General features: G+C 44.6%; 51 protein-coding genes (1 of these 51 running past the window's edge). 22 read left to right on the top strand and 29 right to left on the bottom strand.

All coding sequences use genetic code 11. The annotated features are described in order from the left end of the window. The 12 genes from ACGTNI_RS10425 to pxpB all read right to left on the bottom strand — a co-directional run. A protein-coding gene (locus ACGTNI_RS10425) for an aconitate hydratase (protein ID WP_394462166.1) crosses the window boundary here: on the bottom strand, nt 1–1,181 show its 5' portion. 769 nt of this gene lie to the left of the window's left edge; the window shows 1,181 of its 1,950 coding nt (coding positions 1–1,181); it begins with the start codon at nt 1,179–1,181; the stop codon falls past the left edge of the window. A gap of 221 nt (nt 1,182–1,402) precedes the next feature. Continuing rightward, a complete protein-coding gene (locus ACGTNI_RS10420) occupies nt 1,403–2,815 on the bottom strand; it encodes an MBL fold metallo-hydrolase (RefSeq protein ID WP_394462164.1) in 1,413 nt (470 codons plus the stop codon). A gap of 392 nt (nt 2,816–3,207) precedes the next feature. Beyond that, nucleotides 3,208–3,711, bottom strand: a complete 504-nt coding sequence (locus tag ACGTNI_RS10415; protein WP_394462162.1) for a DUF6933 domain-containing protein — start codon at nt 3,709–3,711, stop codon at nt 3,208–3,210. Nucleotides 3,712–3,861: 150 nt separating this feature from the next. After that, entirely contained in the window at nt 3,862–4,575 is a 714-nt protein-coding gene (gene treR / locus ACGTNI_RS10410) for a trehalose operon repressor (protein WP_394462160.1), read from the bottom strand. A gap of 24 nt (nt 4,576–4,599) precedes the next feature. After that, nucleotides 4,600–6,282: an alpha,alpha-phosphotrehalase gene (gene treC / locus ACGTNI_RS10405; protein WP_394462158.1), complete on the bottom strand. Its 1,683-nt coding sequence runs from the start codon at nt 6,280–6,282 to the stop codon at nt 4,600–4,602. A gap of 72 nt (nt 6,283–6,354) precedes the next feature. Then, nucleotides 6,355–7,764, bottom strand: a complete 1,410-nt coding sequence (treP, locus tag ACGTNI_RS10400; protein ID WP_394462156.1) for a PTS system trehalose-specific EIIBC component — start codon at nt 7,762–7,764, stop codon at nt 6,355–6,357. A 21-nt stretch (nt 7,765–7,785) separates the two neighbouring features. After that, nucleotides 7,786–8,280 carry a PTS sugar transporter subunit IIA gene (locus ACGTNI_RS10395; protein WP_394462154.1) on the bottom strand — a complete coding sequence of 165 codons (495 nt, stop codon included), beginning with the start codon at nt 8,278–8,280 and terminating at the stop codon, nt 7,786–7,788. Between the two features lie 184 nt (nt 8,281–8,464). Beyond that, nucleotides 8,465–9,253 (bottom strand): putative hydro-lyase, encoded by a 789-nt coding sequence (locus ACGTNI_RS10390; RefSeq protein WP_394462152.1) that lies wholly within the window; start codon nt 9,251–9,253, stop codon nt 8,465–8,467. 19 nt (nt 9,254–9,272) lie between these two features. Beyond that, entirely contained in the window at nt 9,273–10,463 is a 1,191-nt protein-coding gene (locus ACGTNI_RS10385) for an NRAMP family divalent metal transporter (RefSeq protein ID WP_394462150.1), read from the bottom strand. An 18-nt stretch (nt 10,464–10,481) separates the two neighbouring features. Further along, nucleotides 10,482–11,252 (bottom strand): LamB/YcsF family protein, encoded by a 771-nt coding sequence (locus ACGTNI_RS10380; RefSeq protein ID WP_394462148.1) that lies wholly within the window; start codon nt 11,250–11,252, stop codon nt 10,482–10,484. After that, nucleotides 11,252–12,265: a 5-oxoprolinase subunit C family protein gene (locus ACGTNI_RS10375; RefSeq protein WP_394462147.1), complete on the bottom strand. Its 1,014-nt coding sequence runs from the start codon at nt 12,263–12,265 to the stop codon at nt 11,252–11,254. Before ACGTNI_RS10375 ends, ACGTNI_RS10380 begins: the two co-directional genes overlap by 1 nt. Then, nucleotides 12,262–12,978, bottom strand: coding sequence for a 5-oxoprolinase subunit PxpB (gene pxpB, locus ACGTNI_RS10370; protein WP_394462145.1), 717 nt, complete (start codon nt 12,976–12,978; stop codon nt 12,262–12,264). The genes ACGTNI_RS10375 and pxpB overlap by 4 nt, the downstream gene beginning before the upstream one ends. Nucleotides 12,979–13,732: 754 nt before the next feature. Between pxpB and ACGTNI_RS10365 the strand changes: the two genes are divergently transcribed. The 7 genes from ACGTNI_RS10365 (at nt 13,733) to ACGTNI_RS10335 (ending at nt 23,309) form a co-directional block, all read left to right on the top strand. Continuing rightward, nucleotides 13,733–14,947: an MFS transporter gene (locus ACGTNI_RS10365; RefSeq protein ID WP_394462143.1), complete on the top strand. Its 1,215-nt coding sequence runs from the start codon at nt 13,733–13,735 to the stop codon at nt 14,945–14,947. Nucleotides 14,948–15,072: 125 nt separating this feature from the next. Continuing rightward, the gene (locus tag ACGTNI_RS10360) at nt 15,073–16,224 is read left to right on the top strand and encodes a CapA family protein (RefSeq protein ID WP_394462141.1); all 1,152 of its coding nucleotides are present in this window, start codon (nt 15,073–15,075) and stop codon (nt 16,222–16,224) included. 187 nt (nt 16,225–16,411) lie between these two features. After that, complete coding sequence (locus ACGTNI_RS10355; RefSeq protein WP_394462139.1) at nt 16,412–20,092, top strand: nitrate reductase subunit alpha; 3,681 nt, start codon at nt 16,412–16,414, stop codon at nt 20,090–20,092. Next, nucleotides 20,082–21,629 carry a nitrate reductase subunit beta gene (narH, locus tag ACGTNI_RS10350; RefSeq protein WP_394462138.1) on the top strand — a complete coding sequence of 516 codons (1,548 nt, stop codon included), beginning with the start codon at nt 20,082–20,084 and terminating at the stop codon, nt 21,627–21,629. Before ACGTNI_RS10355 ends, narH begins: the two co-directional genes overlap by 11 nt. After that, on the top strand, nt 21,616–22,152 hold the full coding sequence (gene narJ / locus ACGTNI_RS10345; RefSeq protein ID WP_394462136.1) for a nitrate reductase molybdenum cofactor assembly chaperone: 537 nt from the start codon (nt 21,616–21,618) through the stop codon (nt 22,150–22,152). Before narH ends, narJ begins: the two co-directional genes overlap by 14 nt. A 15-nt stretch (nt 22,153–22,167) precedes the next feature. Then, entirely contained in the window at nt 22,168–22,878 is a 711-nt protein-coding gene (gene narI / locus ACGTNI_RS10340) for a respiratory nitrate reductase subunit gamma (RefSeq protein WP_394462134.1), read from the top strand. 14 nt (nt 22,879–22,892) lie between these two features. Continuing rightward, nucleotides 22,893–23,309 carry a hemerythrin domain-containing protein gene (locus ACGTNI_RS10335; RefSeq protein WP_394462132.1) on the top strand — a complete coding sequence of 139 codons (417 nt, stop codon included), beginning with the start codon at nt 22,893–22,895 and terminating at the stop codon, nt 23,307–23,309. A 45-nt stretch (nt 23,310–23,354) separates the two neighbouring features. Here the strand turns inward: ACGTNI_RS10335 and ACGTNI_RS10330 are convergent, their stop codons facing one another. Next, a complete protein-coding gene (locus ACGTNI_RS10330; RefSeq protein WP_394462130.1) occupies nt 23,355–24,851 on the bottom strand; it encodes a nitrate/nitrite transporter in 1,497 nt (498 codons plus the stop codon). A 231-nt stretch (nt 24,852–25,082) separates the two neighbouring features. Between ACGTNI_RS10330 and trhO the strand changes: the two genes are divergently transcribed. The 3 genes from trhO (at nt 25,083) to ACGTNI_RS10315 (ending at nt 28,457) form a co-directional block, all read left to right on the top strand. After that, nucleotides 25,083–26,033: an oxygen-dependent tRNA uridine(34) hydroxylase TrhO gene (trhO, locus tag ACGTNI_RS10325; RefSeq protein ID WP_085506420.1), complete on the top strand. Its 951-nt coding sequence runs from the start codon at nt 25,083–25,085 to the stop codon at nt 26,031–26,033. A 62-nt stretch (nt 26,034–26,095) separates the two neighbouring features. Further along, nucleotides 26,096–27,511: an amidase gene (locus tag ACGTNI_RS10320; RefSeq protein WP_085506421.1), complete on the top strand. Its 1,416-nt coding sequence runs from the start codon at nt 26,096–26,098 to the stop codon at nt 27,509–27,511. A 76-nt stretch (nt 27,512–27,587) separates the two neighbouring features. Further along, complete coding sequence (locus ACGTNI_RS10315) at nt 27,588–28,457, top strand: SDR family oxidoreductase (RefSeq protein ID WP_085506422.1); 870 nt, start codon at nt 27,588–27,590, stop codon at nt 28,455–28,457. Nucleotides 28,458–28,508: 51 nt separating this feature from the next. Here ACGTNI_RS10315 and ACGTNI_RS10310 read toward each other — a convergent pair whose 3' ends face one another. The 3 genes from ACGTNI_RS10310 to ACGTNI_RS10300 are packed head-to-tail and all read right to left on the bottom strand — an operon-like array spanning nt 28,509 to nt 31,410. After that, nucleotides 28,509–29,339 (bottom strand): ABC transporter ATP-binding protein, encoded by an 831-nt coding sequence (locus ACGTNI_RS10310; RefSeq protein ID WP_085506423.1) that lies wholly within the window; start codon nt 29,337–29,339, stop codon nt 28,509–28,511. Nucleotides 29,340–29,353: 14 nt separating this feature from the next. Next, nucleotides 29,354–30,409, bottom strand: a complete 1,056-nt coding sequence (locus ACGTNI_RS10305) for a FecCD family ABC transporter permease (protein WP_394462127.1) — start codon at nt 30,407–30,409, stop codon at nt 29,354–29,356. Continuing rightward, the gene (locus ACGTNI_RS10300) at nt 30,406–31,410 is read right to left on the bottom strand and encodes a FecCD family ABC transporter permease (RefSeq protein WP_394462125.1); all 1,005 of its coding nucleotides are present in this window, start codon (nt 31,408–31,410) and stop codon (nt 30,406–30,408) included. Before ACGTNI_RS10300 ends, ACGTNI_RS10305 begins: the two co-directional genes overlap by 4 nt. Before the next feature lie 202 nt (nt 31,411–31,612). On the opposite strand from ACGTNI_RS10300, the gene ACGTNI_RS10295 reads away from it, so the two are divergent. Further along, on the top strand, nt 31,613–32,599 hold the full coding sequence (locus tag ACGTNI_RS10295) for an ABC transporter substrate-binding protein (protein ID WP_394462123.1): 987 nt from the start codon (nt 31,613–31,615) through the stop codon (nt 32,597–32,599). A gap of 301 nt (nt 32,600–32,900) precedes the next feature. Here ACGTNI_RS10295 and argH read toward each other — a convergent pair whose 3' ends face one another. From argH to thiD, 3 genes are all read right to left on the bottom strand, one after another. Beyond that, nucleotides 32,901–34,325, bottom strand: a complete 1,425-nt coding sequence (gene argH / locus ACGTNI_RS10290; RefSeq protein WP_394462121.1) for an argininosuccinate lyase — start codon at nt 34,323–34,325, stop codon at nt 32,901–32,903. Continuing rightward, nucleotides 34,322–35,581, bottom strand: a complete 1,260-nt coding sequence (locus ACGTNI_RS10285) for an argininosuccinate synthase (RefSeq protein ID WP_394462119.1) — start codon at nt 35,579–35,581, stop codon at nt 34,322–34,324. The genes argH and ACGTNI_RS10285 overlap by 4 nt, the downstream gene beginning before the upstream one ends. Before the next feature lie 164 nt (nt 35,582–35,745). Further along, on the bottom strand, nt 35,746–36,549 hold the full coding sequence (gene thiD / locus ACGTNI_RS10280) for a bifunctional hydroxymethylpyrimidine kinase/phosphomethylpyrimidine kinase (RefSeq protein ID WP_394462117.1): 804 nt from the start codon (nt 36,547–36,549) through the stop codon (nt 35,746–35,748). Between the two features lie 150 nt (nt 36,550–36,699). Here thiD and ACGTNI_RS10275 point away from each other — a divergent pair, with 150 nt between their 5' ends. The 6 genes from ACGTNI_RS10275 to ACGTNI_RS10250 all read left to right on the top strand — a co-directional run bounded on the left by ACGTNI_RS10275 (nt 36,700) and on the right by ACGTNI_RS10250 (nt 43,472). After that, complete coding sequence (locus ACGTNI_RS10275; RefSeq protein WP_085506430.1) at nt 36,700–37,848, top strand: conserved virulence factor C family protein; 1,149 nt, start codon at nt 36,700–36,702, stop codon at nt 37,846–37,848. A 62-nt stretch (nt 37,849–37,910) separates the two neighbouring features. Continuing rightward, nucleotides 37,911–38,339: a BrxA/BrxB family bacilliredoxin gene (locus ACGTNI_RS10270; protein ID WP_394462114.1), complete on the top strand. Its 429-nt coding sequence runs from the start codon at nt 37,911–37,913 to the stop codon at nt 38,337–38,339. 300 nt (nt 38,340–38,639) lie between these two features. Further along, nucleotides 38,640–39,575, top strand: a complete 936-nt coding sequence (locus tag ACGTNI_RS10265) for a PD-(D/E)XK nuclease family protein (RefSeq protein WP_394462112.1) — start codon at nt 38,640–38,642, stop codon at nt 39,573–39,575. A 110-nt stretch (nt 39,576–39,685) separates the two neighbouring features. Continuing rightward, entirely contained in the window at nt 39,686–41,359 is a 1,674-nt protein-coding gene (locus ACGTNI_RS10260) for a M4 family metallopeptidase (protein WP_394462110.1), read from the top strand. Nucleotides 41,360–41,549: 190 nt separating this feature from the next. Continuing rightward, nucleotides 41,550–43,070: an acetaldehyde dehydrogenase ExaC gene (gene exaC, locus ACGTNI_RS10255; protein ID WP_394462108.1), complete on the top strand. Its 1,521-nt coding sequence runs from the start codon at nt 41,550–41,552 to the stop codon at nt 43,068–43,070. Nucleotides 43,071–43,103: 33 nt separating this feature from the next. Beyond that, the gene (locus tag ACGTNI_RS10250; RefSeq protein ID WP_394462106.1) at nt 43,104–43,472 is read left to right on the top strand and encodes a DUF779 domain-containing protein; all 369 of its coding nucleotides are present in this window, start codon (nt 43,104–43,106) and stop codon (nt 43,470–43,472) included. Between the two features lie 35 nt (nt 43,473–43,507). Here ACGTNI_RS10250 and hutH read toward each other — a convergent pair whose 3' ends face one another. Continuing rightward, on the bottom strand, nt 43,508–45,025 hold the full coding sequence (hutH, locus tag ACGTNI_RS10245) for a histidine ammonia-lyase (RefSeq protein ID WP_394462260.1): 1,518 nt from the start codon (nt 45,023–45,025) through the stop codon (nt 43,508–43,510). Between the two features lie 98 nt (nt 45,026–45,123). After that, entirely contained in the window at nt 45,124–45,561 is a 438-nt protein-coding gene (gene hutP, locus ACGTNI_RS10240; RefSeq protein WP_394462104.1) for a histidine utilization transcription antiterminator HutP, read from the bottom strand. A 429-nt stretch (nt 45,562–45,990) separates the two neighbouring features. Between hutP and ACGTNI_RS10235 the strand changes: the two genes are divergently transcribed. Next, nucleotides 45,991–46,170 (top strand): small acid-soluble spore protein H, encoded by a 180-nt coding sequence (locus ACGTNI_RS10235; protein WP_394462102.1) that lies wholly within the window; start codon nt 45,991–45,993, stop codon nt 46,168–46,170. 26 nt (nt 46,171–46,196) lie between these two features. Here ACGTNI_RS10235 and ACGTNI_RS10230 read toward each other — a convergent pair whose 3' ends face one another. Continuing rightward, nucleotides 46,197–47,636, bottom strand: coding sequence for a PAS domain S-box protein (locus tag ACGTNI_RS10230; protein ID WP_394462100.1), 1,440 nt, complete (start codon nt 47,634–47,636; stop codon nt 46,197–46,199). Between the two features lie 230 nt (nt 47,637–47,866). Here ACGTNI_RS10230 and ACGTNI_RS10225 point away from each other — a divergent pair, with 230 nt between their 5' ends. Further along, nucleotides 47,867–49,039, top strand: coding sequence for a pyridoxal phosphate-dependent aminotransferase (locus tag ACGTNI_RS10225; protein WP_394462098.1), 1,173 nt, complete (start codon nt 47,867–47,869; stop codon nt 49,037–49,039). Nucleotides 49,040–49,113: 74 nt separating this feature from the next. Here ACGTNI_RS10225 and ACGTNI_RS10220 read toward each other — a convergent pair whose 3' ends face one another. Further along, nucleotides 49,114–49,275 (bottom strand): hypothetical protein, encoded by a 162-nt coding sequence (locus tag ACGTNI_RS10220; protein ID WP_394462096.1) that lies wholly within the window; start codon nt 49,273–49,275, stop codon nt 49,114–49,116. Nucleotides 49,276–49,289: 14 nt separating this feature from the next. Next, nucleotides 49,290–50,309, bottom strand: a complete 1,020-nt coding sequence (locus ACGTNI_RS10215; RefSeq protein ID WP_394462094.1) for an AimR family lysis-lysogeny pheromone receptor — start codon at nt 50,307–50,309, stop codon at nt 49,290–49,292. Between the two features lie 254 nt (nt 50,310–50,563). Between ACGTNI_RS10215 and ACGTNI_RS10210 the strand changes: the two genes are divergently transcribed. Further along, entirely contained in the window at nt 50,564–51,274 is a 711-nt protein-coding gene (locus tag ACGTNI_RS10210) for a nucleotidyltransferase domain-containing protein (protein ID WP_394462092.1), read from the top strand. A 527-nt stretch (nt 51,275–51,801) separates the two neighbouring features. Here ACGTNI_RS10210 and ACGTNI_RS10205 read toward each other — a convergent pair. Continuing rightward, nucleotides 51,802–52,635, bottom strand: coding sequence for an STAS domain-containing protein (locus tag ACGTNI_RS10205; RefSeq protein WP_394462090.1), 834 nt, complete (start codon nt 52,633–52,635; stop codon nt 51,802–51,804). Between the two features lie 148 nt (nt 52,636–52,783). On the opposite strand from ACGTNI_RS10205, the gene ACGTNI_RS10200 reads away from it, so the two are divergent. Next, nucleotides 52,784–53,233 carry a hypothetical protein gene (locus ACGTNI_RS10200; RefSeq protein ID WP_394462088.1) on the top strand — a complete coding sequence of 150 codons (450 nt, stop codon included), beginning with the start codon at nt 52,784–52,786 and terminating at the stop codon, nt 53,231–53,233. A gap of 11 nt (nt 53,234–53,244) precedes the next feature. On the opposite strand, the gene ACGTNI_RS10195 is transcribed toward ACGTNI_RS10200, so the two are convergent. Both ACGTNI_RS10195 and ACGTNI_RS10190 read right to left on the bottom strand, forming a co-directional pair. Beyond that, nucleotides 53,245–53,637: an HIT family protein gene (locus ACGTNI_RS10195; protein WP_394462086.1), complete on the bottom strand. Its 393-nt coding sequence runs from the start codon at nt 53,635–53,637 to the stop codon at nt 53,245–53,247. Nucleotides 53,638–53,876: 239 nt separating this feature from the next. Then, nucleotides 53,877–54,635: a TrmB family transcriptional regulator gene (locus ACGTNI_RS10190; RefSeq protein ID WP_394462084.1), complete on the bottom strand. Its 759-nt coding sequence runs from the start codon at nt 54,633–54,635 to the stop codon at nt 53,877–53,879. Nucleotides 54,636–55,016: 381 nt separating this feature from the next. Here ACGTNI_RS10190 and ACGTNI_RS10185 point away from each other — a divergent pair, with 381 nt between their 5' ends. Then, nucleotides 55,017–56,174: an MFS transporter gene (locus ACGTNI_RS10185; RefSeq protein ID WP_394462082.1), complete on the top strand. Its 1,158-nt coding sequence runs from the start codon at nt 55,017–55,019 to the stop codon at nt 56,172–56,174. Nucleotides 56,175–56,190: 16 nt separating this feature from the next. Here ACGTNI_RS10185 and ACGTNI_RS10180 read toward each other — a convergent pair whose 3' ends face one another. After that, the gene (locus tag ACGTNI_RS10180; RefSeq protein WP_394462080.1) at nt 56,191–56,664 is read right to left on the bottom strand and encodes a DinB family protein; all 474 of its coding nucleotides are present in this window, start codon (nt 56,662–56,664) and stop codon (nt 56,191–56,193) included. A 270-nt stretch (nt 56,665–56,934) separates the two neighbouring features. After that, a partial coding sequence (locus ACGTNI_RS10175; RefSeq protein WP_394462078.1) for an IS3 family transposase occupies nt 56,935–57,671 on the bottom strand: 737 nt, incomplete at its 5' end.

The raw sequence follows: 57,671 nt of genomic DNA, 5'->3' as shown, positions 1-57,671 counted from the left end.
AGAAATACGCGGTCTTCTTTTGTACCTGACCTTCCCGGGAAGTTACGCGGGGTCGTCCGCAAACTATTCCTGCCTGTAGCCGGTGCCTGCCCCATTCCAATACAACCGTTACAGCCAGCCTGGTGCAATCGTCCGCCTGCCTGGATAAAGTTCGCAATGTGCCCCTCCTTCGAAAGGTCAAGCAACATTTGGCGGGATGTAGGGTTTAAATCAAACGAAACATTTTCAGCAACTTTGCGACCTTCCACTATTTTTGAAGCGATAGCAAAATCGCGATAACCAGGATTTGCTGAAGACCCGATATAGGACTGATAAATTGGTTCGCCCGCTACTTCACGGACAGGCACTACATTTCCTGGACTTGTGGGCTTGGCAATCATCGGCTCCAACTCGGACAGGTTGATTTCTTCTTCTAAATCATAAGTAGCACCTTCATCTGCAACAAGTTCGATCCACTCATCTTCCCTTTGCTCCTGCTTCATGAATCTTCTTGTTTCTTCATCAGATGGAAAAACTGTGCCGGTAGCTCCAAGTTCTGCTCCCATGTTGGCGATAACATGGCGATCCATAGCAGAAAGGTTCTTAACTCCAGGACCATAATATTCAAATACATGGTTAGCTGCTGCTTTGACTCCATGCCTTCGGAGCATTTCCAAAATGACGTCTTTAGCACTTACCCACTCAGGCAGCTCCCCCGTCACTTTTACGCCCCATACTTTCGGCATTTTAACATAAAATGGCTCTCCAGCTATTGCCATGGCCACATCGATACCTCCAGCTCCGATTGCCAGCATTCCCATACAACCATTCGCGCATGTATGACTGTCTGAACCCAATAAAGTTTTTCCGGGTCTTGCTAAGCGCTGCATATGAACAGGGTGGCTGACTCCGTTCCCGGGTTTGCTATAATAAAGGCCGAATCGTTTTGCAGCACTTTGCAGAAACAAATGGTCATCCGGGTTTTTACTATCCTCTTGAATCAAATTGTGGTCGACATACTGGGCAGATGCTTCCGTTTTCGCCCGATCGACCCCCATCGCTTCTAACTCTAACATGACCATTGTCCCTGTAGCATCCTGGGTCAATGTCTGGTCAATTTTCAAACCAATTTCTGCGCCCGGGGTCATTTCACCCGAGACCAGATGGTCCTTAATCAATTTTTGCGCTACATTCAACCCCATCTTATTCCTCCTTTTCATGAATAACTAGTAAGTATTTACATTTGACACAGTATTATCCTGTATATGTCTTTACCCGTGCCCGACTAATAGTATTCGCTATATTTTATTAGAAATACTTTTCACTCCATTAAGTTCCGGTTGAGGAATATACAAACTGACGACTAAACATCATTAATCATAAAAAAATGCACCCGCATTAGCTGCGAGTGCATATCATATCATTATTTTTCTTCTACTACTGGCATATCTTCTTTTACCCAGGCGTCAAAGCCGCCTTCAAGGTTTTTGACATCTTTATAGCCGTTTTTCTGCAAGACACTTGTCGCAATAGCAGAGCGTGCACCAGATAAGCAATGAACAATTGGTGTTTTTCCTTCAGGGATTTCATCCAATCGATCTGGAAGTGTACCGATAAAGATGTGCTTGGCATCTTCCAGGTGTCCATCATTCCACTCAGACTCTTCACGGACGTCAATGGTAACATAGTCATCATCATTACTATATTGTTCATGCAGTTCTTTTGGTGAAATGTTTTCATACGTTTCCAGGTTGGACTGTTTGGATACCTCTTCTGCTTTTACATAAGCGACAGCTCGATCGAGGCCGATGGATTGCAAAATGAGGTTGATATCATACGTGTCTTCCTCGTTAGCAATCAATATAATATCTTTATCATAATCCATCATCCAGCCTGCCCAGTTGGCAAAAGATTTATTGAATGGAATATTGATTGTTTCTTCCAAGTGACCCTTGGCAAATTCCTGCTTTGGACGCGTATCCAGAATGATAGCATCCTCTTTCTTATAGTCTTCTAATTTATCAATAGAAATTTGCTCTAAATCTTTGTCCTCCAGGAAGTCTGGTCCCTCTTTGTTGATTTTCTTCATCATTGCAAAGTATTTTGGCGGTTCAGGCTGACCATCAAGAAGGTTTTTCACAAAATCATCTTTATTTTCCTCTTTGACCGCCCAGTTATTGATTTTTTCATAACCTACGGTTGAAGTTGGCACAGCACCAAGAGACTTACCACAGGCACTGCCGGCACCATGTCCTGGCCATAGCTGTACATAGTCAGGAAGCTCTTTGAACTTTTTCAAGGATTCGAACATTTGGTGAGCACCTTTTTCAGAGGTACCTTCTTCTCCGGCCGCTTTTTCAAGCAAGTCAGGACGTCCTACATCACCGACAAATACGAAGTCACCGGTAAAGATACCCATTGGCACTTCGGAACCACCGCCTTCATCTGTTAACAAGAAGGATATACTTTCTGGTGTATGACCCGGTGTATGCATGACATCCAAGCGTACTTTACCGATATAAAACTTATCGCCATCGTTTAGCAGCTCATGATCGACATCATTCAGATACTGATACTTCCAGTCTCCTCCGCCTTCATTGGATAGATAAAGTTTAGCGTTGGTACGTTTGGATAATTCACGGGCTCCCGAGACGAAGTCAGCGTGAATATGCGTTTCTGTTGTAGCTGTGATGTTAAATCCTTCTGCTTCTGCTGTTTCCAGATAAGGCGTAATATCGCGGGCAGGATCGACAACCAGTGCTTCTCCAGTTGCCTGGCAACCTACCATATAGGACATTTGTGCAAGATTTTCATCGAAAAAATATTTGAAATACATGAAATACCTCCGTTTCTTGTGTTTTCATTTTACATTCATTATATACCCTTACAGGTATATAGTAAACACATATGCTTATCAATAATTTTGGTTATATTATACCCATAGCCGTTTGTGAAATATTTAAACCCAACGATTTTTTTCGTTAGGCTCTGTTAAACGCAAGGAGGTCCGGGAAATTGCGAGACTCCTCAAAAATGATACGCATTTCCTTCGTACGGTGTCTATTCAAGAAGCTTATTAAAGTCCAGTGGGATGAACACTGAGTCTTCAAGTAAAGGGAGCTTTACTGTAATATCAACAACGAATTTTAACAGAAAAAAACCACCATATGAACTTCACCAGATTGTCTATGATATAAGACAAAGGTGTATGTTCATTGGTGGCATTCATTATTTTTCATGAAAGTAGTCATTTAGCGTATCCAGCGGGACCATTTTTTTCAATGGGGATAAAATGATCTGATTATTCTCTTCATTAACCTTTATTGCATCAATTTCATCATACGATTGATCTCTTATCCCATGCTCCATATAAGACTTCACTTCATTCATCATACCAAGCACTCGGCGGTCATGTGTCTTTGTATAAACAATTTCCTGGCCAGCTTCCAGAAAATCATCAATAATCGTCTGGTCGACCTTTAACAGCCTCAATAGTTCTCTTAACGAGCCCATCAGAACCTGGTCGATATTTTTGAATTGTTCCTGTTTCAATCCGAATAACGTAAGGTTCAATCCTGTCTGGTCATTCATCAAAAGTACACATTTTCTTCTCTGGATGGTAAAAAAATTCATGTGCCATTGATAGATTTTTGGTACCTCCACGGAGTCAGCCGACTGGATCTCCCGCTTCAATTCTTTAGCCATTTTAGCTGTAGCTCCTATTTGCATCATTGCTGCTCACCCATTTCTAAAGGTCATTCATAGTCTATCCTTCATCATAAAGGAAAATGTATGTTTATCCAAGCGTAATAATTCCCATGAATAAAAATACCTCCAGCAAGAAATTGCACGAAGCAGTTACTCACTAGAGGCTTATTATAATTATTTACTACGACGGGCGAAGTCTACGAACCTGAACTTATCCGGTCGATGCCTGGATTCTGTGAATTGAAATAACGTGGTATCTTCAAGGAATACAAAGCTCCGGATAACGACCATCTGATCATGCTCCTCGACGTCAAGCAATTCACGATCTTCTTGTGTGACAGTTTCTACCACTATTTCTTTTTTAGCATAGCCGATGACAAGTTCTAATTTATTTTCGATATATTCGTATAACGAATTTTCACAAACTTCCTTTGTCAGCCCAGGCACAATATCTTCCCGGATATAGTCTTTATCCAAGATAACTTTTTCACCGTCTATTTCTCTGGAACGAACGAGGCGCCAGATCGGTGCATTGTTCGTATTATCTAACAGTTCTGCAATCTTCCCGTCAGATTCCAATTGGTATAACTCATGTACCTTTGTTCGGATCGTCTGGCCGGAGTGATGGGTCAATTCTTTAAAACTGGTCAAACCGGAGACAGGGAATTCATATTTGCCTAAATCCAGAACAATGGATCCCTTTCCCCTCACTTTTTGTATATAACCATTTTGCGCCAATAAATGAAGGGCTTTCCGGATGGTTTCGCGGGAGGTGTCATAACGGCTGCCAAGTTCGTGTTCCGAGGGCAGCCTTTCTCCCGCTTTAAAATTCCCTTCCCTTATTTCCATCACAAGCTCATGATAGATATCTAAATATTTCTTTTTCATAGTATCACCGCTATCATTCTAACATCAGTGGATGTGATAGACGACAGACTCATACGGCCTCAACCCTATTCCATCAAAGATCCTCTTGCTTGTATCTTCATAATTGCTGATCAGAATATCCACTTGTTTCCCATGGGCATTAAACTTCTCAGGCAATTGGAATCGGGTGGCCAGTCCATAGAAATTGTTGACGACAAGCAGAGTTTCGTCCTTCCACTTACGTACATAAGCGAAGATCTGTTCGTCATCCTGAAGAATCCATTCGTAATCCCCGTAAGTGATAATGTCATATTCTTTTCGCAGTTGAATCAACTGTTGGTAATGATAGAATATAGAATCTTTCTGTTCCATCGCCTTTTCAGCATTGACCTTCTCATAGTTGTCAGCTACTTCGATCCAAGGTTCAGCTTCAGAAAAACCGGCATTTTTGCTGTCATCCCATTGGACTGGGGTCCGGGAGTTATCCCGGGATTTCTGTTTCAAAATCTCAATGATTTCCTCTTCCGTAACCCCTTCTTCTTTCAAAATTTGATACATATTCAATGATTCTACATCCCGGTAATGGTCAATGGTATCAAAGTAAGGGTTGGTCATACCGAATTCTTCCCCCTGGTAGACATAAGGGGTTCCCTGCATCATGTGAATGGTTGTCGCCAGCATTTTTCCTGACTCTACTGGGTAATTGATGTCATCACCAAATCGGGACAGTACGCGAGGCTGGTCATGGTTGCACCAGAATAAAGCGTTCCAGCCTTTTCCGACATTCATTTCTTTCTGCCATGTAGACAGGATTTTCTTTAGCTCATAAAAATCAAAATCAGCTACGGTCCATTTTTCACCGTTCGGGTAATCGACCTTCAAATGGTGGAAATTGAAGGTCATGCTCAGTTCTTTACGTTCCGGACGTGTATAAAGAATACAATGATCAATGGTTGTTGAAGACATTTCTCCTACGGTGAGCAGGTCGTATTTTGCGAATACCTCGCGGTTCATCTCCTGCATGTATTCGTGGACACGGGGGCCATCTGTATAATACTTACGCCCGTCTCCAGGTGCAACACTGCCATCATCATCCGGAAATGCCTGATTTTTGGAGATCAAGTTGATCACATCCAAACGGAAGCCATCCACGCCTTTTTCCGCCCAAAAGCTCATCATTTCGTAAATGCTTTTTCTGACCTGTTCGTTTTCCCAATTCAAATCAGCCTGGGTGACATCAAACAGGTGCAAGTAATACTGGTCTGTCTGTTCATCATATTGCCAGGCGGAACCGCCGAATTTTGATTTCCAGTTGTTCGGGGGACCGCCATCTTTGCCATCTCTCCAAATATAGTAATCACGATACGGATTGTCCTTCGATTGCTTCGACTGTTGGAACCAGTCGTGGTCAGTTGATGTATGGTTGACGACGATATCCATAATCAGCTTCATACCCCGCTCGTGTACACCGGCAATCAATTCATCAAAGTCTTTCATCGTTCCGTATTCCGGATGGATATCATAATAATCACTGATATCATATCCGTTATCCCGCTGCGGAGATTTATAAGGAGGGGTCAGCCAAAGGACGTCGACCCCTAATTCGTTCAAATAATCCAGTTTTTCCACGATGCCTTGCAGATCACCGACACCATTCCCTGTCGTATCGTTAAAGCTTTTCGGGTAAATCTGATAGACTACTGCTTTCTTCCACCATGCTTGATTCATAAAAACACCACCAACATATAGTAATACTTAGCTAATCATATAAAAATCAGTCGTTTGTTACATAGGTAACAATCAGCAATCGCCTCTACGCTTCGCCCACAGATAAGTGATTACCATTGGCAGGATGATGACGATCGCCATTCCTACGAAGAAAGGTCCCCATTTTCCGGCGCTGATCGACAAGAAACCAGGGATGCCGCCGACGCCAATAGAAGTAGCAGTTACCCGAGCAACTGTAATATACATACCTGCAATACCAGAAGATATCAGCGCTATTACAAATGGATATTTAAAACGCAGGTTGACACCGAATAAAGCCGGTTCCGTGATACCAAGGTACGCTGAAATCCCTGAAGTAGAAGCCAGACCTTTCAACTTTTCATCCTTGGTTGCAAGAAACATAGCAAATGCTGCAGAACCTTGCGCGATATTGGACAATGCAAGCATCGGCCATAGGAAAGTTGTACCTGTACTGCCCACCAGCTGTATATCAACAGCAAGGAACGTATGATGCATACCAGTGACAACTAACAGTCCGTATAAACCACCATAGATCAAACCACCTAATGCAGCAAATTGGTCAAAAATTGATACCAATCCATCGGTCAGCAAGTTTCCGACAAAGAACATCGCTGGTCCGATGAATAAGAAAGTCAAGAACCCTGTCACTAATAAGGTTGTCGGAGCAACAATCAGTAATTGTAAGGAATCCGGTATACGTTTACGCAGCCAAACTTCAGATTTAGCCAACACCCAGGAAGCTAACAAGACTGGCAGCACCTGCCCCTGGTAACCTATTTTTTCAATTTCCATTCCGAACAAGTTCCAGGTCGGGATATTGCCTTCTTTTAAAGCATTACCATAATCCCAGGCATTCATCAGGTCGGGATGAACTAAAATAAGACCAAGAACAATACCGAACAATGGACTGCCGCCGAACTTTTTCACGGCCGACCAGCCAATCAGACCTGGCAGGAATACGAAAGCCGTATTCGCAATCAGATTGATCATTTCTGCAATACCGGACCATTGAGGATAGACATCAATCAAAGATTGCTCCTCATAAAAAATACCAGGACCAGCAAGGATGTTGTTAAGACCCATCAATAGACCAGCGGTAACAATCGCCGGAAGAATCGGTATAAAGATGTCCGCCAGTACTTTTATCGCCTTTTGAAGCGGATTCATTTTTTCTGAAGATGCTGCTTTGACATCTTCTTTTGTCTGTTCACCGATACCCGTGAGAGAAATCAATTCCTGGTACACTTTATCGACTGTACCTTGTCCAATTACAATTTGGAACTGGCCGTTAGTTGAGAAAGAACCTTTTACTGCCTCTATGTTATTAAGCTTTTCCTGATCGACTTTACTTTCATCATTCAAAGCCAGCCGCAAGCGTGTGACACAATGGGTAGCGGCATTGATATTTTCCTTGCCGCCAATGGCTTCTAAAATCTGTTTTGCCTGATTATTCAAATCCATTATGGTTTCCTCCCGTAAAAGTTAGTTGGCCTTTGGCTTGATTTCCATAATTTCCGTGGACCCTGCTTGTACATCTCCCTGATTATAAAACTCCAAGGTAAATTCATTACTATTCGTAATAATGACAGGAGTCACAGTGCTTGAAGCTTGTTCCTCGATTTTTGAAAGATCGAAAGTGACTAATGTCTGGCCTGTTTTCACTTTATCTCCTTGTTTCACAACAGCTTCGAACCCTTCTCCATTCATTCCTACGGTTTCGAGGCCGATATGCACTAACACTTCAACACCGGCTTTATTTTTTAAGCCGATTGCATGCTTGGTAGGGAATAATTGCACGACTTCGCCGTCAAACGGGGCCACTGCCTTCCCTTCCGATGGTTCGATTGCAAGACCTTCTCCCATCATTTTCTGGGAAAATGTCGGATCCGGAACCTCCGTTAAATCTACCACTTTCCCCGTCACAGGTGCAGTCAGAATTGTCTCTTTATCATTTTTGCCAAAAAGTTTTTTAAACATTGGTGTGCTACCTCCTCACAAGTTTCTCAGTCGTCATTACATGTATATACAAGTTATGCTCCAAGTATAATTTGTATATACAAGTTTTGCAAGCGTTAACACTAAAAAATTTTAGTAAAGATACCCATAAAAAAAGCTGCTCTTGAAAGGGATTAACAATCAAGAGCAGCAGTTAGGTTGCTTATCAAATACTATATTCTTCATTTTTCTTATCGGTAATAAACATGTGCCCTGGTGCATGGGTGATCATGATTTCCGGCTTCATATGCATGGCGACTGCCTGAGGAGTAACTCCGCAGGCCCAGAATACCGGAATTTCTCCGGCTTTGATCGTGACCGGATCGCCAAAGTCCGGATGGGAAAGGTCAGTAATACCAATCGCTTCCGGCTCACCTACATGGACTGGTGCTCCATGAACCGAAGGAAACCTGCTGGTAACCTGGACGGCTTTAGGAATATCGGCTGCTTTCACGGGCCGCATACTCACAACCATCGGTCCCGAAAAACGGCCGGCAGGCACACATGGAATATTGGTTTTGTACATCGAAACATTTTTGTTTTCTTCTATATGACGAAGTGGTATTCCATAATCTATCAGTGCCTGCTCAAAGGTAAAGCTGCATCCAAGGAGGAAGCCCACCATTTTTTCGTCCCAGTTCTCTGTTATGTCCCCCAGCTCTTCTGTGAGTTGTCCATTGCGATAAACACGGTAACCGGGAAGATCTTTACGAAGATCTGAATCTGGAGCAACGAGACGAGGAACGGGAGAACCTGGCTCTGTTACATCCAAAACGGGACAAGGCTTTGGGTTGCGTTGACAAAACAATAAAAACTCAAAGGCCATTTCTTCTGGCAGGACGACCAGGTTTCCCTGGATATATCCCGGAGTCAAACCTGATGTCGGGCCTGTCCAGTATTGCGTTCGAATTTTTTCCCGTGCTATTTCTGGAGTCCACTTTTCCGGTAGTTCCATAAGTGTCTCTCCTTTCCTTTTATTCAAATAATTGCGGGATACCTTCGAGCAGCGTGACGAAGCCCATATAAGACATGACAATAACTATTAATGCCCCGAAAATAGTCATCCACAGCGGATGCTTATAATCCCCGACGATTGATTTTTTATGGGCAGCGATAATCATAACTCCAAGGGCCAGTGGCAAAATCAAACCATTCAGGGAACCGACCAGAATTAATATACTGACAGGACGCCCGACGGACACAAATACCAAAGTAGATATAGCTATGAATCCAACGATGAACCATTTATGGTTCTTTTCAATGGTGTTACTGAACGAACGGATAAAGGAAACAGATGTATAAGCTGCTCCTACGACAGATGTAACAGCAGCTGCCCAAATGACAACCCCGAAGATCTTATACCCGACATTTCCAGCCGCTGATTGGAAGACAGTGGCCGCCGGGTTGCCTGGATCTAATTGAATGCCCTGGGCAACTACTCCGAGGGCGGCCAAAAATAAAAAGACACGCATGATGGAAGCGAAACCGATGGCTGATACCGCGCTGCGATTGACATACCCCAGGGATTCCTTCCCCTTGACTCCCGCTTCTAGTAAGCGGTGCCCGCCGGCAAAGGTAATATAGCCGCCGACAGTCCCGCCGACGAGTGTTACAATCGCAAGAAAATCGATGGTATCAGGGGCAATCGTCTTCACAGCTGCCTCTCCAAGGGGAGGGGTAGCTGTGAACATGACATAAACCGTCAAACCGATCATTAAAAAGCCAAGCATTTGGGCGAAGCGGTCCATCACCTTACCAGCTTCCCGAACGAGGAAGACTCCAATAGCAACGAGACCACTGAAGAGCGCCCCCATTTCTGGTGAAATTCCGAACAGTACGTTAGTACCAAGACCTGCACCAGCTATATTACCAATATTAAAAGCCAATCCGCCTGCCACAATTAAGGCAGACAAAACAAAGCCAAGGCCAGGAAGAAGCTTGTTGGCAATGTCCTGGGCCGGTTTTTCTGAGATAGCGATAATCCTCCAAATGTTCAACTGAGCTCCAATATCAATGATGATAGATACTAGAATAACAAAGCCAAAGCTAGCCGCTAATTGTTCCGTAAAATGTGTCGTTTGTGTCAGGAATCCAGGCCCTATGGCTGAAGTCGCCATCAAAAACGCTGCCCCCAGCAGCAGCCTCATCCGTGATTTTTTGTCCATCTGTTTCACTCCTCGCTGTTATTTCAATACATCCTTGACCTTTACTGTTTCAATGCCAGATTCCTTTAGTGCCCGATTGATATATTTTGCGAAATCCAAAGCGTTTTCGCCATCCCCGTGGATACAAATCGTATCCGCCTGCACATCAATATCCTTTCCTTGGATAGTGTGTACTTTTTTTTCTTTGACCATCCGGATCACCTGGGAAACTGCCTCCTCATAATCAGTCAGCAGGGCATTCTGTTCTTTCCTCGAGGTCAATGTTCCATCCTCCTGATACGTCCGGTCGGAGAAAACTTCACTGGCAGTACGGAGGCCGGCCTGTTTGCCTGCTTTCACTAATTCACTTCCTGCCAGCCCGAATAAAACGAGCTCCGGATCCACCTTGTAAACCGCTTCTGCTATCGCTTCAGACAAGTCCTGACGTTTGGCGGCCATATTATAAAGAGCACCATGCGGCTTCACATGCTGAAGGCTTCCTCCTTCTGCTTTTACAAACCCATTCAACGCTCCAATCTGATAGACTACCAGTTCATAAGCCTCTTGAGGGCTGATATCTATATTTCGACGACCAAAGCCCATCAGGTCCGGCAATCCCGGGTGTGCACCGATGCCTACTCCTTTTTCCATTGCCATTTCTGTTGTCTTTCGCATCGTCGTAAAATCACCGGCATGAAAGCCGCATGCTACGTTGGCCGATGTAATATGTTCGAGGATCTCCTCATCCCGACCTTTTTGATAGGTGCCAAAGCTTTCTCCCATATCACAATTCAAATCTATGATTGCCATTATCGTACCTCCTCTTTTAATTTCAGACGTATACCCTGGGCAAGCTGCTGGATGCTTTTTTCTCTTTCTAAATAAAGCTGTTGGGCTTTTTCAAGTGAAATTTCCTGAAAACGGGCTTTCTCACCAGGTTTTAATTGCGCTACGACTGGTATGTCGACGGAGGCAACCTGTCCGATTTTCGGGTACCCTCCTGTCGTCTGCCTATCAGCAAGAAGGATGATCGGCTGGCCATTGGAAGGTACCTGGATGGTGCCAAACCCTACCGCTTCAGAAATCATCTCCTGTTCCTTATCCAGCTGCAGCTTTGGCCCTTCGAGACGGTAACCCATCCTGTCTGATTTGCTTCCGATTTGATATGGCTCAAAGAAGAACGCTTCCTGACTCTCTTTTTTGAATAACTCGTATTGCCTTCCTTTTATAACCCGTACCGGCTGTTCTTCTTTGAATACAGGAATAAATTCAGATGCTACGTGCCAATCCATACTAATAAACGATTCTCCACCAGCTTGCTTCTGCAAGAAACTTTGAATCTTTGCAGCTGCTTCCGATAATTCCTGCGCTGCAAGTTCGTCTCCTTCTTTTAAGGCTCGTCCATGAAAACCACCCAGGCCGGCGCGAAGATAGGTAGACTTGCTCTCCATTACTTCCGGCACATGAAAGCCGCCAGCAACCGCTAAATAAACCCGGCAGCCTTCTTTTGCCTGACCAAAACGAAGTTCACTTCCCTTTTTCACATAAACCGGACGCCATGGTTTAACCTGCTTACCTCCGATTGTTGCGGAAAGGTCACCTCCACACAAGGAAATCAGTGCATCCTCCTGAAATTCCAATACCGGCCCGCTCAGTGTTATTTCCAGCGTAGCTGCACCCTCCCTATTTCCTACAAGTAAGTTAGCGATACGGTGGGCTGCCGGATCCATTACACCACTGGCAATGACCCCATATGTTTGATAGCCTGTTCTACCAAGATCCTGCACACTGGTAAGCAATCCCGGCTTCAAAACTTTTATCATGATTGCTCCTCCTTATAAGTGTCGAATTCGCTACGGGTGATTGCCTTGAATACAACTTTATCTCCAGCATGGAGCAAGGAAGGAGGCTCCTGATCCGGCTTAAAAAGACGTACAGGCGTTTGACCAATCAACTGCCAGCCTCCAGGGGTTTCTATCGGATATACGCCTGTTTGGCTCCCCGCGATTCCGACCGACCCAGCTGGTATGCTCAGACGCGGTTCTTCCTTTCTTGGCGTGGCAATTTCTTCTTTCATTCCCCCAATATAAGGGAATCCAGGGGCAAACCCAATCATATAAACCAAATAGTCGCCGGCAGTATGAATCTCAATGACTTCCTCTTCAGTTAAATCATTATGTCTGGCCACTTGAGTTAAATCCGGGCCTAAATCCCCGCCATAGCAAACAGGAATTTCTACAACCCGGCCTTGTTTTTTTTCTCCCACTCCCAATTTAGGGAGCTCTTTCTCAATCGTTGCTCTGACAATTTCATAAGGCAATGCAAAAGATTTATCTTTTTGTTCCATTACTTTGACAGGGTCGTAGAATAACGCCACGGTGGTAAACGCAGGAATATACTCTATTAGCCAATCAAATGGTTTATCATTCAGAAATGCCGTTACTTGTTTGACTCGTTCATGAGACTCTTCATCAATCGTTTTACCAAGATCGATAATTGCTCCATGATCGCCTAACGGGGATATGTTAAATTCCAAACAGCAACCTCCTCTATTAATCTTTCGTATCTTCTAAAAATTCTATATTACTAAATAGTAAATCAACTTTCGTAATGGTTCAAATGAATATTCAGATTATTTTATTGGTTATTGTTCCCTTTAACCCTTTAATGGAAGACTCAGTTTCGAGGCGTTAGGTAGTAATTATGGTGGCTGGGAAAACGGATCGCTTTCCGTGGGCATGTGGTGAGCTTCCTCAGGCTTCGCCTTGCGGGATCTCACCGCTCATGTCCACCCCACTGGAGTCTCACCGTTTTCCCAGCCACCATACGTTCGTTAGTTTCTCGAAACTTCGATCAGAAATAGAGTGTTTTGGAGCAGAAAATACGGTCAATTTACCATTGTAATAGGATTCTCATCACAAAATAGGGCCGGACTTTCCAAACACGATTTCGTGTATCTTATATGGCAAGGGGCGTGGGGGAAGGGTGAGACTCCCGCGGGAGAAGGAGCAAGGCAAGATCCCGCAGGGCAAAGCCCGAGGAAGCTTGCCAGGTCCCCCGCAGGAAAGCGAATCCTTCCCCAACGCCCCTATTCCTCAAACAATGTCTCGAAATCAAGTCTTCGACTTTTCGCTTTTATTGAATAAGCCTCTTGTCGTCTTCATTTACAGGAGTGTGCATTTTTCTTTCAACCAGGTGAAGAGTATGTTATAAGTTTAGAATGATGCAGTAATATTTAGGGTTACGAAATAGTTTGAAAGAAGTGATTCATTATCGTGGACCAGGAAAGTATGGCTAAACGAAATTTATTCATCATGTGGTTTGCTAACTTCTTTATTGCAGGAAGCATCACCATGGTTCTTCCGTTTATTTCTTTATATATCGACAGCTTTGGTAATTATTCTGACGCTTACGTCCAACAGTGGTCGGGCTGGGTATTTGGCGTCACATTCGTAACGGCATTTTTATTTGCGCCCATATGGGGCCGAATCGGTGATCGTTATGGCAGAAAGAAAATATTGATCATTTCTGCCGTTGGCCTGGGGGTGTCCGTCTTTTTGATGGGGTTTGCCGATTCTGTCTGGCCATTATTCTTCCTGCGCTTATTCATGGGGGTATTTACCGGATTCATTCCAATGTCACAAGCATTGATCGCCACCCAGACACCGAAGCATATTGCCGGTAAAGTTCTGGGCACACTGCAGACCGGCAGTATTACAGGGAGTTTGATGGGGCCTATGCTTGGGGGAGTGTTGGCTGACACATTCGGGTATTCCGCCACTTTTCAAGGGACTTCTATCACCGTCTTTCTATCTGCTTTTATCGTCATCTTTGGAATCAAAGAATTCAAGATTTACGATGAAAGCAGTGATAGTAAGACAAGCTATTCCCGGAAAGAGGTAATCGGACATATTTTACGGCACCCTGTGTTGCTAATGGTTATGCTCGTATCCTTGTTTGTCCAAATCGCCCATTTCAGCATCCAGCCGATTTTATCCTTGTATGTTGCGGAATTACATGGTCCTGCCAACCTTGCATTCTTTTCCGGCATTGCCTTTTCCGCTGCGGGACTTGGTAACCTGTTGATGGCGAGACGCTGGGGCAGCATTGCCGACAAGGTCGGTTATATTAAAATCTTGGTGTTCCTGTTATTTATGGCAGGGATTGTCTATCTTCCAGGTGCCTTTGTTACAAGTATCTGGCAGCTAGTCATCATCCGATTCCTGTTGGGGGCCTCCATCGGGGGAATCATTCCAGTCCGCACTGCTTACATTCGCCAGGAGGCTCCACTTGCCATGCAAGGAGAAGTACTCGGGTATAATACAAGCATTCGCTTCTTAGGGAATATGATTGGCCCCGCGCTTGGCGGGATGCTTTCCGGGTTCTTCGGGTTCTCTTCTGTCTTTTATGTCACCAGTGCCTTATTAGCAGCTTCTGGGTTCGTCATGTATTTGACGATGCAGCGAAATCCCCGAACAGCTAAACACCATGCTCATTCCATATAACAGCAAATCCCTCCTTTCTTGTCGAAGATTGGAGGGACTTGCTTTTATTTTTGTGAAAACGCTTTATACTATAGGTAAAAGGTCTTTCCAATTCCAACAATCTACTTATTAAAGGGGCACTTCATATGAAAAAAGTATTTTTGCTGGTAATGCTTTCGTTTGTTATGGGAGCATGTGCGCAGTCGCCCGACAAACAATTTTTCGCCAATGACTTAACCGCCAAACAGTCTGACGACCCTACTAAACAAGAATATCCTGTTAATCCTAAAATAACACTGGCTGCCATCGGTGATATTTTGATTCATGCCCCAGTCTATCGTGATGCCCAAACCGCTGATGGGTATGATTTCACGCCAATGTTCGAGAATACAGCGCCCTACTTGGAAGAAGCAACTATAGCCATAGCTAATCAGGAAACAATGATTGGCGGGGCTGATTTCGGTTTATCCGGCTATCCAGCCTTCAACAGTCCTACTGAAGTCGGAGATGCCCTAAAGGAAAGTGGAATCGATGTCGTTTCGATCGCCAATAATCATACTCTTGACCGAGGAGAACAAGCAATTAATAACTCTCTTTCCCATTGGGAGTCTATTGATATGATCTACACAGGAGCATACAAAAGCCAGAAAGATCAGAAGAAACTTCGCGTGATTCAGACAGAAGAAGGAATCGATGTTGCATTTTTAAGCTATACGTATGGAACCAATGGTATCCCTTTACCATCCGGAAAAAATTATCTCGTCAATTTGATTGACGAACAAAAAATTAAATCAGATATCACACGAGCGAATAAACAAGCGGATGCTGTCGTCGTCAGTGTGCATTTTGGCTCGGAATATGAGCGCATGCCCAATCGCGACCAGAAAGAATTAGCTCAAGTGATGGCTGATGCCGGGGCTCACGTGATTCTCGGCCACCATCCTCACGTCCTGCAGCCCATCGAAATGCTTGAAGGAAAAAAGGGAAATGATACCCTGGTAATCTATTCACTTGGAAATTTCATCTCTGCACAGGAAGAAATCCACCGCCGGATCGGCGGTATCCTGCAAGTAGAAATCGAATTAGATAGACACGATGATTCCATAGCTTTGAACAAGCCTTCCTTCGTCCCTACTATTGTAGATTATGAACCCTTCACTGACGGGCAAGCCGGTACAGATTTTCAAGTAATTCCCATGCACGAAACAAAAAGAGTACTCATACCTGACCAGGAGGAAACTTACAAAGAAATAAAAGACCATATGTCTCAATGGCTGCCTGAATTAGACTTACCTTAATCATGATAAATATCACATTTTCACTTACCCGAGCATAAAAATTGCTCGGTTTTTTTGTCGAATTTATAAAATATAGGTTAAAGTTAACCAAATATTGTGAAAATAAGAATGGAATCTGTTACCATAAATTTAATATCAATATTCTTCATGCATGTTTTACCCTTAAAAAATGTAAGGAGATGTGAAAATGCCTAGAAAAACTCCACCATTTTTACAGAAACTGAAGTACTTAGGTAAAACACAGCCAGAGACAGAACACAGCGAAATGTCCCCAAAGTCGCGCAGTAACACGGAAAATTATTATCGCAGCCGCTGGCAGCATGATAAAGTTGTCCGCTCGACACATGGTGTCAATTGTACCGGTTCATGCAGCTGGAAAATCCACGTCAAAGACGGAATCATTACCTGGGAAACCCAGCAAACGGATTATCCGACCACCGGACCGGATATGCCGGAATACGAGCCACGCGGATGCCCGCGGGGTGCAAGCTTCTCCTGGTATACATATAGCCCCCATCGGGTGCGCTATCCTTATATCCGAAGTAAACTGTTAGAAATCTGGCGAGATGCAGTTAAGAAAACCGATGACCCTGTCAAAGCGTGGGCTTCCATTGTTGAAAACACTGAATTATCCACGCAGTATAAACAGGCGCGCGGAAAAGGAGGATTCGTCCGGGCGGAATGGGATGAAGTAGAAACACTGATTTCCGCTCAGCTTATCCATACGATACAAACGTACGGACCGGACCGGATCTTTGGATTCTCTCCTATTCCTGCCATGTCAATGGTCAGTTATGCAGGCGGAGGCCGATTCCTCAACCTGATCGGCGGCGTCCTGTTAAGCTTCTATGACTGGTACGCTGACCTTCCGCCCGCTTCTCCACAAATATGGGGCGAACAAACCGATGTCCCGGAAAGCGCTGACTGGTACAATTCCAGTTATTTGCTTGTTTGGGGATCCAACCTTCCACAGACCCGCACCCCTGACTCCCACTTCATGGTGGAAGCCCGCTATAAAGGTACAAAAGTAGTCGCTGTCAGTCCGGATTATGCTGAATTCGTTAAGTTCGCCGACGATTGGCTCCCCGTCCAGGCTGGCATGGACAGTGCATTAGCGATGGCCATGACCCATGTCATTCTCCAGGAATTCTACATCGATAGACACGTTCCTTATTTTGATTTTTATGCAAAGACCTACACAGACCTTCCCTACTTAATCACATTAAAAAATACCAGGCACGGCTTAAAAGCGGACCGCTTCCTGCGTGCAAGCGACCTTTCCTTCACCACAGAAAAAGCAGAATGGAAAACAGTAGTCTATGACGAAGAGACCAAAGATTTTGCCATACCAAATGGTTCGATTGGACACCGCTGGGATGGTGAAAAGAATTGGAACCTGCTAAAGGCAGATAAAGTCAATAATGTTGACACAATCTCCCCTGCCCTATCCTTACAGGGCCACGAAAGTAAAATCGACCAGGTATGTGTCGCAGCGTTTGAGCAGGATGATAACCGCGTCTTCAAAGCTGACATACCTATGAAAGAAATCGAGACCACAGACGGCCCGGTTTATGTAACGACCGTCTTTGATCTGATGTGTGCCCAGACAGGGGTTAACAGAAGTCTGACGAAAGAAAATCCCGCCAATTATGACGAAGACCGGCCGTATACCCCAAAATGGCAGGAAAAGTATACAAGTGTCAGCCCCAAACTTGTCGCTCAGATCGCAAGGGAGTTCGCTCAGAACGCCATTGATAGTAAAGGGCGTTCGATGATTATCATGGGATCAGGGATTAACCATTGGTACCATTCTGATACGATCTACCGGGCGGTACTGAACCTTGTTTTGTTGACCGGTTCTCAGGGAGTCAATGGAGGCGGCTGGGCCCATTATGTCGGCCAGGAGAAGGTACGCCCGCTGGAAGGCTGGCAGACTGTTGCGATGGCCCGGGATTGGGGCGGACCGCCAAGGCTGCAAAATGGCACCTCTTTCTTTTATTTCGCTACCGAACAGTGGAAATATGACGAACAGAAAACACGCGATTTGGCTTCCCCATTGATTGATCAGCCAAAATATCAGAATTTAGCAGATTATAACGTACTGGCGGCACGGCTCGGTTGGCTGCCGTCTTACCCACAGTTCAATAAAAATGCTATCGCAATGTATGATGAAGCAAAATCACCAGAAGCCAATACCGAGCATTTAGTGGAGGCTGTGTCCAAAAAGGAGATGAACTTTTCCATCGAATCTCCGAATGATCCGGTCAATTTTCCAAAATCCATGTTTGTCTGGCGGGCGAATTTGATCGGCAGTTCCGCCAAAGGGCATGAATATTTCCTTAAGCATCTGCTGGGTACGCACGGTCATAACCTCAGTGAAGAAACAGAAGACCTGGAGGCAAAAGAACTGAACCTGGAGATTCCATCGGCGACCGGGAAACTGGATTTACTCGTCAATCTGGATTTCCGGATGTCAGGCACCGGCCTATACTCCGACATCGTCCTTCCGGCGGCCACCTGGTATGAGAAGCATGATTTAAGCTCGACGGATATGCACCCGTTCGTCCATCCGTTCAACCCGGCCATCACCCCTCCATGGGAAAGCCGGTCGGACTGGGATATTTTCAAAAAGCTTGCCAGGCGATTTTCTAATCTGGCTGCCCAGCATTTACCGGAAAAGGTATATGATACGGTCACTTCCCCGCTGCTGCATGATTCTACCGATGAAATTGCCCAGACATACGGGCACGTACCTGATTGGAAAACAGACGGCACCAAGCCGGTCCCTGGGGTTAACTTCCCTAAAATCCAGGTGGTTGAAAGGGAGTACTCTAAAGTCTATGACAAGTTCATTTCCCTTGGTCCGAAAATCAAACATTCTATTGGAGCCAAAGGAATGGCCTGGGATGCAAAGGAAGAGTATGCCAAACTTTTCGATATGCTTGGCCCATCGAAAAAATCGGCTTTCTATCAAGACTGTCCAAGCTTATATAACGATATTGATGTGGCCGAAACGATATTGACATTATCCAGTACCACCAACGGTTCTCTTGCAATGAAAGCCTGGAAGACACTCGAGGATAAAACAGGACAGGAATTAAGGCACCTTGCAGAAGAGCGCGCGGAGGAACATATCTCTTTCGCCGAAATTACAGCCCAGCCGCAAAAGGTCATCTCTTCGCCTGTCTATAGTGGAACGGAAACAGGCGGCAGGCGCTATTCTCCGTTTACCACGAACGTTGAACGGATGATACCGTGGCGGACATTGACCGGAAGGCAGCACTTCTATTTGGATCATGAAACGATGCTTGAGTTCGGGGAAGAACTTCCTACATTCAAGCCGCCATTAAAAAAGGCGTCATTTTATTCATCCGATAATAGACCGGCCGAGGGACAAAAAGAGATTACATTAAGATACCTGACCCCACACTTCAAGTGGTCGTACCACAGCACGTATGGTGATACGCTTCCGATGCTGACTTTGTTCCGCGGCGGCCCGCACGTCTGGCTGAACAACCTGGACGCGGATGAAGCAGGTATCAAGGATAATGACTGGCTCGAAATGTATAACCGGAATGGTGTCGTCGTAGCCAGGGCTGTCACGAGCCACCGGCTTCCTCGAGGGGTCGTGTTCATGTATCACGTTCAGGACCGTCTGATTAATGTGCCCGGTTCCAAAATTACGAAAGATCGCGGAGGTACCTTCAATAGCCCAACAAGAATCCACATCAAGCCGACGCAGATGATAGGCGGATACGCCCAATTAAGTTATGGTTTCAACTACTATGGTCCAACCGGCAACCAGCGGGATGAGCAAGTACAAATCCGCAGAATGGACCGAAGCGAGGTGGATTGGCTTGAAGATTAAAGCGCAATTTGGAATGGTCATGAATTTGGATAAATGTATCGGCTGCCACACCTGCAGCGTGACCTGTAACAATACCTGGACAAACAGACCAGGCGCCGAGTACATGTGGTGGAACAATGTCGAAACGAAACCCGGGATCGGTTATCCGAAGGAATGGGAGAATCAAGAGAAGAACAAAGGCGGCTGGGAAATGCGAAACGGAAAGCTTTCCCTGAAAGCCGGCGGGAAAGCGAACAAGCTTTTGAACCTTTTCTATAATCCTGACATGCTTGACCTAGATGAATATTACGAACCGTGGACATATGAATACGAGCACCTCGTTCATAGCCCCGAGAAAAATCATCAGCCGGTCGCACGTCCGAAGTCGCAGTTGACCGGTGAATATATGGACATTCTATGGGGACCGAACTGGGAGGATGACCTGGCAGGGGTTCACGAGACGGGTAAGCGAGACCCGAACATGCAAGGGGTCGATGAGAAAGTGAAGTTCGAATTCGAGCAGGCATTCATGATGTATCTGCCCCGGATTTGCGAACACTGCGTCAACCCATCCTGTGTCTCTTCCTGTCCATCAGGTGCCATGTATAAACGGGAAGAGGACGGCATTGTCCTCGTCGATCAGGATGCCTGCCGGAGCTGGCGGTTCTGCATGTCCGGCTGCCCGTATAAAAAAGTCTATTTCAACTGGCAGACCAATAAAGCGGAAAAGTGTACATTCTGTTTTCCGAAAATCGAAAACGGCGACCCGACCATCTGCTCGGAAACGTGTGTCGGAAGAATCCGTTATATCGGTATCGTCCTTTATGATGCCGACCGAGTCAAAGAAGCAGCTTCGGTTCCGAATGATCAGGATCTTTACGAAGCACAGCTCGATTTAATTTTGGATCCGAATGACCCGGAAGTGATCGCTCAAGCGAAAAAAGACGGCATTCCTGAAGACTGGATCGAAGCAGCTCAGGAATCCCCAGTATATAAGCTGGCCTGCGAGCAGAAAATCGCTCTTCCGCTCCATCCGGAATATCGTACCCTTCCAATGGTCTGGTACATTCCGCCGTTGAGCCCGATCGTCGATGCTTTCAATGGTCATTTCAATGACCTTGATCCATCTGTCGTTTTTCCGGCAATCGATCAATTCCGGATCCCAATCGAATATTTAGCCAACCTGATGACAGCAGGTGATACCGAGCTGGTAGCATCCGTACTTAAGAAACTGGTGGCCATGCGTACGTACATGCGGAGCGTCGACCTCGGCAAAGAACCCGATACCACGCTTATCGATGAAGTTGGAATCTCGGAACAAATGGCGCGTGATATGTATGAGCTTTCAGCCATTGCGAAATATGGCGACCGCTACGTTATTCCAAAAGCGCATCGCGAGCAGGCTGAAGACATGTTTGCCCATCAGGGCAGCGCAGGCTTCGATTTCATGGATGGGTGTGAATCATGCGCCATGAATGGGGAATGGAAAGATCCTTACGAATACAGTGAATCTTATTGGAGCGATGTGACAGGAGGTGCCAAAGATGGAAGACAGTAGACATATTCTGAAGCTGTGCTCCCTGTTCCTACGCTATCCGGAAGAAGAATGGTTCCGGAATGAAGAAGTCAGGCTTTTCATGGAAGGTTTATCCGAGGCGCCCCAAAGAGATAATCTGTTACGTTTCTGGGGTTATGTGGAGGATTCCTCCTGGCTTGAATTCAGCCAGAATTATGTGAAGCAGTTCGACTTCAGCAAAGATTGTTCCTTGTATCTTACTTATGGCGTTTTTGGCGATAAACGGGAACGTGGCCTCGGATTCGTCAAACTGAAGCTGGAATTCGCCAAAGCAGGCTATTTTATCAAAGATGATGAGCTGCCTGATTATTTCCCGTTAATTCTTGAATTTCTGGCAGAAGCCGAAGAAAGTTTTATCCAAAAGCTTTACTATATTCATAAAAAAGCGATCGATCAACTTTATGCACAATTGCGCGATCAGCGATCTCCATATGCATTTGTCGTAGCAGCCGCTTTGGAAACGCTGGATTCCATCGTCGCCCGTCGCGAAGCCAAAACGGTATGAAGGGATTGATATCAGTTGACGCCAGTCGATTTTTTACTATGGGTAGCCTATCCATACATTACCTTAACGATTTTTGTCGTTGGCCATATTTATCGGTACAACCATGATCAGTTCGGATGGTCCGCTCAATCCAGTCAGTTTTTAAAAACCGATCCCCTCCTGAAATGGGGAAGTATTCTATTTCATTATGGGGTAATCTTAGTATTTTTCGGCCATGTTGGCGGAATTCTCGTACCTCAAGGCTTTTACCCGATGATCGGGGTCACGGAAGAAATGTATCATTTCGGAGCTGTCTGGTTTGGTGGAGCGGCCGGTGCAGCGATGGTCATCGGCGGTGCGCTGCTTACGATTAGAAGGCTGCGCAATAAGCGCGTCAGCACTAATGGATCACGCAAGGATTTGTGGGTGCTTCTGCTGATTGGAATCGTCACGGTCGTTGGTTTTACCAATACGGCCTGGTATACGGCTACAGGAGGAGAATTCGATTACCGTGATACAATCGGGCCCTGGTTCCGGGGAATTTTAACATTCCGGCCGATGCCTGAAATGCTGGCTACTGCTCCTTGGGGCTTCCAGGCTCATGTGTTTGCCGCCTTCACTTTATTTGCCGTATGGCCGTTCACACGGCTCGTCCATGTATGGAGCCTGCCATTGGAATTTATCAAACGGAGATATATCATTTACCGGCGTGCCAACCCGAAACAAACAAACAAGAAAGCACAATAGAAAGGAAGATGAAGATGTCAGGACCTGCACTTCGTCAGCTGGACGCCCACCGCTCAATTCATGAAGCGGCTTATGGGCAAGTGAAGGATATGACAGACGTATTAAAGCGTTTATATCGCGAGGAGCGTTTGGAAGAAGCAAAGCAGGCGGAATTGATTTTGATTGAACATTGGCGTGATCATATTATCTCCCATGCGACATCGGAAGAAGAAGGACTATACCAGGATATCAAACAGGCCTATCCTGATATGGCTGACACCATCACGCAGTTGACCAGGGATCACGATTTATTAAGAAAAATACTAGCTCGTATCGAGGAAAGCCTATCGGCTGATCAGCAAGCCGAGGAACGTCTTATGATGTACGACAGCCTGCTTGTCGTAAACTGGCATCATAGCCGCGATGAAGAACACTACTTGCTTAATCTTTAAAATAACGGGATGCCGCTTGAGGCATCCCGTTTTATTGGTTCCACGTTATTCCTCCGGTGTGATTTCTGAAAACATTGCAACGTAGCCGGTAACGGGTTCATTTTTATTCCGGATGGGGCTAATCGTCAGCCATTCCAGGAACATCTCACCATTCTTCCGTTTATTCCATATCTCCCCTTTCCAATAACCTTCCTGTTCTATCTCCTGCCACATATCACGATAAAACTTTTCATCATGTTTTCCTGATTTGAGGATTTTTGGTGTGTTACCAATCGCCTGGTCTTCTTCAAACCCGGTAGTTTCCGTAAACGCCGGATTGACGTATTGTATCACCCCATCCTGATCGGTAATCATGATACCTTCTACTGTATTTTTCATAGCAGCGTGACTCATCTGCAGTTTGTCTGTAAAATACATCCAGATTACGATAATCAGACTTGCGAGGGCGAATTGTGACAATGCCATAAAGCCAATGGCATAATGGCCGGTCAACCCATACACAGCACTTAGGACGAGAGGTGGAAAGAAGCCGCCAAGTCCGCCGATAGCGGAAACAACTCCGTTGACAACCCCCGCCTGTTTGGAAAAATAAAATGGCACCAGTTTGAACACAAGTCCGTTCCCAATACCGGCGCACACGGCCACACTTAATACACCGACTGTGTAAAGCTCGATGGTTGGGGAAAAAGACAGCACCACGCCAGCCAGCGTCAATCCGGCGAATACTGCCATCAATAAGATGAATGAATTGAATTTATCTCCGAACCATCCCCCTACCGGCCGTAAAAAAGTTGCCAGCGCGATGAACCCTGCTGTTCTAAGCCCTGCATCTCCACTTGTCAGGCCGAAGTTCGATACTAAGAAGTTTGGAAGGTAGATGGTGAACGCCACAAAAGAACCAAAGGTGATAAAATAAAATAAGCTGAGAAACCACATTTTTTCATTATCGATGACTGATTTAATCTGAGGAATGATCGGAGCCTGCACTTTCTTTTCATGACGATCTCCAACCATAAAGTTAAGTAGAATGAAAAACAGAAGTAATCCTAAATAAAGACGGATAGTGCTTTGCCACCCGATTTGGGCAGCCAGAAAAGGCGCGGCAAAAGAGGTGACGGCAGTACCAACGTTCCCTACACCATAGACACCATTCACAAAGCCATGGCGCTTTTTCTCATAGTATTTCGGAAGTGACGTAACACCAATCGAGAACACCGCCCCACCCAGACCAAGCAAAAGACCGCCAATCACGAGATCCAGGAATGAATCAGCAATACTCAAGTAAAAGACCGGCAGCAATAAAATGATGAAACTGATGATGAATATCACTCTGGCTCCGAACTTATTCGCCCAGTAGCCAAGCGGTACCCGAAGTAAGGAGCCAAGGATGACTGGAATAGCTGTAGCTAATGCTACTTGATTGGCATTTAATGCGATATCTTCTTTGATGTATGGCATCAAAGAAGATATGATGACCCATACCATAAAGCCTGCAAATAAACTGAACGTCTGCAATCCTAATTGAATTCCCGGTTTTCTCATTCGCACACCCTTCCCAACGGAATATTTTTCCTCTAAGTGAATTATAACAAAGCAATCCTTTTAAATTCCATTTTTGACAAAAAATTCAGAAATTAAAAACGGTTTTCGTATGCCAAATTAAGGTTCTATTGATAAGGATATCTAGTTGAAATTTTTTCTAAAACTAGATATTATGTAGTGTGGCACAAAAATGTTATCACACTTGCAATGTGAAACAGGAGGAATAAATAAATGAGTACTAAAGACTACCGAGTATTGTTGTATTATCAATATGTCGACTTGCCGGAATATGAAGAATATGCCGCTGAGCATTTAACGTATTGTAAAGACCTGGGTCTGAAAGGCCGGATCATTGTTGCTCCTGAAGGAATCAACGGCACCGTATCCGGAACAGTAGAACAGACCAACGAATATATGGAACACATGCATGCTGATGAACGATTCAAAGATATGGTTTTTAAAATAGATGAAGTGGAAGGACATACCTTCAAGAAAATGCACGTACGTGCGAAATCTGAAGTTGTCAATTGGAGTATTGAAAATGATGACATCGATCCAAAAACCTTTACAGGAAAACGTCTGAAGCCTAAAGAGTTTTATGAAATGCTACAGGATGAAGATACGATCGTCATTGATGGCCGTAATGAATATGAATACCGCATCGGTCACTTCCGCAATGCAATTCAGCCGGAAGTAGAAACTTCCCGCGAGTTCCCTGAATGGATCGCTGAAAATGCAGATCAGTGGAAGGATAAAAAAGTCCTTACCTATTGTACGGGAGGCATCCGTTGCGAAAAGCTTACGGGCATCCTGATGAAAAACGGAGTGGAAGACGTTTACCAGCTCGATGGCGGCATCACCACTTACAGTAAAGATCCAGAAACAAAAGGGCGTTATTTTGATGGAAAAATGTATGTGTTTGATGAGCGGATTTCTGTCCCTGTCAACCATACCGAAGAAGATACCGTTATTGCGGAATGTGAACATTGTGGTAAAAAAGAAGACCGCATGATCAACTGCAGTAATCCGGTCTGCAACCGTCAGTATGTCTGCTGTGAAGAATGTGAAATCGAGCAGCATGCTGCCTGCACCACCGAATGCCGCGAACACCCGGAAAACCGCTGGGATGTTGACAAACAAAAACAAATCGACAAATATGATAAAATCCCAAACAAAAACTAAAACGACGTTGGTCTGTATTCAGGCCAACGTTTTTTCTTAACTTTTCAAGGAGGTTTTCAGCCATGTCAGATATAGCTTACCTGGATGCTACCGCACAGAAACAACTGATAGACGAAAAAGAAATTTCCCCCTATGAATTGACTAAGCATTACATAGAAAGAATTGAAGAACTCAACCCTAAATTGAATGCAGTGGTGCATACCATGTTTGATGAGGCGCTCGAACAGGCAAAACGGTATAAACCGGATAGCTCTTTATTTGGTGGTCTCCCTTTTCTTATCAAGGACTTGAATAATATCCAAGGCCATCCGACAACCTCTGGTTCGAAACTGATGGACGGATTCACAGCTGGAGAAGACGATATTTTTGTTGAACGTTATCGGGAAGCAGGATTGACTTTTCTCGGTAAAACCAATACACCTGAATTCGGCTTTTTACCCACAACGGAACCAGACCACCTGGGGGCAACCAAAAATCCATGGGCACTGGACAGATCCGCCGGTGGTTCCAGTGGAGGTGCAGCGGCAGCGGTGGCCTCAGGAATGGCTCCTTTCGCACACGGAAGTGATGGTGGCGGATCGATACGGATTCCTGCTTCTGCATGTGGGCTGTTCGGTTATAAACCATCCAGAGGTCAAGTACCCTACGGTATGTATATGAATAACTTCGGTGTCAACCATGCCCTGACCAAATCTGTCAGAGACAGTGCCGGACTGCTGGATATCATAAAAGGAGCCGGGCCAGGAGAAAGCTACCCTTCCCTTCCCGAGAGCACTCCCCTTCTTTCCAATATCGCTAAAGATCCTGGTAAGCTTAAGATAGCAGTGGATCCTGATTGGAGGGGGCGGGTCTCTATTTCTGAAGAGGCCAGGGAAGCGATCAACCATACCGTTCGTCTGCTAGAATCTCTGGGACACGAAATCGAATACCAGCCGTTGCCGTTTGACTTTGAAGCGTTCGCCAACCATTTTATTACGAGCTGGATTGTCGGCGGCTCCCTGTTGATCAAACATATGGCTGGGTTAGTAGATACTCAACCAACCGAAGAAAATCTGGAGTCGATTTCCTATCACGTCTACAATCTTGGATCCGAGCTTTCTGCCTCTGATTATGAAGAAGCAAGGGTCATGCTTATGCGGGAATCCCAAAAGATTCATAGGTTTCATGAACAATATGATATTCTTTTAACCCCAGTATTGAACGGATTGCCGGCAGTTCTTGATACGTTCTCTAATGGGGATGATGCAACTAAGGATATGATGTTTAACTTTACGGATATATGCAGTTTCACACCAATTGCGAATGTCACCGGCCAGCCTTCGATGAGCGTCCCTTTATATTGGACAGAAAAAGTACTTCCAGTAGGGGTTCAATTTACTGGAAGACTTGGCGAGGATGACCTGATGTTCCGACTGGCTGCCCAGCTGGAAGACGCACAATCCTGGCAGTACCATTACGAAAACTTAAACCAGTACTAAGAATTTTCCAATTTGTTTACTGTCATCCATCAGGTGGTAAAGTCCACTATCAACAAAATATAAGGAGGCAGTATTCATGAAACCGACAGATCGTCAAACCGAAGGACAACCAAAACAGGTACAGGACAGACAACCGGGATTTCGTGAAGAAATGGATCCCAAACCGATTGTAGAAGATGATGATTATAAAGGCAGCGGTAAGCTGAAGGATAAAGTAGCATTGATTACAGGCGGCGACAGCGGGATTGGACGCGCCGTAGCGATTGGGTACGCCAAAGAAGGCGCCCACCTTGCGATTGTCTACCTCGATGAACATGAAGATGCGAAAAGCCTGAAAGAACGAGTAGAGCAAGAAGGCGTTAAGTGCCTCTTGATCTCTGGGGATGCCGGCGAAGAGCAATTCGCCAAGGACGCCATTCAACAGACTCTCGATGAATTCGGAAAACTGAACATTCTGGTCAATAATGTTGCCGAACAGCATCCACAAGCCAGTCTGGAAGAAATCTCGACCGAGCAGATGGAGCGTACATTCAAGACCAACTTTTATTCTTACTGGCATTTTACAAGGGCAGCGGTCCCTCACTTGAAAGAAGGAGATGCCATCATTAATACGACTTCGATCAATGCCTACCGTGGAAACAAAGAGTTGATCGACTACACCGCTACAAAAGGGGCTGTCGTCGGCTTCACCCGTTCAATGGCCCAGGTATTGGTAGATAAAGGTATCCGTGTCAACATGGTAGCTCCAGGACCAATCTGGACACCACTGATTCCGTCCAGCTTTGATGAAGACAAAGTCGAAGTATTCGGTACTAACACACCAATGGATCGTCCTGGTCAGCCGGTCGAACATGTAGGCAGCTATGTACTGTTAGCTTCTGATGATTCATCTTATATGACTGGTCAATGCATTCACATCAATGGCGGCCATTGGATGAGCAGCTAAGATTAAAAAATGCCCTGGGAGAATCAAACATTCTCCCAGGGCATTTTTTGTTTATGACGAAATTTGACGGGTCTGCTTTTGAGCTGCTTTAATCAGGCAGCGTCCTTTTCCATGCGGGATGCACATTGGTGTACCAAACAATGGATCCTCTCTGACATCGCAAGTCATGTCAAAAACATCCTGCACCATTTTACACGTAACGATTTCTTCTGGTTTCCCTTGTGCGTATACTTTTTTATCTTTCAACGCCACGATATGATCGGCGTATCGACAAGCAAGGTTAATATCATGAAGCACCATCACAATGGTACGTCCATGCTCCTGGTTCAAATCAAATAAAAGGTCCAGAATTTCGATCTGATGGGTCATATCCAAATAGGTTGTAGGCTCATCGAGCAGCAACGTATCTGTATTCTGGGCAAGTGTCATCGCAATCCATGCCCGCTGTCTTTGTCCGCCAGATAAAGAATCAACAGAACGGTCCTTCAACTCCAGCATGTTAGTGGCTTCTAAAGCCGTCTGTACCGATTCCTCATCCTGCTTCGACCATTGGCGAGCCCAGCTTTGATAGGGGTAGCGCCCCTGCTTCACCAATTGCAGCACGGTCAGCCCTTCAGGAGTAACGGGGCTTTGCGGCAGGATAGCCATCTTTTTTGCCACTTCTTTTGTGCGCATCTTTGAGATGTCTTTATTATCCAGTACAATATGCCCGGATTTCGGTTTCAGAAGTCTGGCTAAGGAACGGAGCAAGGTGGACTTCCCGCAGCCATTCCCTCCAATTAATACCGTCACTTCCCCTTTTGGTATGGAAATGTCCAGTGAATCGATAATAAGATCTTCTCCATAGCTTAGCGACAATTCATTGGCAATCAGCGTTTTCATATCAATCTCTCCTTTTAAGACCGCTTGCTTTTATATAGCAAAAAGATGAAGTAAGGCGCCCCGATCGCTGCCGTAAAAACTCCGGCAGGGACTTCCAACGGGGAAAACATGGTGCGTCCCACCAGGTCCGCTCCTAAAACAACAATGGCACCGACTAGTGCAGATACAGGTATTAAAGCGCCGTAAGAAGATCCCACTAAACGCCTGGCAATATGGGGGGCCATCAAACCGACGAAACCAATCCCGCCAGCAAATGCAACTGCGGCTCCTGTCATGGCAGTACATAATGTGAGAAAAACCAACCGGTCCCGTTGCAGATGGGCACCGATGCCTGCCGCGGCTTCCTCCCCTAACTCTTGCGCATTGATCCTTCGTGCTACCATCAACGATAATACGAACAAAACAAGGACGACAGGGACCAGAATTTTGACTTCAGCCCAATTAGATCCATAAACACTTCCCGTCAGCCATATATTAGCCTGAGAAGCTCGGAAGATCGGTCCCAATATCATGAACATCGTCGTCAGGGCTTGTGTTAATAATGAAATTCCAATCCCTATCAGAACGAGCGTCATGGGCGAGATGCCATTTTTATAGGCAAGAATATATACCATAAATCCGACCACCACTGCTCCGATGAAGGAAGCAAAAGGCAGCCATTGCAGGCTTACTGTCAAAGCATTGTCAGCATTGCTGAAAATCGCCAGGAAAGCGACGACAGCCACGCCTGCACCACCTGTGATGCCGATAATATCCGGAGAAGCGAGCGGGTTTCTAATCATTCCTTGTAGAATTGCTCCGCTGACAGATAAGGCAACCCCTACGAAAAGTGCTGTCAAAATTCTTGGCATTCGGAAGGAGTTGACGACCATTTGATTTATTTCATTTCCCTGTCCAATTAAAACTTTGATGACATCCAATGGGTGGACAAAAATTTCACCCAAGGCAGCTGAAAATAAAAACAATATAGCTAAAACAATAAATAACAGCGCGGTTACGATGATCGACCTGGGATCGAAAAGAAACGATATCCAATCATTTTTTGTACGAAATACACGATATCTGCTCATGTGCTTTTCAATCCTTTACGGGCAATGTAGATAAAGAATGGTGTTCCGATGATGGCAGTCATGACACCGACCGGAACCTCCTCCGGCATAATGACGTACCTGGCAGCAATATCGGCAGCTAATAATAAGATAGCTCCTAATATACCTGCGTAAGGAATCACCCAGCGATGATCCTGCCCGACAATCGATCTCGCGAAATGAGGCACCACGATGCCAATGAACCCGATCGGTCCGGCAATGGCAACCGCTCCACCCGCTAACAGTACAACCAAAATACCAGCGGCTGCTTTTATCCAGCCGGTTTTTTGACCAAGGCCCTGGGCCACATCTTCTCCCATAATCAAAATGTTAATATGACGAGAAATGAACAGTGCACCAATCCATGCAGCTGCCAGATATGGAAAAACGGAGGATAAATACTCCAGGCTTCTTCCTTGTACGGATCCGGCAAGCCAGAACAACACTTCATCCAGAGCTTTTTCATTTAACACAAGCATCCCCTGGGTGAATGATGAAAATAAAGCGGCAATCGCAGCACCGGCTAATGTAAGCCGCACTGGTGTTAACCCTTGTCGGCCAACAGAGCCTACCACGTAAACGATAACAGCAGCCACTGCTGCCCCAGCAAAGGATACCCAAGTCATTCCCTGGAGAGAAATGGCTTGAAAATAAGAGACAGCGAGAACAACGAACAAGGAAGCACCTGCATTGATGCCGAAAATCCCGGGAGATGCAAGCGGGTTCCTTGTAAGTGCCTGCATCAATACTCCGGCAATTGCTAAGGACGCCCCTACTACGGCGGCAATTAATGCCCTGGGCAGCCGGACGTCTTTTATAATGATATGTGTATTGGTTTGTTCAAAATGAAAAAAAGCCTGGTATGCTTCTTTTAGTGTTACATCGGTATAACCTAACACGATACTGCAGCAAAGAAATACAATCAGCAGCAACAATCCGGCAAGAATACCTGACCATTTCGCCCCGGCTGTCCTCAACCCCATAATTTTTATCCTCTCGTTATACAGAAACTAGTAAATTCTCTACATTATCAAGTCTATTTGACCTATGACATACTGTCAATGATTTTGAGAATCATTTTCATTTATGTCACAAAATATTTCAAATTTCAGTTGACTAAAGAGGAAAATTTATATAAGCTACTAATTGTGAATGATAATCATAATCAATTAGGGAGTGGGAGTTATGAGTAAAAAATACTTACCCGCATTTATTTTAATGTTGGTATTATCCCTTGTTTTAGCAGCTTGCGGAGGATCATCCAGTGAAGATACTTCCGATGAGCAAGAGCAAAATAATGAGGACAGCAGCAGTTCGGAGGACTTCGAACCTTATACCATTGAACATGCGATGGGTGAAACTACAATCGAAGAGAAGCCAGAACGTGTCGTTATACTTACAAACGAAGGTACGGAAGCTTTATTGGCACTTGGTGTCCAGCCGGTAGGTGCTGTGAAATCATGGCTGGGTGATCCTTGGTATGACCATATCAGCGACCAGATGGAAGGCGTCGAAGTAGTCGGTGATGAGTCAAATGTAAACATAGAAAAAATCCTGGAATTGCAGCCTGACCTGATTATCGGTAACAAAATGCGCCAGGAAGATATTTACGATAAATTGAGTGAAATCGCTCCGACCGTTTTTGCGGAAACCCTGCGCGGTGAATGGCAGGAAAACTTTATGACTTATTCCAAAGCGTTGAATAAGGAAGAAGAAGGTAAGCAGTTGATTGAGGAATACGATCAGCGATTGGAAGACTTCGCAGATCAGGCAGGTGACAAACTGGATCAGGAAGTATCCGTGGTGCGCTTCATGCCGGATCATGTCCGTATTTACCATAAAGACTCCTTCTCCGGTGTCATCTTGGATCAAATCGGCTTTAACCGGCCGGAATCCCAGCAAGCAGAAGACTTCATGGAAAAAGCAACAAAAGAGCGGATTCCAGCAATGGAGGGCGATGTCCTGTTCCATTTTGCATACGAAACAGGTGATGGCGCAGCCGAAGAAATGCAGCAAGAGTGGCTGAACGACCCGCTATTCAAAAATCTTGAAGTTGTGAAGTCAGGAGATGTTCATGAGGTAAGTGATGCTATCTGGAATACAGCAGGAGGATATCTCGCTGCCAATGAAATGGTCGATGACCTGGAAAAAGTATTCCTGGATGAAGAATAATTGCTAATAATAAGGCTGCCCCCTCAGGGCAGCCTTTCTTTATGCTGGAAATAGCTATCAAGAAAAAAACCGCCCTGCCGTATGCTGCCGGCCAGGGCGGTTTTTTCTTGTAAGAGAGACAACTCCATGTTATATGAGCTAAAATGAACGCTTCTGAGACACTTTTGAAATTTTATGAGACAAAATCGAAATTTTGTGAGACATATTTGAAAATTTATGAGATAAAAAATTTATTTATGCACTCACTTATCAATAAGAGAGACAATCCAACTTCCAATGGGTACCGGACATCCTTTCACAGTCAGCCATCCAGTTTAACGGCAGATTGCAGTGACTGTACCCAGGTTAAGCTGGCTGTAATCGACTGTTCGGCACTGAGAAACTGTTCCTGTACCCGGTTCTTCGCCGGCCCTCCAGGCACATTTCGTGCTGCCACTACCGACTCCGGTGTCAAAGCTTCATAGATATCTTCTTCAATAGCGTCAGAGAATTGATGGAACTCCTCCAATGACAGGTCGAGAAGATAACAGCCTTTATTGATGCAATGCAGCACTACCTGGCCGACTACAGCATGAGCTTCACGAAACGGTACATTCTTCCCTACCAGGTAATCGGCAAGGTCGGTTGCATTGGAATAATCTTCCGCTACTGCTTTGTACATCGCCTCTTTGTTGACATGCATCGTTTCAATCATGGGAGCAAACAACGCTAACGCCCCTTTCAAGGTTTCAGCTGTATCAAACATCCCCTCTTTATCTTCCTGCATATCTTTGTTGTAAGCGAGCGGCAGTGACTTCAATGTCGTCAGCATACCGATCAGGTTGCCATAGACCCGTCCGGTTTTCCCGCGGACCAGTTCCGGTACATCGGGATTTTTCTTTTGCGGCATCATACTGCTACCGGTACAAAATGCGTCATCCAGCTCGATGAAGTTGAATTCCGTGCTTGACCATTGGACAAGCTCCTCCGAAAGCCGGGACAAATGCATAGAAATCATCGATGTATTCGCCAAAAATTCAATGACAAAATCCCTGTCACTGACGGCATCCAGACTGTTTTCACATAGACCGTCGAACTGCAGCTTGTCGGCTACCTGCTGACGGTCAATCGGGAAGGTCGTGCCTGCCAGGGCTCCAGCACCAAGTGGCATCTGGTTGATCCGCTTAAAGCTGTCCTGCAAACGTTCAACGTCACGCTGGAACATGAAGACATACGCCATCATATGGTGAGCGAACGAAACAGGCTGTGCCCGCTGCAAGTGGGTATATCCTGGAAGGATCGTATCCAGATTGGTTTTCGCCTGGGTAAGCAAGGCTTGCTGCAATTGCACAAGCTGCTCCACCATATCGACGACTACCTCACGCAGGTAGAGACGCATATCAAGAGCAACTTGATCGTTACGGCTTCTTCCGGTATGAAGCTTTCCACTGAGCGGCCCGATTTCCTTGCTCAACAGCTGCTCGACGTTCATGTGAATGTCTTCATGACCGACATCCAGCTCCACTTTGCCGCACTCGATTTTATAATCGACTTTATTCAGGCCTTCAATGATGATAGCCGCTTCCTGGTGGGTAAGAATCCCACAGGAAGCGAGCATATCTACATGAGCCATGCTGCCGATGATGTCGTAACGGGCAAGCTTTCGGTCAAAGTTGATCGATGCTGTATATTCTTCTACGAGTTGATTGGTCGCTTTCGTGAAACGACCTCCCCATAATTTAGTCACGACTTAACCGCCTCTTTCAGGTCTAATTTGACTTTATCTAAAGAGCTGCCTGTAATTTTTTCACCCTGGGTGACAGATGCATGGACTTTCGTCGGCAGTCCCCATAGCTTGATGAACCCAAGTGCTGCTTCATGGTCAAAGGCATCATCCGGGTTATAAGTCGCCAGGTTGAAGTCATAAAGGGAGAAATCAGATTTACGTCCAATTACCTGCGCCTGCCCCTTATACAATTTAACCTTCACGACACCGGAGACATGTGTTTGTGTTTCTTCGATGAATGCTTTTAATCCATCCATCAATGGCGAATACCATAGGCCTTCATATACCATTTGAGCGAATTTTTGTTCCACGATCGGCTTGAACTGAGCCACTTCACGAGGCAGTGTCAAGGATTCCAATGCCTGGTGAGAGGTGATCAACGTTGTTGCAGCAGGAGTTTCATAGATTTCTCTTGATTTGATACCTACAAGACGATTCTCGACGTGGTCGATACGTCCGACGCCATGCTTCCCTGCGATGTTATTCAGCTTCAAAATCAAATCTTCCAATGGAAGGGTCTCGTCATTGATAGCGACAGGCATCCCTTTCACAAAAGTGATCTCCAATTCTTCCGCTTCATCTGGTGCGTTTTCCGGTGAAGTCGTCAGATCATAAGCTTCTTCCGGCGGCTGTGCCCAAGGGTCTTCGAGTACGCCGCATTCGTTACTTCTTCCCCACATGTTCTGGTCGATACTGTAAGGGTTATCGACATCGACGGGTACCGGAATGCCATGCTCTTTCGCATAAGCGATCTCTTCATCTCTTGACATCGCCCATTCTCTTACTGGTGCTACGATTTCCAGTTCTGGATTCAACGCTGTAATCGCGATATCGAATCTGACCTGGTCGTTCCCTTTTCCTGTACAACCGTGAGCGACTGCTACCGCTCCCTCTTTTTCAGCGATTTCTACCAGTACTTTAGCGATCAATGGACGGGATAACGCAGATACAAGCGGATACTGTCCTTCGTACATAACATTTGCCTTCAAGGCTGGAAGCAGGTAATCCTCTGCAAACAATGCCTTTGCATCTACGGTATAAGATTTTAACGCTCCAACGTTCAACGCTTTTTCTTTTACAAAATCAAGGTCTTTCCCTTCTCCGATATCTAAACCGACAGCGATTACGTCATAGTTGTATTTATCCTGCAGCCATTTCACCGCTACCGAAGTATCTAATCCACCTGAATACGCTAATACTACTTTTTGTTTTTCCATTATAGTCAGCTCCCCTTTGCTGTTGTTTTCCTCGTTCTTATAAGATATGAATTATTATGCATTATTAAGTATATTAATTCAACCGTTATTCGTGAATTTTTTTAAAAAGTTTTTGAAGGAATAAAAAAAGCGCGCAGTGACAGGGTTCTGCGCGCTTATTACTTTTATAATTTTTTGTTACGCCAGGCGGCATGATTGGTGGAGCCGATTCCTCGTTCGAATGACAATGCATGGCGAATCGCCTCGGTTACAAACGACTTTGCCAAGGTTACTGCCGCTTCCATCTCCTCACCCTTGGCCAATTCGGCTGTGATTGCGGCGGCATAAGTGCAGCCGGCCCCGCTTGTATGAATCGTATTGATCCGTTCCGAACGAAATTCTTTGAAATGGTTCCCGTCATATAAGATATCAACTGCCGGGTAGTCAGCGAGGGCACCGCCTTTGACTAGTACATAACGAGGGCCCAGCTGATGGAGTTCTTTAGCTGCCTGGTACATCGCTTCGATATTATCAATCGTCTTCCATTCTAAGAGCTTAGCCGCTTCCATTGTGTTAGGAGTGATAATATCGGCAAGGGGGAAAAGTCGTTCTTTCATCGTCACAATCGCGTCATCTCTCAATAACTGTGACCCCATTTTACCGATCATGACCGGATCCACGACAATATGGCCTGTCCTTTCTTTTGTTACTATAGTAGATACATGTTCAATGATTTCTTGCGTGAACAGCATGCCGGTTTTCAAAGCATCGACCCCGACATGTTCAAATGCTGCGTATAGCTGTGCTTCAATCGCCTCAAGCGGTTGGGTGAAAATTCCCTGTTCCGTCTTAGCATTATTAGCAACGATAGCAGTGATGGCACTCATGCCATATACTTCCCGCTCCTGGAAAGTCTTCAAGTCTGCCTGGATACCGGCACTCCCTTGTGCAGCTGACCCTGCAATCGTCAATGTCCGGGCAATAGTCATAGCGAAAATCCTTTCTTCTCTCTTTTTTTCATCATCATACTACGACTCCTGTAATAAACCAATCGGGATGCTGCAGGCTGCGGGAATGGATAGCAGCGCCAATCTCTGTTAAAATCATCAGTAGAATAAAGGAAAAAGGGGGACCACCATATGAAAATCGTGTCGATTGAACCGACGCCGAGTCCCAATTCAATGAAAATCAATCTGGATGAAGAGCTTCCAGCAGGTGATACCTATAATTACAAACAAGGGGATAACCTGGAACAGGCTCCCCAGCATATAAAAGACCTCCTTGCTATCGATGGCGTGAAAAGTCTCTACCATGTCATGGATTTTATCGCACTCGATCGTAACCCACGCGCTTCCTGGGAAAATGTCCTCCCTGAAGTGAGGGAAGCGCTTGGAACAAAAGAGGAAAATCGTGATCAGGAAAACACGCAGCAGCAGCCTGCTCAAGCAGAAGATGCTTTCGGAGAAGTGAAAGTGTTCGTGCAAATGTTCCGAGGCATCCCTATGCAGATTAAGCTTGATGACGGTAGTGAAGAAAAGCGGGTCGGGCTGCCGGAGATGTTTATGAATGCAGCTATGAAAGCATCCCCCGCTTCTCCCAATATGGTCATGGAACGGAAGTGGGTCGAACAGAATCCTCGTTATGGCGATATGGAAGAAATTGGCCGGGAAGTCGCCGAGGAACTGGCTGCAAGCTACGATGAACAACGACTGGAGGCACTGGTTGAGCGAGCATTTGAAGAAGGAGCAGAAGAACCCGTTGAACCTCGCAAGGCCACCCAGGAGGATATTCTGGCAAGCCTTGACGATTCCGATTGGAAAGTACGTTATGCAGCACTTGACCGTATGAACCCTGCTTTTAAAGATTTGCCGGTCCTGGAAAAAGCTCTGCATGATGAAAAAGGGTCGATTCGCCGGCTGGCAACCGCCTACCTTGGTATGATTGAAGAACCGGAAGTCCTCCCTTATCTATACCAGGCGTTGAAGGACAAGTCAGTCACCGTCCGGAGAACAGCCGGGGACTGTTTATCCGATTTAGGTTTCAAAGACGCCATGCCGGAAATGATCGCTTCCCTTTCTGATCCGAATAAACTTGTCCGGTGGCGGGCGGCGATGTTTTTATATGAAATCGGGGACGAAACAGCAATCACTAAGTTGGAAGAAGCTATTGACGATCCGGAATTTGAAGTAAGGATGCAGGCGAAAATGGCACTGCAGCGTATTAAAGGCGGCGAAGAAGCCAAAGGCTCCGTCTGGCACCAAATGACCCAGGCCCGGAAAAACAATTGATTTTTTTGCTGAAGTGTTCCCTTATCGTGTAACTACATTAATTAATTAGAGGAGGATTTAACATGAATGCTTATGAAGAATATATGAAACAAATGGCGCAGCCCATGCGCGATGAATTGACGAATGCTGGTTTTAAAGAATTAACCACGCCTGAGGAAGTAGACGAATTCATAGCGAATACCAAAGGCACAGCACTCGTGGTCGTTAACTCTGTATGCGGATGTGCAGCAGGACTTGCCCGCCCGGCAGCCCGTGAATCCCTGGCTTACGAAAAAACACCAGAACACCTGGCTACTGTCTTTGCAGGACAGGATCGTGAAGCAACAGCTCGTATGCGTGAACACTTTGAAGGGTTAGAGCCTTCTTCTCCATCCATGGCACTGCTGAAAGATGGCAAGGTCGTTCACTTCATTCCACGTGAAGATATTGAAGACTTTGAAGTGGAAGAGATCGTAGATAACCTGACCAACGCTTACGACAACCATTGTTAAACAAGGGTACGCCCTATACAAATTGACAACCCTCCTCCCCCGATATACCATTATAGGTATATAACGAGGAGGGGTTTTTCTTGAGCAAAGAAGACAAGAAACATTGTTACCAGGGCTCCTGACAAATTTCTAAATCCGATGATGGTCAGAATGGGAATAACGGCGGCAAGCCGAAGTTCCCACCGATATGACCAGGTACCATCGGAATGCTCCTGGCAGGAGTATATATTGTCATCATGCAGTTGATGCGCTAAAGAGGGGCCTTTTGTGCCCCTCTCATTACATATTCGGAGTGATTGTATGTTTGAAGTCAAACCCCATCCGGAATTATCTTGGTCGATTTCCCGTCACAAAACACTGATGGAATGTCCGAGAAAATATGGTTACGACTATTACGTTTCTCATAACGGATGGCTTCGTGATGCAGATTCCCTCGCACGTCATACCTACCGTCTAAAGAAGCTGACCAATCTGGAAATGCTGTTCGGAAGTATTGTCCACGATACGATCTATCAAGTTATCCAGCATTTCTTAAACACAAGGAAAATACCATCCGAGCAAAAGCTGATTGACCGGATCAGGCAGCAATTGAATCAGGGATTCATTGACTCGACTCGACGGGAGCATCTTTGGCATGACAAGCCGAAGCATTATACGATGCTTCATGAAATCTACTATAGCCAGCAGGATAAGCTGCCCCCCAACAAAACGGCTAAAATCCAGACACGTCTGAGCACAGCGATGGATAACTTTCTCAAGAGCCAAACGTTTCAGGATATCCAAACACCGGAAAATATTCGATTTGTCGCCTCTGAGGACTTTCGTTATATGATGATTGGTGATGTGAAAATCTATATCGTTATGGACCTTGTCTACCGTGACATTAACCAGGATAAATGGGTGATCGTCGATTGGAAAACAGGTAAAGCATCAGCAGAAGACCGCAATCAGCTGGCTTTATATGCCCTTTACCTGAAGCAAAGGTACCAGATAGATTCTTTAGATAAAATCATAATACGAAATGAATATTTGCTGGAAGGCTACCATAAAGAACATGCCTTGAATGCAACGGATTTAATCAATGTACAGAACCTGTTCGGGATGAGTATCCAGGAAATGTCCCGTTATCTTGCCGATGTAGAAAAAAACGAGCCCTTACCCATCGATCAGTTTCCGAAATACCAGGAAGATCGCAAATGTGCCCGATGTAATTATCAAGAATTATGTTTCGGTTAATAGATTAATAGAAACAGGACTATTATCCCGCAAATATAGTGCATAATATTCTGACTTTTCTGCCTCCTTTCTTTTATAATGGGTATCAAACCATTAGAGGAGGAATTTTTTTGAAGAAAAAACGTTTATTACCAGCGCTCGTGTTATCGACGACCATGCTTGCCGGAACGTTTGCCCCACTCCCTGCCGAAGCTGTACATACCAATGTTTCAACAGAGGCTATCGCACAAAAACATGGCCTTGATAACGGAAACAAGCCTCTGTTTGTTATTGAAAGACAGGCAGAAAAGAAGCACGCCAGCAATGCAGCTGCAGCACTTGATCATTTAGAAAAGAATACAAATAAATATAAAATCAAAAACCCGAAAGCCAGCTTGTTGGAAAAAAAGACCGAAAAAGATGAACTGGGTATGACACATGTCCGAATGCAGCAGAGCAAAAATGGCATCCCTGTAGAAGGGAGTGAAGTGATTGTCCACTTCAACGAAAATAATAGCGTAACTGCTGTAAACGGTGAGTTCAATACGGTTGTAGATAAGGCTGAAATGAATACCGATCCTTCTATCACACAATCTCAAGCGTTAGCTGCTGCTAAACAAGCGGTGAAAGCCCCTGAAAAGCTGGAATATCAGCCAACAAGTGAGCTGGTCGTCTATCCATTCGAAGGGGATAGCTATCTCGCCTATAAAGTGAATGTCAATTTTTTGGGTGAAAAACCCGGGAATTGGTTTGTATATGTGGATGCACAGACTAATGAAGTAATCGACCAATACAATGCCTTGATGCATGCCGATGGTTTCCTGCCAGCTGAGGGATCAGGTTTGGGGGTCCTCGATGATCACCGCAAACTACACGTCTCTCATAAAAATGAAAAGAATAGAGAAGGTACGAAGTTTTACCTTAGTGATTACTCTCATAATAACTTAGATGGCATCCATACCTATGACCTGGCAAACGAGTGGGGAGGCACTGGTGAAGTGCATTCAAAAATAGGCAGTGCCTGGAAGGATGACTACGACCGTCCTGCTGTTGATGCCCACTATAATTCTGAAAAAGTATATGAATACTACTTGGAAGAACATGACCGTAATTCGATTGATGGAGAAGGCATGGCAATCGTATCCAAGGTCCATTTTGGTGAAAATTATAATAACGCCTTCTGGAATGGACGTGAGATGACTTATGGCGATGGTGACGGTGAATTTTTTATTCCACTGTCAGCCGGCCTTGATGTGGCTGCCCATGAAATGACACATGGGGTCATCACTCACTCTGGCGGTCTTAAATACCGCAACCAGTCTGGAGCCTTGAATGAAGCTTTCGCAGATATTTTTGGAGCACTTGTCGATGAAGACGATTGGGAAGTCGGTGAGGATATCATGGCTGATGCCGCCAAGGAATCTGGCAGAACCTCTCTCCGCAGCTTAAGTGATCCAAGCAAATATCCAGTGGGAGCAACTTACGCCCCATATGGTGATGGCAGCGGCATGTATCCTTCTCATATGGATGAATATTATGACCTTCCGCTGAATCTTGATAATGGCGGCGTTCATATCAACTCCTCGATCATCAACCATGCCGCATACCTTACAGGCGAGCAGATCGGGAAGGAAAAACTCGGACAAATCTATTATCGGGCGTTGACTGTCTACTTCACACCGGATACTAACTTCAGTCAGGCCAGAGAGGCTTTGATCCAATCTGCAGTTGACCTATACGGTGAATCCAGTGAAGAAGCTCTTGCTACAGCAGACGGATTGAACCAGGTAGGTATTACAGAATAGTTCAAAGATATCTCCCCCGGAGCCCTCCAGAATTTGGAGGGCTTTATTACTGCCTATAGTTTTAACAGCCAATACAAATAATTGACAATATTCTGATAAAATGGTAATCTCGTTTTACACTAAGTGACAAAACTAGTGTTTTATTTTGTAAGCGGTTGCAAATATAGAAAAGTGAAATGGAGGAATCAAAATGGTTTATGCATTTCCGAACACAGACGGATCCATAGTTGAATTTAAAAAGAAGTATGATAACTACATAGGTGGAAAATGGACGCCTCCGGTTAAGGGGCAATACTTCGAAAATGTCACACCGGTGACCGGCAAATCATTTTGCGAAGTAGCAAGATCGACAGAAGAAGATGTAGAGCTTGCACTGGATGCCGCTCATGAAGCCAAGGAATCCTGGGGTAAGACCTCAGTAACCGAACGCTCCCTTATTTTGAACCGCATTGCGGATCGCATGGAAGAAAACCTAGAAAAGCTTGCGGTAGCGGAAACATGGGAAAATGGTAAAGCAGTACGTGAAACCTTGAATGCCGATATACCGCTTGCCGTGGATCATTTCCGTTATTTTGCTTCTGTCATTCGTTCTCAGGAAGGAACGATTGGTGAAATTGACGGAGACACTGTTGCTTATCATTTCAATGAGCCTCTCGGTGTAGTAGGACAAATCATTCCTTGGAACTTCCCATTACTGATGGCAACGTGGAAGCTTGCCCCTGCTCTGGCAGCCGGTAATGCCGTTGTCCTTAAACCGGCAGAGCAAACACCAGTGTCTATCCTTTATTTCTTTGAAATGATTGAAGACCTGCTTCCGCCTGGTGTTGTCAATATCGTAAACGGTTTTGGTCTGGAAGCTGGTAAGCCACTCGCCTCCAACCCACGCATCAATAAAGTAGCATTTACAGGAGAAACGACTACAGGACGTATGATTATGCAATATGCGTCGCAAAACATCATTCCTGTTACGCTTGAACTTGGAGGAAAATCACCGAACATTTTCTTCGAGGATATTATGCAAAAAGATGATGATTTCTTTGATAAAGCCATTGAAGGTCTTGTCATGTTCGCTCTTAACCAGGGCGAAGTCTGTACCTGCCCTTCCCGTGCCTTGATTCAGGAATCCATCTATGATGAGTTTATGGAGCGTGCGCTCGAACGCGTCAAGCAAATCAAAATCGGCAACCCGCTGGACCCGGAAGTGGCAATGGGAGCCCAGGCTTCATCCGAACAAATGGAAAAAATTCAATCTTATCTTCAAATTGGTAAAGAAGAAGGTGCTGAATGCCTGATTGGAGGCGAGCGTAATAAGCTTGAAGGAAATCTGTCTGAGGGGTATTACATTCAGCCGACCGTATTTAAAGGAAATAATAAAATGCGGGTTTTCCAGGAGGAAATTTTCGGACCGGTCCTGTCAGTTACTACGTTCAAAGACCCTGAGGAAGCGATGGAGATTGCCAACGATACGCTTTATGGTCTGGGAGCAGGCGTATGGTCCAGAGATATCAATACTGCCTACCGTTTCGGCCGTGGTATCGAGGCTGGACGCGTGTGGACAAACTGCTACCATGCCTATCCAGCACATGCGGCATTCGGCGGTTACAAGATGTCTGGTGTCGGACGCGAAAACCATAAGATGATGCTGTCTCATTATCAACAAACAAAGAACTTGCTGGTCAGCTATAGCCCGCAGAAACTTGGATTTTTCTAAAATCAGGCAAGTTTGAAAAGGAGCGTGACTACGATGGTTGAGCGCGTAACTGCAACAGATTCCGCTCTCCAGCTGATCGAGAAATTGAAGGAGAAACACGGTCCCCTCATGTTTCACCAGTCTGGCGGCTGCTGTGACGGCAGCTCCCCGATGTGCTATCCGGAGGGTGACTTGATTATTGGGAGTCAGGATGTACTGCTGGGTAAAATCGGCGACACGCCATTTTATATCAACAAACAGCAGTATGAATATTGGAAACATACGCAGCTGATCATCGACGTCGTCGACGGACGCGGCGGCATGTTTTCCCTGGAAGGTGTCGAGGGTAAAAGGTTCCTCAGCCGCTCCCGTGCTTTTACAGACGAAGAATACAAAGAACTCAAATCCGAAGGAGCCCTATAAAAAAACAGGCCTGCTGAACTTCAGCGGGCCTGTTTTTAGTTGGTGACCGACACAGATGTAGTCTCCCAGGAAAAATCGCCTTCTTTTAACCAAACTGCAAGACGTTCAATATCTTCCGAAAAAACACGATCTTCCGTAATTGAAGGGATGAAACTTCTCACTTTCTGGTAAAGTTCTCTTGTTGCGGAGGCCATGTTTTCGACTCCACGATATTCGACAGCCTGCATGGCGCAAATCAATTCGACGGCTAACACCCGGCGAAGGTTCGTGATAATCTGATAGGCGTGTCGGGATGCAATCGTACCCATGCTGACATGGTCTTCCTGATTGGCTGAAGAAGGAATCGAGTCAACACTCGCCGGATGTGCAAGCGTCTTATTTTCTGAAACGAGTGAAGCGGCAGCATATTGCATTATCATTGCTCCTGACTGTAATCCAGGATTCGGGCTCAAAAATGCTGGCAGGTCACTTAACTGCGGGTTGACCAGTCTTTCAATCCGCCGTTCTGAAATATTGGCGAGTTCTGCTACAGCCACTTTCATAAAATCCATCGCAAGAGCTATTGGCTGACCATGAAAATTCCCTCCTGAAACGATTAGCTCCCCATCTTCAAGAATCAACGGATTGTCTGTAGCTGCATTCGCTTCGATTTCCAGTTTGTCATGTACATAAGCTAAGCTTTGCCAGGAGGCACCATGCACTTGAGGAATGCAACGGATCGAGTATGCGTCCTGGACACGCTTTTCCCCCTGGCGTGTGGTAAGACCACTGTCAACGAGCAAGCACCTCATCCTTTCTGCTACATCCATCTGTTCCGTGAAACCTCTCGCCTCATGGATCGCAGGGTGAAAGGCATCGATAATTCCATTCAGCCCTTCCATCGTCATAGCTGCTATCCATTCGCTTTGCCGGGCCAGTCGTTCTGCTTCAATCATATTGATTACTCCCATGGCAGTCATAGCCTGAGTACCATTGATTAACGCCAAACCTTCCTTCGCTTTTAATTTCATCGGTTTGATACCAAGACTGTTCAATGCGTCAGCAGTAGACATCTCTTTCCCCTTAAAATGTACACGTCCTTCTCCTATCAAAGCTAAAGCCAGGTGGGAAAGCGGCGCTAAATCCCCGGAAGCCCCAAGTGACCCCTGGCTGGGAATGATGGGATGAATATGTTCATTAACAAACAGACACAAGCGATTAACGACAGCTTCTCTTACCCCGGAAAAGCCTTTTAAAAGTGCATTCAACCGTAACAATACCATGGCACGAGATACTACTTCCGGGAACGGTTCCCCGATTCCACAGGCATGAGAGCGGATCAAATGTAATTGCAAGTCATTAACATCCTCTTCTCCAATGGTAATGTCACTGAACTTACCGAATCCTGTATTAATACCATAAACTGTCCGGTGTTCTGCCACAATCTTCTCTACAGCCTTCCTCCCTTTACGTACCGCTTTCAAACTTTCTTCGGAGATACTGATTTCTTCGCCATCGATACAAATTCTTTCTATATCCTTGATTGTCATCGATTTACCATTTAGTTCAATCATGACCATCACTCCTTTTCTGATATAAAAAAAGAAGACGACAATGGCATACGAAATAGCCATTGCCGCCTCCTATTATCTAAATACTCTAGGCAACATTTTTATATATGATTGATTCCTAATCCCATCGTTTCATGCTCAAGGCCCTTTACAGGTGCTCCGATTGTTCCATAAAATGCTACCGCCAGCCATTCCCCTTCTCCATTTCGGTCATAGGGTTCCCCTCTTACAACAGCGAATTTCAGACCAACGGTCCGCATCATATCCCCGATGGCTATCTGCCCCCTGGTCACCCCTTCCAACGCTTCCAGGATAGCATGATACAGGGAGTGGGTCTCGCGGTATACTTCTTCAGAAATGATGTCCTGGCGCTTTGCAGCCGTCTCTACAGCTGCTATTACCTTTTGCATGTTCATGGAACCAGCCCGGCCGGTGCAGAATTTCACGCCCTCCAGCTGACCTTGGAAAGGTGTTAGTTCCTCCTCCTCCAGAGAAGCAAGCAGCACAGCTAATTTCCCGATCTTCACTCTTTGACTCATTACAACCACCAACTTCATAAGCTTAACTAGTTACTAGTATCTAGTTTAATTGTAATCGCTTTCATAATTGTCTGTCAATCTATAAATGGAAATTTTAGTAAGTTACCACACTAAACAAATAAAACAATAAAATTTTTTGTGTAGGTTCTGTTAACGTTGGTGTTGGTAGTTCATAAAAGTATTTATTCAATTATAGAACTGAAAAGTCGAAGACTTGATTTCGAGTTGTTGTTTGGGTGTTTAGGGGCGTTGGGGAAGGATTCGCTTTCCGCGGGGAAGCGAGTCGTTTCCCTGACCTTCCCATTCCTCTTATGGTAACGGAGCCAACTATCTCGAAACTGAGTCTTCAGTAATTGGGAGCTCTTACAGGGCTTTTGTATAAAATATAAATTGCTCTGCAAACTAATAAGAGAATATGGAGGTGGCAAAATGCAGGCACATCGAGCCAAGGAAATTACAGAAGCTCCGAACATGATCAACGTGACATACAATGGAACCCCTATTTACATCCAGCATGTGGACGAAAAAAATGAAACGGCCAGAATCTATCCGTTAGACAATCCACAGGAAGAAATGGAAGTAGCTTTACGTGGCTTAGAAGAAAAATAAAAAAGTGCTGGATGTCCAGCACTTTTTTATTGCCTTGAAACAGGAATGATGAGCGAAACTTTTGTGCCTTCACCGACTTGGCTTTCTACTTCCATCTCTCCATCATGACTTTTAATGATGTTATTTGTGATCATCATTCCAAGACCGGTTCCATCAGTTTTTGTGGTAAAAAATGGGGTGGTAACCTTACGTAATTCTTCCTCTGTCATGCCGCAGCCTTCATCAGCAAATCGGATGATTATATTACCATTCCATTTGCGGATTGCAATATGGAGATTGCCTCCACCCTGCATTGCTTCAATAGCATTTTTAATAATATTAATGAATGCTTGTTTCATTTTATTTTCAATTGCATGGATCAACGGGATTGGTGGAATCTTTTCTAAATGGATGGTTACGTTATGGGCTGTGGCGTGTGCGTTTAGTAATCGAATGGATTGTTGTAAAGCTGCGTGAAGATCGGTTAGTTTCATATCTTCTTCTGATGGTTTGGCCAAGGTAAGGAATTCATTGACCATGAGATGAATGCGATCGATTTCAGAAAAAATGAGGTTTTCATATTGGGTGTATGCTTTATTTTGTTTGCTGATTTCAATCAATTGGATGAAACCCTTCAAGATGGTGAGGGGGTTTTTAATTTCATGTGCGACACTGGCGGCAAACTCACTGACCAGATTCATCTTTTCATACTGCTGCAGGAGATAATTGCTCTTCGTTTCAAACTCTTTTTGCGCTGTATTGTTCCGAAATACAGCCTGAATCGCTTTTTTCCCTTGATAATTGATAACAGATCCTGTGCTTAAAATATCCATAAGCTTCCCGTCAGGCAGGACTACCGTCAGTTCGACTACACCTTCCGCCCTGCCAATCTCGAGTGCCTCTGCCACTCGCTCATGAAAACCTGGCCATTCTTCCTGACGGATGATTTTTGTCAATGGTTGTCCAACCAATTCCTGTGGGGAGGATTGTAATGCCTCGGCACCAGCCTGGTTGATGAATAAGAATTTTTCTGCATCATGAATTACCATAGCATCGGGTGCGTCTTCTACCAGCTTACGATATTCTCTCTCTCGCTCCAGGAGTTCTTCTTCCTGGAGCTTCCGTTCTGTAATATCCTGAAGTTGAATGATGAGGTGCCTATCTTTTTCATCCTGGTAAACAGAAACACTCAGCCGCCCCCACATGATCCCTCCGCCTTTTTTATAGCAGCGTTTTTCAATTTCAAAAGCATCCGTTTCTCCATTAAAAAGCCGTTGCAGCTGGCAGGATACAAGGTTGTAATCCTGGGGTGGTGTCACATCTATTACGTTTTTTTGCAACAATTCTTCTTGTTCAAATTCCAGTATGCGGCAAAACGAACGATTGACCATAATAAAGTTTCCATCCACATCTACAATAGCCATTCCAATGAACGCATGCTTAAAAGCATTCATAAAGGCTCCTTGCGTTTCTATGTTATCCAGCATTAAGAAGAAACCCCTTATTAATTAGTTTTGTTATCCCTATTATAAACGATTTAGTATGAAATTCCTGTAATATCAGTAAAAAACTCTCACACATTTCGACAAAAGATGAATGGCGTTTACCCTAAAAAGCCGTATGGACAGTCCTTTACAAAAATTAATTTTCGTTATACCATGTTAAGCATTAAATTGAAAGAAGTTTGAGAAAATTTGTGTAAAAGGGTGGCTTATATATGAAAACATTCCCGAAATCTGATATGTTAAAGCAATTGCCAGAGCAATTCTTCGCCGTATTAGCCGAAAAAATGGAAAATGCAGTTGCTGAAGGACACGATGTCATCAACCTGGGGCAAGGAAGTCCAGATAAACCAACTCCCCCTCATGTAATTAAGCGGTTAGAGGAGGCTTCACAGCAAGTGGAGAACCATAAGTATCCACCGTTTCGTGGTAAGAAAAACCTACTGAACGCGGTAGCTGAATTTTACCAGCGTGAATACGGAGTGGATATCGCTCCAGATACCGAAGTTGCTGTACTTTTCGGAGCGAAAGCCGGGCTTGTCGAACTTCCCTTGTGTCTCATGAATCCCGGTGAAACAATGCTTGTGCCCGACCCTGGTTACCCTGATTATTGGTCAGGACCCGCGATGGCAAGTGTTTCAATGTATAAAATGCCATTACTGTCAGAGAATCAGTTTTTACCTATCTATGATGATATTCCCCAGGAAGTTAAAGAAGCCTCAAAAATGCTGCTATTGAATTATCCGAATAATCCCACTGGCGCAATGGCTTCACCTGAATTTTTTGATGAAACGATTGCATTCGCTGAAAAACACGATTTATGTGTCGTCCATGATTTTGCCTATGGTGCGATTGGTTTCGATGGCAACAAACCGACAAGTTACTTAGAACGCCCAGGGGCCAAGGATATCGGAATCGAAATTTATACCATGTCGAAAACCTACAACATGGCTGGATGGCGGATCGCTTTTGCAGTAGGAAACCCATCAGTGATAGAAGCAATCAATATCATCCAGGACCACTTGTACTGCAGTGTGTTCGGCGCCGTCCAGGATGCTGCAGCCGAAGCGCTGACAGCCTCCCAAGAAGGAGTAGATGAGCTGGTGGAGCTTTATGAAGAACGTCGGAATGCCCTGGTGGAAGGAGCACATAACATCGGATGGGATATTGACGCTCCTGAAGGGTCATTCTTTGCGTGGCTAAAAGTCCCTGCCGGCTACACATCAGCTTCCTTTGCCGATATGCTGTTAGAAGAGGCAAAAGTATTGGTGGCACCGGGTATTGGTTTCGGTGAGCATGGAGAAGGATATGTCCGGGCAGGTTTAGTGATGGAAAAAGAACGAATTCTGGAAGCCCTGGACCGGATTGATAAACTTAATATCTTTTAACCAGGCTTTATATCAAAAAGAGTACGAAATGATATCAAGCAGCTTGTAGCATTCTTGCTTCAAGCTGCTTGATTTTATTTCCAGCTCCCCATCCCGCCGTCACCGGGATCAGAGGATTGCATGACTTTCTGTTCTAACTGCAGATTGTCCCCATTGAATATACCAGGATTGTCCAACTGTTCCAGCGATCCAAACAATACGAATATCAGGCCAATAACCACTACAAGCTTTTTCATCACCCTACCTCATTTCATTTGATATATTTCAAATAATAGAATGGCAGCCTGGCAAAAAAGTGATCCCCGTATTCATTTTTAAAGCGCTGATAGGCTTTATGCAGTAACAACCGGTCATTTCGTGCCACCCCTAAGTAGGTTTCCTGAAACGGGGTCAAGGATGTGAGGGAAGATAATATCTCATCTGCCTGCTTCCTATGATTTCTGGCTATTGCAAGGTGGGCAGTTTCTACTAAATCACGTGTAGTAACTCCGTCTGTTTTACGGTGGAAAGCTGCAATAAAGGGCAGTGACTGCTCTTTCAATTCGTACAGGGAGTTTGTCAGTCCATATTTTTTTGCCAGAGTGATGGACGTCTGCAAATGATTCATGGATGAATGGTAATCATCAAAAACGTCTGTCAAAGCAAGATGATGATACATACCGGACTTTTTTTCAGGAGATAAGGTTGCATTAATCACTCGATAGGCATATTTCTTAGCTATCACCCCCATATTCACTTTCCAATAATGCTGGAACATTAATTCATCGAACCGAAGCTGATAATAATATTTAAGTAAAGGTTTATTTATCTGATTCATGACGAAATGAATATCATCAACATAATTATCAAGGATGCCATACTTTTTACTATCATAATAATGATATACCAGCAGAAAGAGTCGTAAAGCCTCAGCAGCAGCATCTTCCTGCTTAATCGATCTTAGCTTCCTTGCTTCTGACAATTTAATTTTACTTCCTGATTTCCGGTTTTTTAACAAGGTATAAAAAAAGTTATACGGGCTTTCTACTTCACCCTTTGCCAAAATAGTTCTTACCTCGTCAAAATAGCCGTTCATGTAGAGGAATTCTAATGCAATCACTGTTTCTTTCTGAGTCAGCTTATGTTGCATACAAAAATTCTTGGTCATTTCTGTCGCTTTTTCCCGGGAATGATCTTTAAGTAAGTGATGGTAGGTAATATAAATGCTTGAAGGCACAGTCATCTTCCACTGGTCAACTCGACTGGGTTCTATTACTTGATAGTCTTCCACATTCACACCTTCTACTCTGTTTTGTTTGTTAGTTAAAACTCAGACATCATCTACTACAATCACCTATCACCCACAAGATTATAAGATACAAAAATAGTTTCCTTAATCTTTGAAGTATTAACTCTATTATATAATGGTTCCTGCTAAAGTGCCATTTAATAGGATTGAAAGTCCGCCAAGTATCCTAAAAAGGTTCTAATAGCAAATATGTTATAGGTGAATACCTTAATATGAGGAAAAGGAGAGGATAATAAATGGATAAAAAAATAATGGCAATCGCTGACCGTTTTATTTCAGCTCATTTTCCGCACGCCGCGATTGTTTTTATCGGAGGTAGTACCGTCCATGGGAATATTACGTCGGAATCTGATATCGATTTGATTATCATGGATGAAAAGGAACCTTCTTCTGCCTTGGAATGCCATCTGTTCGAGGGATGGAGAATAGAAGCATTTGTTTATCACCCTTCCTCCCTTCCAATTCATTTTGAAGCTGGCAAATATAAAGGACTTCCTACATTAATTAAAATGTGTATGGAAGGTGTGCAGATTATTGGAGATAGGGAGGAAGGAAACAAAATCAAAGCAAAAGCCAAGGAGATCTATGAGGCGGGGCCCTCTCCCTGGAGCCAGCAACAAATAGATGAAACTCGTTATGCTGTCACAGACTTATTATCAGACTTTGCTAGTTCCACAAGAGTGGACGAAGAAATATTCATTCTTCATGAACTGACCAGCAAGTTGACTGAACTGATGTTAAGAGGTAATACTCACTGGCTAGGGTGGGGAAAATGGCAGGCAAGAGCACTTCGAAGCTATTCCCCTGAACTATCCGAGCAAATTACACATTTATATAAAGCTTATATACAAACCAACCAAAAAGAGGATGTAGTAAGGTTTGTGCAACAGCAATTAGAGGAATTCGGGGGAGAGAAGTTCTCCGGTCATAGAGAAGAACATCTCTGAACTGAAATAAGCTGGTCGGATGGTTACAAAAAGAACAAAAGCGCAAGCGCCTTGCTAGTAATGACGTTCGACTAAAATCGGCACGTCCTGTGCCAACGTCGAACTGACCTGCATCCTCGAAAAAGAAAACCACTTTTTCTTCGTGCGATGTTGTTCTAAGAAGCATTCCTTGTCCTGCAGGCCTCCGACAAGCTTAAGCCAAGCCTCGCCGTGACGTTTTTTGTACTTTTAGACTGATTCATTTTATAAAGGATTAAAGTATAAGTAAAACTAAGGCTTTCGCCATAAACCATTGGCGATAAGCCAAGTTTTTCTAATCACAGAGAGGATTGACTTAAGACCTCGAGGGGGTAGGCGCTGGCCGATGAAAGCGCCACGTCCTGTGGCGACATCGGCACTAGCACGTCCTGTGCGTCGGAGCTGGATGGGACCAACCACTTAAAGTTATCCACAAAAAGAAAATATTATAATTTCCTAGACAAAAACAAAATGCCACCCTTATGACATGTAAGGTGCGGCATTTTTTATTATGAATTATTAACTAGATATTCTTCCAATGCCTGCTGAAGATTCCCTTTGATATCGGCCTTATCACCAAAATCAATTTCACCCTCCACCATATGTTTGACAATGGCAGCGCTCATGCCGGTTATGACAGATTCACACCCCATCATAGCAATCCCATCCAGCATTTTTGTCAGGTAATGGCTGACATCTTTCTCCATCTCAGCTACTCCTGAAAGATCGATGATCAATGTTTGAATATGTAATCGGGCTACTTCCATCAGGACTTTTTCTTCAATAACCTGGTACCGTTCTCGATCAATCTCCCCAATCAACGGAAGGATGCAGACATTTGATTTAATCGGTATGATCGGTACAGATAAATTTTTGACGAGGCTTTTTTGCGACTCAAGAAGTTGATCTTTAAAATCGGAAAAGCTGATAAAAAACCAATTCAGAAACTTATCAATCTGATCATTGATTTTTTCTTCTAATCGGTAGAATGCTTCTCTGTTCTCCGGCATTCCGCTCAGCACCTCGTACTCATAGAGGAAGTTCCAAATTGTACGGCGAATCGCCTGAACCCATTCTAATTTAAAAGAGAGTGTCATCGCATACTTTGCCCAAATCACCCCTTCTTGCTTGGCGAAATCAATCACTTCCTCCTCATCTTGTTCAACGACATGAACGGTCAGCTTATGGGCGTTCTTTAACAAATTAATATTGCCCGTAAGAAGGATCTCTTCAATTTTATCTCGTACATTCACTGCTTCATTCAATAAATTTTCTTCAAATCGTTTATCGTTAGCAGCGATGAAGTCCTTTATGTCTTGCCCCTCTTCATATTTCAAATCCACGGAGAATCCCTCCTTTATCAATTATTAGAATAAATGACTTATAATTTTAACGTGTTTTATTAATATGTACCATTTTATCAAACTCAGCCTTTTATTAAAAATAAAAACCATTTCTACAGGGGATAATAAGAAAAAGGAGTTGAGCTTGATGTGGAACAACCTGCTATTTGGCCTTATTATCCCCTTATTCATACTTTTTTTCTTATATAAAAGGAACCCGGCACTTGTGCTCTTGATGTATCCTTTAGGTGTTACCATCGCTTATACAGCCAATGATTGGGGATTCGATTTGTTCTGGGAAGTCGAACCGGATCATAAAAACCCTTCTTTATCAGCAATACCGGCAAGCCTTGGCTATTTCCCTATGATAACTGCATTATTTGCATTTACCAGAAAGAAATACCCTATTCATACTCTGTGGCATATTTTTATCTATGCATCTGTGACTACCTTGACCGAGGGAATGATGGTTCTTGCAGGAAAGGTACATTATTACAACGGCTGGAACATCTTTTTTACTTTTCTTATCTATGTCAGTGGATTTATTACCGTAGCCGTCTATACCCATATTCTTTGGAAATACAAAGTCCGGTTCTAATCCTGATCTTTTTATTTTTCCCGCTTATTTTCCGGCTGCTTCAGCCAATAACGGATGCCCTTATAAGCATAGGGTTCATCAGCAAATCGCGGAATGACGTGCAGATGAGCGTGAGGGATGGACTGCCCTCCCACCTCACCCGTATTCCATCCTGTACTGTACCCATCCGTGGAATATTTCTCATCCAGTAAAGCTTTTGCTTGCAGCAGTAATGATCTGGTGTCCTTCCATTCCTTATCTGTCAGCTCAAAGACATTGGTACGATGAGCTTTAGGAATGATCAGCCCACTCCCTTCCAGCACCTGCTGTTCCGTTTTCTTCTGAATATAATAGCAAGTGTCATTTTCCAGTACAATTCTCTGATTGCCATCTTCGACGATGTGACAAAACATACACTCTTTCATCTACTTTACCCTCTTTTTTATGTTATTTGAAAATAAAATTACTTGTTTTCGACAGGAATATACAGAACATTTCCAAAAAATGATTATTTCTGAGTGCTTTTGGTGCATTTACTTTTTTGCTTTTATGCGTTAACGTATAGTGGAAAGGGTGACCTCCCTTTTGTATATTCACTTTCCCACACCCTCTGAACGCCTCGGAGGGTCCTTTTTTTTGTTTAACTTCAGTCAGGTTTTCTCTCTTAATATCTCAGTTTCAACAATACTTCCTTAATTTCTTCATCCTTCATAATGGTATCCTTATACTTTTGGGTAATTTCCGTCAGTGCCACGTCATGATAAAAGAATTCCGTAAAGAATTTGACCAATGGACCGGAATGGCTCTGAATTGCCTGCCACTTGTCATCCTCTACCCCGGCAAACAACATTTCTTCTTCATCTACAATCAAAACTCTGCTCCGCTCCAATGCTTCATGGTGCGTATCCGGAATCAATGTAGATACCCCAGGGATATTGGTATTGATTTCTCCGATGACATGGATGTTCACTAACAATCCATCTTCATATTTCTCTTCCAATATATCCAGGTTGGACTGGATATCATCTTCCCACCCTGAGATAAAAATGGACTGGTTTGCTTTCCTAATCATCTCTCTTAAAGATGCCTGGATAGATCGGTCTTCTTTCAATGTCCAAACCCGGTCATCTTTCGGGGTTTGCCTGGTTTTGGCCGCTTTTAACCTTTCAATATTCGCTTCAAAGTCAGCCTTTAATTTCTCTATTGTCATTTCAACCGGAAGGGCAGAATAAACCCGTTTTTTCTCTGTCGTAGCTTCCAAAATCATTCCCTTTTCGCTTAAACGATGAAGAACTTCATATACCTTTGCCCGCGGTACTCCCGACTGTTTGACGATGGTTGTGGCGTCCAGCGGCTGATCGAATGCAATCAATGCCTGATAAACTTTACTTTCATATTGGGTGAATCCGAACTCTTGTAACATGGTAATTTACGCGCTCCTTGTAACAATTTATTGCTTACATCATAGCACATAAGAAAAGCGCAAGCGCCCTGAAAGACACGACACGCATAAGCAAAACGGCTGGAGGAAAGCGTTCTTTCCTTCCACAAGAAGGATTGATTATGTCGCGAGTGACTGGGCGCTGAAGCTTGCCAATTCTTCGCGGTCAAATTTTATACTTTCCTACCTCATTAAAAAAGCCTGGCTTACCGCCCAAGATACTTATGGTTAAATCTTTGGTCTCTTCTTATACTGAATCCTTTAACAAAGTTAGTAGGAAAATCGCAGTAATTCCCTCTTGCTTTCACCCTTTTTAAAAGTTACCATTGTAGTGGTAACATAAAAGAAAGGACGTCATCATAAATGGATAAACGTGTATATTTATTGACCATCGTTTCCTTTATCGTCGGTATGGTCGAATTGATTATCGGCGGCATTTTAGATTTAGTAGCAGACAGCCTGAAAGTAAGTCTCGGACAAGCTGGTTTGCTTATCACTATTTTTTCACTTGTCTATGCCATAGCAGCTCCAATTCTTTTGACAGCAACCGCGAAAGTAGAGAGAAAGCGTCTCACTTTGATTGCGCTGTCTATTTTCCTGTTTGGTAACATCATCGCGGTCATCAGCCCTTCCTACCTGGTCTTGCTGCTGGCACGGATCGTCTCAGCTGCAAGTGGTTCCTTACTGGTCGTTTTGTGTGTCACCCTTGCTTCTAATATTGTGGAAGAAAAATACCGCGCCCGCGCTATCGGAATCGTATTCATGGGCGTCAGCGCATCTCTTGTATTAGGAGTACCAATAGGGCTGATGCTTGGAAACGCGTTTGGCTGGAGAGCGCCATTTGCTCTGATCACCGTTTTGACGGTTGTTTCTATGCTTGGAGTTCACTTCTTCATGGGCAGGATTGAACCGAAACCAGCCATTCCTATTAAACAGCAGCTGGCTACCTTGAAAAATCGCAGAATTCTTTTCGCTCAGTTGACGTCCTTCTTATTTTTGACGGGACATTTAGCATTGTATGGTTATTTGACACCATTCTTAAAAATGACGATGGGCTTGAATGGTACATGGGTTAGCATCGTCTACCTTATTTTTGGAGTGGCTGCCGTAATTGGCGGTGGCGTCGGCGGAATGCTGGCTGATCGATTCGGAACGAAGCCGACGATCGTTGGGATTATCGTTACCTTTGCTTTCTCCATGTTCGTAATTCCTTTTACTACTTTCTCCCTGCCGATTTTCTTAATCGTCATGGTGGTGTGGAGCATGCTTAGCTGGGCCATCACACCTGCTATGCAAAGCTATTTGATAGAATCATCACCGGAAACCTCAGATATCCAGCAAAGCCTGAACAATTCAGCCCTTCATTTTGGTATTGCGTTTGGTTCGTTCATCGGAGGTATTGTCATTGAACAGTCATCGGTCGATTACAACGCAACCGTAGGAGGCCTGTTTATCATCATCGCTCTTGCTGCCGCTGTATTTTCGATGCTCAAACAAACAAAGCCATTGCTGTCTCATTAAAACTAATGCCAGTCACCTATTTAAGGGGGCTGGCATTTTTAGTGGATTGGTTAATCTTGTTGAGGGCCGATAAGTGCATGGCTTCATGAGAGATGTGAAATAGGAACATTTCACCTAAAGTAGTCATATGTAAAAACGGTTCCTCCAGCGGTGTATCCAGCTTACCCTTACTTATTTCAATCAGTTTACCAGGCTGCTGTTCCAATTGTTCCATCAACTTACTTGCATTTGGCGGTTCATCCTTCCATTCTGAAGGGCTGCTTCCCCTCGGAAACAGAAGGTGATATTGTAAGGGCAGCATTCTTTCCAACTTGAAATGAGTACACACCGTATGATCCCAGCCAACAAGAATATGCCCGGCATTCCACCTGATATTATTGGTCAGTTGTTCCGGAATGATATCCCATCTTTCTTCGGGAATCTCTTCAAGAAACTCCAATGTCCACCCTCTCCACATTTTCCATTGGTCAAAAACTTGTGTTTCATTCATTCGTTCTTTCCTCCATTCATATAGTGATGTTTATTTCAATTTAGCTGTCGGCAGCCCTTGTATAAAGCTACGTCAAACCTGCTGTTGATACTTCATAAGAGTTATTCAATTAAAGGGCCGAAAAGTCGAAGACTTGATTTCGAGATAATTTGGGTCCGTTGCCGAATCAGGAGTAAGGGCGGCTGGGAAACAGTTCGCTTTCCTGTGGGGGAGCCGCCGAGCCTCCTCGGTCGTTTCTGAAATGACCCCCTAAAATTGGACACTATGTAATTAAACAGCTTCTTCAAATTTTTCACGGTATTGGACAGGACTCATTCTAAGCTTTGATTTGATTCGTTGGTGATTGTAGTCATCCACAAATGCTGACAGTTCCTTCTTGAAGTGTTCGACACTTTCAAATTCTTTATAATAAAGAAGCTCTGACTTCATGATTCCAAAAAAGTTTTCTATTACCGCATTGTCGTGACAGTTGCCTTTTCTTGACATGCTTTGTGTAATCCCTGCTTCCTGCAGGGTTTGGCAATATTGTGGCATTTGGTAATGCCAGCCCTGGTCGGAATGCATTAATAATTCATCATTATCACTCAAGCGTTCTAAACCCTTTTCTAACATCTCTTCGACAAGGGAATAAGTTGGGCGCGTACCAAGCGTATAAGAGATGATTTCGCCATTAAAAAGATCAAGAATAGGAGAGAAGTAGAGCTTCTCACCGAATAGCTTGAATTCCGTGATGTCTGTTACCCATTTTTGATTGGGTTTCTCCGCCTGAAATTCCCGGTTCAACAGGTTGTCAGCCACTTTTCCGACCCGGCCCTTATAAGATTTATATTTCTTCATTCGTACACGGCATTGAAGCCCTAACTCTTTCATAAGGCGATACACTTTTTTATGATTCACGTGAATCCCCTGGTTTTGAAGGGCATTTTGAATCCGGCGATAGCCATACTTCCCATCCTGTTCATGATAAATCGCCGTGATTTTCTTCTTCAACTCTTCGTCAGGATCAC

The organism is Thalassobacillus sp. B23F22_16, from assembly GCF_043496955.1.
In the GTDB taxonomy this organism is placed as follows: Bacteria; Bacillota; Bacilli; order Bacillales; family Halobacillaceae; genus Thalassobacillus; species Thalassobacillus devorans_A.
The sequence above is the reverse complement of the archived record's forward strand: the minus strand, read 5'-3'. Positions and strand labels throughout refer to the sequence as shown.

Bases quoted from the DNA above. Each gene is read 5' to 3' on its own strand.
- ACGTNI_RS10420 (WP_394462164.1), bottom strand. From the start codon at position 2,815: ATGTATTTCAAATATTTTTTCGATGAAAATCTTGCACAAATGTCCTAT.
- ACGTNI_RS10415 (WP_394462162.1), bottom strand. From the start codon at position 3,711: ATGATGCAAATAGGAGCTACAGCTAAAATGGCTAAAGAATTGAAGCGG.
- treR (WP_394462160.1), bottom strand. From the start codon at position 4,575: ATGAAAAAGAAATATTTAGATATCTATCATGAGCTTGTGATGGAAATA.
- treC (WP_394462158.1), bottom strand. From the start codon at position 6,282: ATGAATCAAGCATGGTGGAAGAAAGCAGTAGTCTATCAGATTTACCCG.
- treP (WP_394462156.1), bottom strand. From the start codon at position 7,764: ATGGATTTGAATAATCAGGCAAAACAGATTTTAGAAGCCATTGGCGGC.
- ACGTNI_RS10395 (WP_394462154.1), bottom strand. From the start codon at position 8,280: ATGTTTAAAAAACTTTTTGGCAAAAATGATAAAGAGACAATTCTGACT.
- ACGTNI_RS10390 (WP_394462152.1), bottom strand. From the start codon at position 9,253: ATGGAACTACCGGAAAAGTGGACTCCAGAAATAGCACGGGAAAAAATT.
- ACGTNI_RS10385 (WP_394462150.1), bottom strand. From the start codon at position 10,463: ATGGACAAAAAATCACGGATGAGGCTGCTGCTGGGGGCAGCGTTTTTG.
- ACGTNI_RS10380 (WP_394462148.1), bottom strand. From the start codon at position 11,252: ATGGCAATCATAGATTTGAATTGTGATATGGGAGAAAGCTTTGGCACC.
- ACGTNI_RS10375 (WP_394462147.1), bottom strand. From the start codon at position 12,265: ATGATAAAAGTTTTGAAGCCGGGATTGCTTACCAGTGTGCAGGATCTT.
- ACGTNI_RS10365 (WP_394462143.1), top strand. From the start codon at position 13,733: ATGGCTAAACGAAATTTATTCATCATGTGGTTTGCTAACTTCTTTATT.
- ACGTNI_RS10360 (WP_394462141.1), top strand. From the start codon at position 15,073: ATGAAAAAAGTATTTTTGCTGGTAATGCTTTCGTTTGTTATGGGAGCA.
- ACGTNI_RS10355 (WP_394462139.1), top strand. From the start codon at position 16,412: ATGCCTAGAAAAACTCCACCATTTTTACAGAAACTGAAGTACTTAGGT.
- narJ (WP_394462136.1), top strand. From the start codon at position 21,616: ATGGAAGACAGTAGACATATTCTGAAGCTGTGCTCCCTGTTCCTACGC.
- ACGTNI_RS10335 (WP_394462132.1), top strand. From the start codon at position 22,893: ATGTCAGGACCTGCACTTCGTCAGCTGGACGCCCACCGCTCAATTCAT.
- ACGTNI_RS10330 (WP_394462130.1), bottom strand. From the start codon at position 24,851: ATGAGAAAACCGGGAATTCAATTAGGATTGCAGACGTTCAGTTTATTT.
- trhO (WP_085506420.1), top strand. From the start codon at position 25,083: ATGAGTACTAAAGACTACCGAGTATTGTTGTATTATCAATATGTCGAC.
- ACGTNI_RS10320 (WP_085506421.1), top strand. From the start codon at position 26,096: ATGTCAGATATAGCTTACCTGGATGCTACCGCACAGAAACAACTGATA.
- ACGTNI_RS10315 (WP_085506422.1), top strand. From the start codon at position 27,588: ATGAAACCGACAGATCGTCAAACCGAAGGACAACCAAAACAGGTACAG.
- ACGTNI_RS10310 (WP_085506423.1), bottom strand. From the start codon at position 29,339: ATGAAAACGCTGATTGCCAATGAATTGTCGCTAAGCTATGGAGAAGAT.
- ACGTNI_RS10305 (WP_394462127.1), bottom strand. From the start codon at position 30,409: ATGAGCAGATATCGTGTATTTCGTACAAAAAATGATTGGATATCGTTT.
- ACGTNI_RS10300 (WP_394462125.1), bottom strand. From the start codon at position 31,410: ATGGGGTTGAGGACAGCCGGGGCGAAATGGTCAGGTATTCTTGCCGGA.
- ACGTNI_RS10295 (WP_394462123.1), top strand. From the start codon at position 31,613: ATGAGTAAAAAATACTTACCCGCATTTATTTTAATGTTGGTATTATCC.
- ACGTNI_RS10285 (WP_394462119.1), bottom strand. From the start codon at position 35,581: ATGGAAAAACAAAAAGTAGTATTAGCGTATTCAGGTGGATTAGATACT.
- thiD (WP_394462117.1), bottom strand. From the start codon at position 36,549: ATGACTATTGCCCGGACATTGACGATTGCAGGGTCAGCTGCACAAGGG.
- ACGTNI_RS10275 (WP_085506430.1), top strand. From the start codon at position 36,700: ATGAAAATCGTGTCGATTGAACCGACGCCGAGTCCCAATTCAATGAAA.
- ACGTNI_RS10270 (WP_394462114.1), top strand. From the start codon at position 37,911: ATGAATGCTTATGAAGAATATATGAAACAAATGGCGCAGCCCATGCGC.
- ACGTNI_RS10265 (WP_394462112.1), top strand. From the start codon at position 38,640: ATGTTTGAAGTCAAACCCCATCCGGAATTATCTTGGTCGATTTCCCGT.
- exaC (WP_394462108.1), top strand. From the start codon at position 41,550: ATGGTTTATGCATTTCCGAACACAGACGGATCCATAGTTGAATTTAAA.
- ACGTNI_RS10250 (WP_394462106.1), top strand. From the start codon at position 43,104: ATGGTTGAGCGCGTAACTGCAACAGATTCCGCTCTCCAGCTGATCGAG.
- hutH (WP_394462260.1), bottom strand. From the start codon at position 45,025: ATGATTGAACTAAATGGTAAATCGATGACAATCAAGGATATAGAAAGA.
- hutP (WP_394462104.1), bottom strand. From the start codon at position 45,561: ATGAGTCAAAGAGTGAAGATCGGGAAATTAGCTGTGCTGCTTGCTTCT.
- ACGTNI_RS10235 (WP_394462102.1), top strand. From the start codon at position 45,991: ATGCAGGCACATCGAGCCAAGGAAATTACAGAAGCTCCGAACATGATC.
- ACGTNI_RS10230 (WP_394462100.1), bottom strand. From the start codon at position 47,636: ATGCTGGATAACATAGAAACGCAAGGAGCCTTTATGAATGCTTTTAAG.
- ACGTNI_RS10225 (WP_394462098.1), top strand. From the start codon at position 47,867: ATGAAAACATTCCCGAAATCTGATATGTTAAAGCAATTGCCAGAGCAA.
- ACGTNI_RS10220 (WP_394462096.1), bottom strand. From the start codon at position 49,275: ATGAAAAAGCTTGTAGTGGTTATTGGCCTGATATTCGTATTGTTTGGA.
- ACGTNI_RS10210 (WP_394462092.1), top strand. From the start codon at position 50,564: ATGGATAAAAAAATAATGGCAATCGCTGACCGTTTTATTTCAGCTCAT.
- ACGTNI_RS10200 (WP_394462088.1), top strand. From the start codon at position 52,784: ATGTGGAACAACCTGCTATTTGGCCTTATTATCCCCTTATTCATACTT.
- ACGTNI_RS10195 (WP_394462086.1), bottom strand. From the start codon at position 53,637: ATGAAAGAGTGTATGTTTTGTCACATCGTCGAAGATGGCAATCAGAGA.
- ACGTNI_RS10190 (WP_394462084.1), bottom strand. From the start codon at position 54,635: ATGTTACAAGAGTTCGGATTCACCCAATATGAAAGTAAAGTTTATCAG.
- ACGTNI_RS10185 (WP_394462082.1), top strand. From the start codon at position 55,017: ATGGATAAACGTGTATATTTATTGACCATCGTTTCCTTTATCGTCGGT.
- ACGTNI_RS10180 (WP_394462080.1), bottom strand. From the start codon at position 56,664: ATGAATGAAACACAAGTTTTTGACCAATGGAAAATGTGGAGAGGGTGG.